This is a genomic window from Prauserella rugosa, from assembly GCF_000719975.1.
GTDB classification, from domain to species: Bacteria; Actinomycetota; Actinomycetes; order Mycobacteriales; family Pseudonocardiaceae; genus Prauserella; species Prauserella rugosa.
This window is the reverse complement of record NZ_JOIJ01000013.1, coordinates 55396-113066: the sequence shown is the minus strand read 5'-3', so window position 1 is coordinate 113066 and position 57671 is coordinate 55396. Positions and strand designations below refer to the sequence as shown.

At 70.4% G+C, this 57671-nt stretch carries 54 protein-coding genes (1 of these 54 running past the window's edge); 18 read left to right on the top strand and 36 right to left on the bottom strand.

The annotated features are described in order from the left end of the window. The 3 genes from IF64_RS0118240 to IF64_RS0118230 form a co-directional block, all read right to left on the bottom strand. Positions 1–45, bottom strand: the beginning of a protein-coding gene (locus IF64_RS0118240; RefSeq protein ID WP_246134846.1) for a M16 family metallopeptidase. 1371 nt of this gene lie to the left of the window's left edge; only the first 45 of its 1416 coding nucleotides appear in the window; it begins with the start codon at positions 43–45; the stop codon falls past the left edge of the window. After that, on the bottom strand, positions 42–1328 hold the full coding sequence (locus IF64_RS0118235; RefSeq protein WP_030533350.1) for a M16 family metallopeptidase: 1287 nt from the start codon (positions 1326–1328) through the stop codon (positions 42–44). Before IF64_RS0118235 ends, IF64_RS0118240 begins: the two co-directional genes overlap by 4 nt. 146 nt (positions 1329–1474) lie before the next feature. Continuing rightward, on the bottom strand, positions 1475–2386 hold the full coding sequence (locus IF64_RS0118230; RefSeq protein ID WP_030533349.1) for a YciC family protein: 912 nt from the start codon (positions 2384–2386) through the stop codon (positions 1475–1477). Between the two features lie 239 nt (positions 2387–2625). On the opposite strand from IF64_RS0118230, the gene IF64_RS0118225 reads away from it, so the two are divergent. Both IF64_RS0118225 and IF64_RS0118220 read left to right on the top strand, forming a co-directional pair. Next, positions 2626–3663, top strand: a complete 1038-nt coding sequence (locus tag IF64_RS0118225; RefSeq protein WP_246134845.1) for a neutral zinc metallopeptidase — start codon at positions 2626–2628, stop codon at positions 3661–3663. A 64-nt stretch (positions 3664–3727) separates the two neighbouring features. Beyond that, on the top strand, positions 3728–4708 hold the full coding sequence (locus tag IF64_RS0118220; RefSeq protein WP_051757962.1) for a neutral zinc metallopeptidase: 981 nt from the start codon (positions 3728–3730) through the stop codon (positions 4706–4708). A 14-nt stretch (positions 4709–4722) separates the two neighbouring features. Here IF64_RS0118220 and IF64_RS0118215 read toward each other — a convergent pair whose 3' ends face one another. From IF64_RS0118215 to IF64_RS0118200, 4 genes are all read right to left on the bottom strand, one after another. After that, the gene (locus IF64_RS0118215; RefSeq protein ID WP_246134844.1) at positions 4723–5184 is read right to left on the bottom strand and encodes a hypothetical protein; all 462 of its coding nucleotides are present in this window, start codon (positions 5182–5184) and stop codon (positions 4723–4725) included. Between the two features lie 113 nt (positions 5185–5297). Then, complete coding sequence (locus IF64_RS0118210; protein WP_084705951.1) at positions 5298–6302, bottom strand: potassium channel family protein; 1005 nt, start codon at positions 6300–6302, stop codon at positions 5298–5300. Between the two features lie 83 nt (positions 6303–6385). After that, a complete protein-coding gene (locus tag IF64_RS0118205) occupies positions 6386–9745 on the bottom strand; it encodes an ATP-dependent helicase (RefSeq protein WP_030533344.1) in 3360 nt (1119 codons plus the stop codon). After that, entirely contained in the window at positions 9742–13062 is a 3321-nt protein-coding gene (locus tag IF64_RS0118200; protein ID WP_030533343.1) for an ATP-dependent helicase, read from the bottom strand. Before IF64_RS0118200 ends, IF64_RS0118205 begins: the two co-directional genes overlap by 4 nt. Positions 13063–13173: 111 nt before the next feature. Here IF64_RS0118200 and IF64_RS0118195 point away from each other — a divergent pair, with 111 nt between their 5' ends. Both IF64_RS0118195 and IF64_RS0118190 read left to right on the top strand, forming a co-directional pair. After that, complete coding sequence (locus IF64_RS0118195; protein WP_030533342.1) at positions 13174–13479, top strand: MGMT family protein; 306 nt, start codon at positions 13174–13176, stop codon at positions 13477–13479. A gap of 59 nt (positions 13480–13538) precedes the next feature. Then, complete coding sequence (locus IF64_RS0118190; RefSeq protein ID WP_084705945.1) at positions 13539–14456, top strand: siderophore-interacting protein; 918 nt, start codon at positions 13539–13541, stop codon at positions 14454–14456. Between the two features lie 142 nt (positions 14457–14598). On the opposite strand, the gene IF64_RS0118185 is transcribed toward IF64_RS0118190, so the two are convergent. Further along, a complete protein-coding gene (locus tag IF64_RS0118185; RefSeq protein ID WP_030533340.1) occupies positions 14599–15408 on the bottom strand; it encodes a uroporphyrinogen-III synthase in 810 nt (269 codons plus the stop codon). 60 nt (positions 15409–15468) lie between these two features. Between IF64_RS0118185 and IF64_RS27225 the strand changes: the two genes are divergently transcribed. Further along, entirely contained in the window at positions 15469–15606 is a 138-nt protein-coding gene (locus IF64_RS27225) for a hypothetical protein (protein ID WP_157575525.1), read from the top strand. A gap of 63 nt (positions 15607–15669) precedes the next feature. On the opposite strand, the gene IF64_RS0118175 is transcribed toward IF64_RS27225, so the two are convergent. From IF64_RS0118175 to IF64_RS0118125, 11 genes are all read right to left on the bottom strand, one after another. Then, positions 15670–16395 (bottom strand): sirohydrochlorin chelatase, encoded by a 726-nt coding sequence (locus IF64_RS0118175; protein WP_036877065.1) that lies wholly within the window; start codon positions 16393–16395, stop codon positions 15670–15672. Continuing rightward, entirely contained in the window at positions 16392–17507 is a 1116-nt protein-coding gene (locus tag IF64_RS0118170) for a uroporphyrinogen-III synthase (RefSeq protein ID WP_030533338.1), read from the bottom strand. Before IF64_RS0118170 ends, IF64_RS0118175 begins: the two co-directional genes overlap by 4 nt. Continuing rightward, positions 17504–17881 (bottom strand): nitrite reductase small subunit NirD, encoded by a 378-nt coding sequence (nirD, locus tag IF64_RS0118165; protein WP_051757961.1) that lies wholly within the window; start codon positions 17879–17881, stop codon positions 17504–17506. Before nirD ends, IF64_RS0118170 begins: the two co-directional genes overlap by 4 nt. Next, positions 17878–20397, bottom strand: a complete 2520-nt coding sequence (gene nirB / locus IF64_RS0118160) for a nitrite reductase large subunit NirB (RefSeq protein ID WP_030533336.1) — start codon at positions 20395–20397, stop codon at positions 17878–17880. Before nirB ends, nirD begins: the two co-directional genes overlap by 4 nt. 132 nt (positions 20398–20529) lie before the next feature. Further along, positions 20530–21900: a nitrate/nitrite transporter gene (locus IF64_RS0118155; protein ID WP_030533335.1), complete on the bottom strand. Its 1371-nt coding sequence runs from the start codon at positions 21898–21900 to the stop codon at positions 20530–20532. 169 nt (positions 21901–22069) lie between these two features. Then, positions 22070–23524, bottom strand: a complete 1455-nt coding sequence (locus IF64_RS0118150) for an FAD-dependent oxidoreductase (protein WP_036877062.1) — start codon at positions 23522–23524, stop codon at positions 22070–22072. Beyond that, positions 23524–25554, bottom strand: coding sequence for a molybdopterin oxidoreductase family protein (locus tag IF64_RS0118145; RefSeq protein ID WP_084705950.1), 2031 nt, complete (start codon positions 25552–25554; stop codon positions 23524–23526). The genes IF64_RS0118150 and IF64_RS0118145 overlap by 1 nt, the downstream gene beginning before the upstream one ends. A 214-nt stretch (positions 25555–25768) precedes the next feature. Then, positions 25769–26575 carry a TIGR02569 family protein gene (locus IF64_RS0118140; RefSeq protein ID WP_030533332.1) on the bottom strand — a complete coding sequence of 269 codons (807 nt, stop codon included), beginning with the start codon at positions 26573–26575 and terminating at the stop codon, positions 25769–25771. Positions 26576–26839: 264 nt separating this feature from the next. Beyond that, on the bottom strand, positions 26840–28018 hold the full coding sequence (gene moeZ, locus IF64_RS0118135) for an adenylyltransferase/sulfurtransferase MoeZ (RefSeq protein ID WP_030533331.1): 1179 nt from the start codon (positions 28016–28018) through the stop codon (positions 26840–26842). Between the two features lie 105 nt (positions 28019–28123). Beyond that, positions 28124–29119, bottom strand: coding sequence for a DUF3152 domain-containing protein (locus IF64_RS0118130; RefSeq protein WP_084705944.1), 996 nt, complete (start codon positions 29117–29119; stop codon positions 28124–28126). Positions 29120–29431: 312 nt separating this feature from the next. After that, complete coding sequence (locus IF64_RS0118125) at positions 29432–30469, bottom strand: alpha/beta fold hydrolase (protein ID WP_030533329.1); 1038 nt, start codon at positions 30467–30469, stop codon at positions 29432–29434. An 86-nt stretch (positions 30470–30555) separates the two neighbouring features. Here IF64_RS0118125 and IF64_RS0118120 point away from each other — a divergent pair, with 86 nt between their 5' ends. Continuing rightward, a complete protein-coding gene (locus IF64_RS0118120; protein ID WP_030533328.1) occupies positions 30556–31179 on the top strand; it encodes a TetR/AcrR family transcriptional regulator in 624 nt (207 codons plus the stop codon). Here IF64_RS0118120 and IF64_RS0118115 read toward each other — a convergent pair. Together IF64_RS0118115 and IF64_RS0118110 are read right to left on the bottom strand one after the other, a co-directional pair. Continuing rightward, positions 31118–32068, bottom strand: a complete 951-nt coding sequence (locus IF64_RS0118115) for an alpha/beta fold hydrolase (protein WP_051757968.1) — start codon at positions 32066–32068, stop codon at positions 31118–31120. The genes IF64_RS0118120 and IF64_RS0118115 overlap by 62 nt on opposite strands. Before the next feature lie 8 nt (positions 32069–32076). Continuing rightward, a complete protein-coding gene (locus IF64_RS0118110) occupies positions 32077–32982 on the bottom strand; it encodes an AurF N-oxygenase family protein (protein WP_030533326.1) in 906 nt (301 codons plus the stop codon). 115 nt (positions 32983–33097) lie between these two features. On the opposite strand from IF64_RS0118110, the gene IF64_RS0118105 reads away from it, so the two are divergent. Continuing rightward, the gene (locus tag IF64_RS0118105; protein WP_051757960.1) at positions 33098–33919 is read left to right on the top strand and encodes a TetR/AcrR family transcriptional regulator; all 822 of its coding nucleotides are present in this window, start codon (positions 33098–33100) and stop codon (positions 33917–33919) included. Then, positions 33916–34284, top strand: coding sequence for a DUF4873 domain-containing protein (locus IF64_RS0118100; protein ID WP_048807454.1), 369 nt, complete (start codon positions 33916–33918; stop codon positions 34282–34284). Before IF64_RS0118105 ends, IF64_RS0118100 begins: the two co-directional genes overlap by 4 nt. A 90-nt stretch (positions 34285–34374) precedes the next feature. On the opposite strand, the gene IF64_RS0118095 is transcribed toward IF64_RS0118100, so the two are convergent. Both IF64_RS0118095 and IF64_RS0118090 read right to left on the bottom strand, forming a co-directional pair. Continuing rightward, the gene (locus tag IF64_RS0118095) at positions 34375–34605 is read right to left on the bottom strand and encodes a DUF3107 domain-containing protein (RefSeq protein WP_030533323.1); all 231 of its coding nucleotides are present in this window, start codon (positions 34603–34605) and stop codon (positions 34375–34377) included. Between the two features lie 147 nt (positions 34606–34752). Further along, complete coding sequence (locus tag IF64_RS0118090; RefSeq protein WP_030533322.1) at positions 34753–35409, bottom strand: ferritin-like fold-containing protein; 657 nt, start codon at positions 35407–35409, stop codon at positions 34753–34755. Positions 35410–35905: 496 nt separating this feature from the next. On the opposite strand from IF64_RS0118090, the gene IF64_RS0118085 reads away from it, so the two are divergent. From IF64_RS0118085 to IF64_RS0118070, 3 genes are read left to right on the top strand one after another with little or no spacing between them, the layout of a single operon-like run. After that, positions 35906–37567, top strand: a complete 1662-nt coding sequence (locus tag IF64_RS0118085; protein ID WP_030533321.1) for a DEAD/DEAH box helicase — start codon at positions 35906–35908, stop codon at positions 37565–37567. 4 nt (positions 37568–37571) lie between these two features. Next, positions 37572–38864: an Rv3212 family protein gene (locus tag IF64_RS0118075; RefSeq protein WP_084705941.1), complete on the top strand. Its 1293-nt coding sequence runs from the start codon at positions 37572–37574 to the stop codon at positions 38862–38864. Then, a complete protein-coding gene (locus tag IF64_RS0118070) occupies positions 38861–39712 on the top strand; it encodes an alpha/beta fold hydrolase (protein WP_030533320.1) in 852 nt (283 codons plus the stop codon). The genes IF64_RS0118075 and IF64_RS0118070 overlap by 4 nt, the downstream gene beginning before the upstream one ends. A gap of 121 nt (positions 39713–39833) precedes the next feature. On the opposite strand, the gene IF64_RS0118065 is transcribed toward IF64_RS0118070, so the two are convergent. Further along, entirely contained in the window at positions 39834–40772 is a 939-nt protein-coding gene (locus tag IF64_RS0118065; protein ID WP_030533319.1) for a LysR family transcriptional regulator, read from the bottom strand. Positions 40773–40861: 89 nt separating this feature from the next. On the opposite strand from IF64_RS0118065, the gene IF64_RS0118060 reads away from it, so the two are divergent. Further along, the gene (locus IF64_RS0118060) at positions 40862–41419 is read left to right on the top strand and encodes a sugar O-acetyltransferase (RefSeq protein ID WP_211252610.1); all 558 of its coding nucleotides are present in this window, start codon (positions 40862–40864) and stop codon (positions 41417–41419) included. Between the two features lie 180 nt (positions 41420–41599). Here the strand turns inward: IF64_RS0118060 and IF64_RS27220 are convergent, their stop codons facing one another. The 6 genes from IF64_RS27220 to IF64_RS27215 form a co-directional block, all read right to left on the bottom strand. Next, complete coding sequence (locus IF64_RS27220; protein ID WP_036877058.1) at positions 41600–41926, bottom strand: hypothetical protein; 327 nt, start codon at positions 41924–41926, stop codon at positions 41600–41602. 16 nt (positions 41927–41942) lie between these two features. Next, entirely contained in the window at positions 41943–42869 is a 927-nt protein-coding gene (locus tag IF64_RS0118050) for a RecB family exonuclease (RefSeq protein ID WP_051757959.1), read from the bottom strand. A 31-nt stretch (positions 42870–42900) separates the two neighbouring features. After that, positions 42901–43518 carry a MarC family protein gene (locus IF64_RS0118045; RefSeq protein WP_030533315.1) on the bottom strand — a complete coding sequence of 206 codons (618 nt, stop codon included), beginning with the start codon at positions 43516–43518 and terminating at the stop codon, positions 42901–42903. A 2-nt stretch (positions 43519–43520) separates the two neighbouring features. Beyond that, positions 43521–44390: a PHP domain-containing protein gene (locus IF64_RS0118040; protein WP_030533314.1), complete on the bottom strand. Its 870-nt coding sequence runs from the start codon at positions 44388–44390 to the stop codon at positions 43521–43523. Between the two features lie 90 nt (positions 44391–44480). Then, positions 44481–45050, bottom strand: a complete 570-nt coding sequence (locus IF64_RS0118035; protein WP_030533313.1) for a PH domain-containing protein — start codon at positions 45048–45050, stop codon at positions 44481–44483. 19 nt (positions 45051–45069) lie between these two features. Next, the gene (locus IF64_RS27215; protein ID WP_048807459.1) at positions 45070–45231 is read right to left on the bottom strand and encodes a hypothetical protein; all 162 of its coding nucleotides are present in this window, start codon (positions 45229–45231) and stop codon (positions 45070–45072) included. A 194-nt stretch (positions 45232–45425) separates the two neighbouring features. Here IF64_RS27215 and IF64_RS0118025 point away from each other — a divergent pair, with 194 nt between their 5' ends. Next, positions 45426–45812 carry an NUDIX hydrolase gene (locus tag IF64_RS0118025; protein WP_246134843.1) on the top strand — a complete coding sequence of 129 codons (387 nt, stop codon included), beginning with the start codon at positions 45426–45428 and terminating at the stop codon, positions 45810–45812. Between the two features lie 23 nt (positions 45813–45835). Here IF64_RS0118025 and IF64_RS0118020 read toward each other — a convergent pair whose 3' ends face one another. Beyond that, positions 45836–46954 carry a DUF2332 domain-containing protein gene (locus tag IF64_RS0118020; RefSeq protein WP_030533311.1) on the bottom strand — a complete coding sequence of 373 codons (1119 nt, stop codon included), beginning with the start codon at positions 46952–46954 and terminating at the stop codon, positions 45836–45838. A 414-nt stretch (positions 46955–47368) separates the two neighbouring features. Here IF64_RS0118020 and IF64_RS0118015 point away from each other — a divergent pair, with 414 nt between their 5' ends. The 3 genes from IF64_RS0118015 (at position 47369) to IF64_RS0118000 (ending at position 50254) form a co-directional block, all read left to right on the top strand. Then, positions 47369–48499, top strand: coding sequence for a magnesium and cobalt transport protein CorA (locus tag IF64_RS0118015; protein WP_030533310.1), 1131 nt, complete (start codon positions 47369–47371; stop codon positions 48497–48499). Positions 48500–48761: 262 nt separating this feature from the next. Next, the gene (locus IF64_RS0118005; RefSeq protein ID WP_030533309.1) at positions 48762–49415 is read left to right on the top strand and encodes a metallophosphoesterase family protein; all 654 of its coding nucleotides are present in this window, start codon (positions 48762–48764) and stop codon (positions 49413–49415) included. Further along, positions 49412–50254, top strand: coding sequence for a ParB N-terminal domain-containing protein (locus IF64_RS0118000; RefSeq protein WP_030533308.1), 843 nt, complete (start codon positions 49412–49414; stop codon positions 50252–50254). The genes IF64_RS0118005 and IF64_RS0118000 overlap by 4 nt, the downstream gene beginning before the upstream one ends. Positions 50255–50367: 113 nt before the next feature. Here the strand turns inward: IF64_RS0118000 and IF64_RS0117995 are convergent, their stop codons facing one another. The 5 genes from IF64_RS0117995 to IF64_RS0117975 all read right to left on the bottom strand — a co-directional run bounded on the left by IF64_RS0117995 (position 50368) and on the right by IF64_RS0117975 (position 55429). Further along, on the bottom strand, positions 50368–51549 hold the full coding sequence (locus IF64_RS0117995) for an ABC transporter ATP-binding protein (RefSeq protein ID WP_030533307.1): 1182 nt from the start codon (positions 51547–51549) through the stop codon (positions 50368–50370). Between the two features lie 4 nt (positions 51550–51553). Next, positions 51554–52393 (bottom strand): carbohydrate ABC transporter permease, encoded by an 840-nt coding sequence (locus tag IF64_RS0117990; RefSeq protein ID WP_030533306.1) that lies wholly within the window; start codon positions 52391–52393, stop codon positions 51554–51556. Further along, positions 52393–53346, bottom strand: a complete 954-nt coding sequence (locus IF64_RS0117985) for a carbohydrate ABC transporter permease (RefSeq protein WP_030533305.1) — start codon at positions 53344–53346, stop codon at positions 52393–52395. The genes IF64_RS0117990 and IF64_RS0117985 overlap by 1 nt, the downstream gene beginning before the upstream one ends. Then, entirely contained in the window at positions 53343–54668 is a 1326-nt protein-coding gene (locus IF64_RS0117980; RefSeq protein ID WP_084705949.1) for an ABC transporter substrate-binding protein, read from the bottom strand. Before IF64_RS0117980 ends, IF64_RS0117985 begins: the two co-directional genes overlap by 4 nt. Before the next feature lie 239 nt (positions 54669–54907). Continuing rightward, positions 54908–55429 carry a YflT domain-containing protein gene (locus IF64_RS0117975; protein ID WP_030533303.1) on the bottom strand — a complete coding sequence of 174 codons (522 nt, stop codon included), beginning with the start codon at positions 55427–55429 and terminating at the stop codon, positions 54908–54910. A gap of 211 nt (positions 55430–55640) precedes the next feature. Between IF64_RS0117975 and IF64_RS0117970 the strand changes: the two genes are divergently transcribed. Beyond that, positions 55641–56243 (top strand): GNAT family N-acetyltransferase, encoded by a 603-nt coding sequence (locus tag IF64_RS0117970; RefSeq protein WP_036877055.1) that lies wholly within the window; start codon positions 55641–55643, stop codon positions 56241–56243. A 116-nt stretch (positions 56244–56359) separates the two neighbouring features. Continuing rightward, a complete protein-coding gene (locus tag IF64_RS0117965; protein WP_048807462.1) occupies positions 56360–57496 on the top strand; it encodes an Mrp/NBP35 family ATP-binding protein in 1137 nt (378 codons plus the stop codon). Positions 57497–57671: the final 175 nt, after the last annotated feature.

The window sequence follows — 57671 nt, the reverse complement described above, 5'->3', positions numbered from 1 at the left end:
GTGGTTGTTCGACTGCGCCGAGTGGGGCGAGTGGGACACGGTCACTGGGCACCTCCCTGCGCGGGCTCGACGAGAAGGACGGCACGCGAATCGGGCCGTAGGTTCTTGGCCGCCTGCGACACCTGCTCGGCCGATACGGCTGCGATGCGGTCGGCGGCACCGTGCAGCAACGACGGATCGCCGTAGAGCAGTTCGAACGATCCGAGCCCCAGCGTGCGGTTGACCAGCCGGTCGTGCTCCGAGTGCAGCATCGCGCTCCACCGGGCGGTCACCCTCGCGAGCTCGTCGCTGGTGGGCGGCTGCGCGGCGAGCGATTCGAGCTCCTCGTCGACGGCTCCGAGAATGCGGTCGACGCCCACGTCGGGCGTGTGCATCGCGGTGATCGAGAAGGTGTCGGGGTCGCGGGCCTCGAACGGCCCGAACAGTCCGGCACCGGCGTTGATGTCGGTGACGAGCGGTTCGCCGTGCACGAGCCGCTGCTGCAGCCGCGCGCCGTCACCGTCGACGAGGACGCTGGCCAGCACCAGGTGCGCCAGGTAGGCGTCGAGCTCGCCGATCGGGTCGGGCATGCGGTATCCGACGGCGAGCGCGGGCAGCGGGGCGTGCGGGTCGACGTGCGTGTCGCGCAGTTCGCGCGTCGGACGCGGTTCGGCGAACGAGGGCCGCTCCGGACGCGGGCGCGCGGGTACGTCGCCGAAGTGCTTCTCGATCAGCTCGCGCGCATGGTCGACCTCGATGTCCCCTGCCACGGTCAGCACCGCGTTGGCGGGCGCGTAGTAGGTGTCGAAGAAGGCCGCGCAGTCGTCCAGCGTGGCCTGTTCGAGGTCGGTGAAGTCGCCGTAGCCGTTGTGGGCGTTGGGGAACGTGTCGTACAGGACCGGCGGCAGGAGGATCCACGGGAACCCGCCGTAGGGCCGGTTCAGCACGTTGAGCCGGATCTCCTCCTTGACCACGTCGATCTGGTTGGCGAGGTTCTCCTGGGTCAGCTTCGGCGCGCGCATGCGGTCGGCCTCGAGGAACAGCGCGCGCTCGAGCGCGGCCGACGGCAGCACCTCGAAGTAGTCGGTGTAGTCCGGATGCGTCGACCCGTTGAACGAGCCACCACTGCCCTGGACGTGCCGGAAGTGCGCCAGCTTCTCGAGGCTCTCGCTGCCCTGGAACATCAGATGCTCGAACAGGTGCGCAAAGCCCGTGCGGCCTTCGGGTTCGGAACGGAATCCCACGTCGTAGTGCACGCTCACGCCGACGACCGGTGCACTCCGGTCGGGCGCGAGCACCACCCGCAGGCCGTTGTCCAGGGTCAGTCTGTGGAGAACGGGTTCGGCCATGCAAGCCACCCTACGGGAGTGGCTGTGTTCGGCACGGCCCCTTCGCCGGTTCGCCTCGTGTCCTCGTTTCCTCGTGTCCGATCCCACCGGACGCGAACCGGCCCGGCGGCACGGGGCCGCCGGGCCGGTTCGCGGGAGCGCCGGGGTCAGTCGGGCAGCTGGGCCGCGCGCTGCAGCTCCGGTCCGAGGTTCTCGCGGCGGATCCGCTGGTCGATGTAGATCAGCGCGGTCACGGCCGAGGCGAACGGCACCGTGATGGTCTGTGCGATGCCGTAGCCGATCTCGCTCATCAGCTGCTGGCCGGTGGACATCTCACCGCTGACGGGCAGCGACATCGACACCGGCAACTGGATCACGAAGCTGATGACCGTCGTGATGAGCAGCGCGACGAGCAGATACCCGAACACGCGCCACCACGACCCGCTGACCAGGTTGAACGAGCGTTTCATGGCCGAGCCGACGGTTCCGCGTTCCAGCACCAGCGCGGGAGTGGCCAACGCGAGGAACACGTACGCGGCGATCCCGGGGATGATCAGCAGGAACGTGCCGATCATGGTGATGATCGTGACGACGATCGTCAGGCCGAGCAGCGCGGGCAGGCGCGGCTTGAAGTCGGCCCACGCCTCGGCGAACGTGATGGCCTTGCCGAGCACGGCTCGTCCGACGACGACCATCAGCAGTCCGGTGATGAGCGTCTGGGTCAACAGCGTCACCAGCAGCAGCACCCCGTTGGCAGGCAACGTGTCGAACAGCTGCTGACGCGCCTGTTCCAGCTGCTGCTCCTGCGTGGCGTTCGGGTCGATCATCCGCACGTCGGGAAGGACGTACAGGTCGGCCAGGAACATCAGCAGCGCACCGATGAACGCCACCACCGCCGACGTGCCGAACACCACGCCCGCGTGTCTGCGCATGGTGGCGAACGCACCCTCGAGGATCTCGCCGAGCCGCAGCGGACGCAGCGGGATCACGCCGGGTTGGTCGCCCTGGAAACCTCCGCCCTGCGACGGATAGCGCGGCAGGTCGGCACCGCCGCCGGGCATTCCGCTGGAATCGCTCATGTCCGAATCCTGCCATCCTCATGACCCGCGAACCCGGTCGGGCGCGCGGGTGATCGCTATGCTCACCGCGCACACGATCGCTGCTGGGGGAGCCACGCCACATGACCCGACCTCCGTACGGGCCCGGACCGTTCGGCCCACAGGGCCCGTACGGACATGGTGCGCCCGGGCCGGGACCGCCCGCAGGGCAACCATCACCGCCGCCGTGGGGCGGGCCGCCGATGGGTTCGATGGGTCCGATGGGTCCGCCTCCACGGGGACCGCGGTCGAACGCGCCCGCCGTGGCCGCCGTCCTCGGCGGGGTCGGGGTGGTGGCGCTCGTCGTGGTGCTGCTGGTGACGCTCACCGGCGGCGATCCGGAACCCACCGCGGACCGGGGCGGCGCGCCGGCTCCGCCCTCCCCGACCTCCTCGACCTCGGCACCGTCGACCACGCCGCTCACCTCGTCGCCGTCGGAGACCACCGAGACGAGTGCGACCGTCGATCCGAGCATCGTCACGTTCACCGAGGAGTCGGACGGAGCCGACGCGCCGCGCTCCGGTGGCCGGAAGGTGTACGAGCTGGGTGACCACCCGCTGTTCCAGGACACCGAGGGCGGGCTGACGGCCGTGGAGTGCTCGCTTCCGGCGTGGCGCAGCGACCCGGCGGCCGCGGAGGCGTTCTTCACCGCGGCCACGGACTGCCTGAACACCACGTGGGGCGCGCTGCTGCGCTCCTACGGGCTCCCCTTCGAGGAGCCCACGCTGCACTTTCCCGACGGGAGGTCCTACGAGACCACCTCGTGCGGCACGCAGGAGGTGAGCATGGCCAAGGCGGCGCTGTACTGCGCCAACAACCTCTACCTGCCGTACGCGGGCATGCAGGCCGACCGGTACGGCGACCAGGCGGGCGTCTACCTCGCCGTCCTCGCGCACGAGTACGGCCACCACGTGCAGTACCTGGCCGGCATCTACGAGACCGCGTGGAAGCGAATGCAGGAGGCCGGCGGCCAGGGCACGACGGGAGCCGACGAGGTCTCGCGCAGGCTGGAGCTGCAGGCCCAGTGCTTCTCCGGCATGTTCATGGGTTCGCACACCGGACGCAGCGGGTCGAACGGCGTGAACCAGACGATGCTCGACCAGGCCTGGTACGACCAGGAGGTGCGCGGCGACGACACCTCGGGGACCACCGACCACGGTTCCAACGCCCACTACGCGTCGTGGTGGCAGCAGGGCAGCCGCGACAACCGCCTCTACCAGTGCAACACGTGGCTGGCCGACGCAGCCGACGTTTCGTGAGGTCGGCCCCGTCCGGGCCGGCCGCTATGCTGAGCGGACCCCAGCAGCGAGGTTCGCAGGCGACATGACCGAATCCCCTCAGGACCGCGGCTCCGGTGGCTCCGGAAACTCCGCAGACTCCGCAGACTCCGGTGAGCGCGGTGACGCGGCGCGGCGGCGCGCCGGCACGTCCGTGACGATCTTCGCGTTGGCGGGGATCGTGCTGATCGGCCTCGCGAGCGTGCTCGTGGTGAACCTCGTGACCACGCCCGCGCCGGAGGGCGGGGCGTCGTCGGGTGGCGGTACGCCCCGGGCCGCACAGTCCACCGAGGCCGTGTCCTCGGACATCAAGGCGATCGGCGACCGGCCGATGATGAAGGACCCGGACGCCGGGTTGCAGGCCGTGCCGTGCTCGTTACCCCCGTGGCAGAACAACCCCGAGGGCGCGCGGTTGTTCTTCACCGCGGCCACGGACTGCCTCAACCGCACGTGGGAGCCGTTCCTGCGCCAGTACGACCTGCCGTTCCGCGAGCCGACGCTGCACTTCCCCGACGGGCAGGCGTTCCGCACGCCGTGCGGGAACATCCGGGTGGACGTGACCACCGCGGCCTACTACTGCAACGACAACCTGTACGTGCCGTTCTCCGGCCTGCAGACCGACTACTACGGCGACCAGCCCGGCATCTACCTGGCCGTCATCGCCCACGAGTACGGCCACCACGTGCAGGAGGTCGCGGGAATCATGGATGCGGTGTGGGCCCACATCAACGCGGTCGGCGAGAGCACCGACGAGGGCCAGGACCTGTCCCGCCGCAGGGAACTGCAGGCCCAGTGCTTCTCCGGCATGTTCATGGGTGCGCAGACCGGGCGCAGCGGCGAACGCGGCGTCACACAGCAGATGTTCGACACCGCCTGGTACGACCAGGACACGCGGGGGGACGACACGTCCGGAAACAGCGACCACGGTTCCAACGCCAACTACGCGCAGTGGTGGCGCTCGGGCGCCGAGTCGAACCGCATCGTCGACTGCGACACCTTCTCGGCGCAACCCTCGGCGGTCTCCTGACCGCCACCGGCCGATCACACAGCGAGTCGCGGGCCTCGGACCACGAGGAACGAGTAGACCCCGCCCGCGGCACAGCTCAGCACCAGCAGTGCCATCCCGAGCGGCCTGCCGAGGTCGGCCATCCCCGCATGCGTGGCGGCGAGCTGCACCGACAGCGGACCGTCCGGCAGTTCCTCGGGCACGGCGATCTGGACCAGCTCGTCCTTGTCGTGCCCGCACCCGCTCAGCGTGCCTTCGTGGGTGGCACCGTCGGCCTGGAACCGCACGGTCTCCTGGGCGTCCGGGTTGGTGCAGTCGGCGGGAGCGGTCACGGTCGCCTGCACGGTGCGCTCGGCGGTCCCGCTCGACGTGGCGAACAGCGACGGGCCCAACAGCCACGCCAGCACCGTGATCAGGATGCCGACCACGGCAGCCACGCCGATCGCCCGCCATCCAACCACGACCGCACGTCTGCCCGATTCCGCTTCTCGCCGCACGGCCTCAATCGTGCCAGGTCTGCGCGCACCGGCCCAGGACACGAGGGGCCGCCAACATCACAGTGCGGCCTCGGTCCAGGTCAGGGTCGGTCACCGAGCTCGGCCGGTACGGCTCAGTCTTCCTCGTCGTCGGGCCGTGCGGTGTGCCGGACGTACAGCAGCCGGTCGCCGGGTTCGAGCGCGTCGGCCTCGGGCGCATCCACCCGATAGAGCTGCCCCGCACGGACGAGGCCGAGCACGGTGTCGGGCAGATGCCGCGGCGAACCGCCCTCCTCCGCGGGGGTGACCGGGCGTTCGGCGATCGCCAGCCCGGTCTCCGGGGTGAGCAGGTCCTCCACCATGTCGACGACCAGCGGCGTCCTGGTCGCCATGCCGAGCAGCCTGCCCGCCGTCTCGCTCGAGACCACCACCTGGTCGGCTCCGGACTGCTTCAGCAGATGCACGTTCTCGGCCTCCCGCACCGAGGCGAGAATGCTGGCCTTCGGCGCCAGCTCCCGCGCGGTGAGCGTGACCAGCACGGCGGTGTCGTCCCGGTTCGGCGCGATCACCACCGACTTGGCGCGCTGCACGCCCGCGACCCGCAGCACGTCGGCACGCGTGGCGCTGCCGTGCACGGTGATCAGGCCGAGCGCGCTGGCGGCGTCGAGTGCCTGCTGGTCGGTGTCGACGACCACGACCTGGTTCGGCTCGACGTCCTGCTCGGCCATCAGGGCGTTGATCGCCGAGCGGCCCTTGGTGCCGAATCCGACGACCACCACATGGTCCCGCACCTTGTTCCTCCACTTCTGGATACGCAGTGCCTGCCGCGAACGCTCGGTCAGCACCTCCAGTGTGGTACCGACGAGCACGATCAGGAACGCTACTCGCAGCGGCGTGATAACGACGATGTTCACCAGTCGCGCGGTGTCGGTGACCGGCGCGATGTCGCCGTAGCCGGTCGTCGACAGCGACACGGTCGCGTAGTAGACGGCGTCGAGGAACGAGATCCCGTCGCCGCGCGAATCGGTGTAACCGTCGCGGCCGATGTACACGATGAACACGGCCGCGAACAGGAAGAACAGAGCGCCCAGGATGCGCCGGATGATGGCCCGCAGGGGGCTGATCTTCGATTCCGGCATGCGGAGGACCCCGACGAGCGCGTGGCCGGGTTGGTCCGCCAATGGCCGCTGCCGGAGCAGTCCCTTGATCACGCTGGGGAACCCTAGTCGCTCGATTCCACCGATCGCAGCAACGCCCGCAGACCCGCGGCGTCGAGCAGGTCGACGGGTCGGGCCGTGTGGTCGTGGCGCACGTAGTGGAACGCCGCCCGCACCTTCTCCAACGGCGCCCCGGTGAGCCCCGCCCACGCCAGGCGGTACGCCGCGAGCTGCACCGACAGCGACGTCATCGCACCGTCGTCCGGGACCGCGCCGGTCTTCCAGTCGACGACCGTCCACCCACCGTCCGGCTCGGCGAACACGGCGTCCATGCGGCCCCGCACGGTAATGCCGTCGATCACGGTGGAGAACGGCACCTCCACGTCGTAGGGCGTGCGGTGGGCCCATTCGCTGCGTTCGAACGCCTCCTGCAGCGCCTCCAACTCGGCGTCCGGCGCCTCGCCGACGTCGGCGGCTCCGGGCAGCTCGTCGATCTCGAACAGCCGCTCGCCCGCGAACCGCCGTTCGAGCCAGCCGTGGAACGCCGTGCCGCGCCGGGCGTAGGCGTTCGGCGGGAACGGCAACGGCCTGCGCAGTCGCCGCGCCAACTCGGCCGGGCGGCCGGCGAGTTCCACCAGCTGGCTCACCGACAGCTGCCCGGGCAGTGGAATGTCCTCGGTGCGCCCCGACGCGCGCTCGCGTTCGGCCAGCAGTACGTCGGTGTCGGCGATCCAGCCCTCGGGATCGTCGTCGACATGCTCGCCGTCCTGTTCCCCTGTGGAGCCGTCCGACCCGGCGGTGAGCGGCAGGGCGAGCTGGTCGCCCGACGGCCCGGAACGATCGGATTCGGCAGGCTCGGCGGGTTTCGCGAGTTCGGCGAGCACGGCTGCGGCACCGGCGTCGACCGCCTCGCGGCGCGACCCGAGCGGGTCGGCCGGCCACGACACGGGTTCGACGGCCTCCCCGACGAGCGGGTTCTCGCTGCCCTCCTCCGGCGGCTCAGCCCATGCCGTCACCGTGCCGATCGCCGCACCGCCGTCCGTGCCGGTCGCTCCCTCGCCGGCAGCGTCACCGTCCGCACCGCCGACCGTCTCGACGACCTCGGTGAAGAAGTCCGACGGCCCCTTGGGCTTCGCGCCGCTCTCGCCCCACCAGTGCGCCGACACGAGCAGATGCCGTTCGCTGCGGGTCAGCGCGACGTAGCAGAGCCTGCGTTCCTCCTCGGCGTGCCGCTCGGCGAACGCCGCCTCGTGTTCCTTGCAGGCCTCGAGGATCTCCTTGCGGTTCTCGTCGCCGTGCAGGCGCAGTTCCGGCAGGTCCGCGCTGTCGCCGCGCAGCGCGGCGGGCAGATCGGTGACCGTCTTCAGCCACGACGACGTCCGCCGATCCCCCGGGAACACCCCCTTGACCAGATGGGGAACGGCGACGACCTGCCACTCGAGGCCCTTCGCCGAGTGCACGGTCAGCACCTGCACCCGGTCGGCGGCGACCTCGACCTCGCCGGGAGGAAGGCCGTCCTCGGCGTGCTCGGCGGTGGCCAGGTAGTCGACGAACGACAGCAGGGTGCCCGTGGGCGAGTTCTCCGCGTACTCGGTGACGACGTCGGCGAACGCGTCGAGATGCGCGCGGCCCGCTCCGCCCGGCCTCGCCATCGCCTCGACGTCGAGCAGCAGCGTGCGTTCGACGTCGGCCACCAGTTCGGGCAGCGGCTGGTCGAGCCGTCCCCGCAACGCGCCCAGTTCCTTGGCGAGGCGGGTGATCCGCGCGTAGCCCTCCTCGGAGTAGCGCGAGGCATCGCCCGGGTCGTCGAGGGCGTCGATGAGGCCGGCCTGTTCGGCCCGTTCGGCGACGATCTCGTCGGCGTCGGCGGACAGTTCGCCCGCACGCCGCCACAACGCGCCGAGGTCCGCGGCCGCGAGCCGCCACCGCGCTCCGGTCAGCAGCCGGGCCGCCGCCGTACCGGACAGCGGTTCGGCCAGCACGCGCAGCGTGGCGACGAGGTCGGCGACCTCGGGTTCCTCCAGGAGGCCGCCCAGTCCGACGACCTCGACCGGCAGGCCCCGGGCGCGCAGCTCGGCCGCGATCGGCGCCATGTCCGCCCTGCGCCGCACGAGCACCGCCGCGGTGGGCGGAGTGCCGTGCTCGTCCCGTTCGGCGTACCAGACGGCGGCCAGTTCGTCGGCCAGCCAGGCGCGTTCGCCGCGCACGTCGGGCAACAGTCCACAACGGACGTCGGCGGTCGGGGCGCCGTCCCTGGCCCGCAGTTGTTGCACGCCGAGTCCGCCTGCGCGCAACGGTTCGGCGACCGTGTTCGCGAGGGTCAGCACCTCGGGCGGATTCCGGAAGCTCGTGAGCATGCCGTACTCACGAGCCGGTTCCCGCTCGCCTGTGCCGGGGTTCGCGCGGGGAAAGTCGGTGGTGAAGCGGGGAAGGTTCGCCGCGCTCGCACCGCGCCAGCCGTAGATCGCCTGCGCCGGGTCGCCCACGGCCGTGACCGGTAGCGGCGCCGATTCCGTGCCGCCGAACAACGACCGCAGCAGCACCCGTTGTGCGTGGCCGGTGTCCTGGTACTCGTCGAGCAGGACGGCCCCGTACCGTTCCCGCTCCCCCGCGACCACCTCGGGATGCCCCTCGGCCAGCTGCGCGGCCAGCGACATCTGGTCGGCGAAGTCGAGCGCCCCCTCGGCACGTTTGCGCTGTTCGTAGGCCTCGACCAGCGGCAGCAGCGCCAGCCGGAACCGCTGGCGCTGCACGATGTCGGCCAGGTCGACCGGCAGGTTCGCCCGTTGTCCCTTGGCACGCGGGGCGTTCTCGACGAGGCCGCACAGCCACTCGGTGTACTCGCGGAGACGGGCCGGATCGACGAGGTGTTCGCCGAGTTCGCCGGCCAGCCCGAGCAGCTGTTGGGTGACCGTCGGGGGTACGAGGTCGGTGTCGAGGTCGTGGTCCCACGTGGCCACGACCCGGTGCGCGAGCTGCCACGACGCCGTCTCCGACAGCATCCGTGCACCGGGTTGCACCGGCAGGCGCAACCCGTGTTCGCCGAGCAGCCGCCCGGCGTAGGCGTGATAGGTCAGCACGGTCGGTTCGCCCGCGAGCACCGCCGCACGCCGGGACCCGCCCGGGTCGATCCGGTCCAGCAGGTTCGACCCGGCCAGCACACGCAGTCGCGCGCGCACGCGGTCGGCCAGCTGACGCGCCGCCTTGCGCGTGAACGTCAGGCCCAGCACGCGTTCCGGGGTCACGAGACCGTTGGCCACCAGCCACACCACGCGTGCCGCCATCGTCTCGGTCTTGCCCGCGCCCGCACCGGCCACGACGAGCGACGGTTCGGCGGGCGCGGCGATCACCGCGGCCTGTTCCTCGGTCGGCGTGGGCAGCCCGAGTGCCTGCGCGACCTCGGCGGGACTCACCAACTGCGTCACGGCCCCGTCACCTGCCTGCCCTCCGGACGGGCCGGGCACGACGACCGCGCGGGGCAGCGGTCGCAGTCGGCGTTCTCCTTCGCCTCGTACGCCGGCCCCGCGGTGGCCTTGGCCGCGTCGCGGACGAGCCGCAGCCAGTGCACCTGACCGTCGTCGTCGAGCGGCGGCTGCTCGCGCTGCCCCGCCCCCGTCTTCGCGTGCGACTTCGCCACGTACACCAGTCGCGCTCCGCCGGGTTGGCGCGCCTGCCCCGCGCCGTCCGACTTCGCCAGGTGCTGTTCGAACGCGCCGAGCAGAACGGCGAGCTGGTAGGCGGCCAACTGTGGATGCTGTTCGGCGTCCTTGGCGCTGACCGGCGACTTGCTCGTCTTGAGGTCGACCACCACGGGCCTGCCCTGACCGTCGACCTCCAATCGGTCGACCCGACCCGTCAGCGTGACCCGCAGCTCCCCGCCGGGTGTTTCTCCCGTGGCGTTTCCGGTCTCCTCGGACGTCTCGTCGTCCGGATCGGCGAGCGGGAGTTCGACGGCCATCTCCTGTTCGACCGCGAGCTGGGTCAGTTCGTGCCTGCTCTGCCGCAGCCAGGTCAGGAAGTTCTGCACCATCTGCTCGACGCGGTTGCGTTCCCTGCGCGAGAACCACGGAGCGCCCGCGTCGACCTTCGCCCACGCACGGTCCAGTTCGGACCTGATCTCGTCGGTCTCGGCCCCGGCGGCCGCCGCCTGGGCGAGTGCGTGCACGAGCGTTCCCGTCACCGCGGCCAACTGCGAGGGATCGGCGCCACCGTGGCGTTCGATCAGCCACCGCAGCGGACACTTCGCGAGTATCTCCACTGTGGACGGCGACACCCGCACCGGATCACCGGGCTTGCGCAGCGGTTCGGTGGTGCTCGGGTCGTGGATTCCGTACCACTGATCGGGGTGCGCACCCGGAACGCCCGCGCGGGCCAACCGCGCGAGCTGGGTCGTGGCCCTGCGCCTGCGGTCCGGGTCCTCGGCAAGGTCGCAGACCACCGAGCGCAGTTCGCCGACCAGCTCGGACAGCACGAGCGAGCGCTCCCGCGGGTAGATCCGCACGTCGGGTCCCGCATCGGCGGCGTCATCGCCGTGGGTCAGCAGCTCCTCGACGAACCGCGAGGGCTGTTCGTCCTCCCCCTGCACCGCCGTGACGAGCAGCGTCGAGCGTGCCCTGCTGGCGGCCACATAGAACAGCCTGCGCTCCTCGGCCAGCAACGGCGCGGTGATCGACACGGTGTCGTCGTCCACTCCGGACAGCAGGTCGACGAGTCGCTCCACACCGAGCAGCGTGCCGCGCGGCCGCAGGTCCGGCCAGCTGCCCTCCTGGGCACCCGCGACGGCCACGACCGTCCACTCCCGACCGGCGGCGGCGTGCGCGGTCAGGAGCGAGACGCCACCCCCGCGTGCGGCGACCGGCGCCAGGCTGTCGCCCGCGATGTGCTGCGACGTCAGGTACTCGGCGAATCCGCCCACGCTCGCCTTCGGCAGCCTGTCGACATAGCGACCGGCTGCGTCGAACAGTGCCACCACGGCGTCGAGGTCGCGGTCGGCCTGCCCGGCGAGCGAACCACCGCGTTCGATCTGGCGCAGCAGCCGTTTCTCCAGTCCACTGGCCTGCCACACGCGCCACAGCACGTTCTCCACGTCGAGGCCGCTCGCGGCCGCCTCGCGCGCGGTGGTGAGCAGTCCGCCGACCCTGCGGACGGGCCGGGCCTCCACATCGGCGAGCCCCGAGAGCAGATCGCCGTCGCGCAACGCCTCGACGAGCAGTTCGTCACTCGAGCGTTCCCCACCGGCGGCCAGTTCGAGCCTGCGCAGGCCGCGCCGGAGCCTGCGCAGCGCCAGCGGATCCGCACCACCGAGCGGCGAGGACAGCAACATCTCGGCGAGGTCGGCGTCGAGCGCATCCGGTTCGGCGGCCAGGCGCAGCACCGCCAGCAGCGGCCGCACCCCTGGCTGACGCGCCAGCGGCACCTCCTCGGCTGCCGAGGCGATGGGCACGCCCGCCGCGGCGAGAGCGCGCTGCAACACCGGCATCGACCGGGTCGGCGAGCGCACGAGGACCGCCATCTCCTCCCACGGAACCTCGTCGAGCAGGTGGGCACGGCGCAGCCGGTCGGCGATCCAGGACGCCTCCGCCGCCGGGGTCGGGAACAGCCTCGGGTGCACCGCCCCACCACTCACGGCGGGCGCGGTGTCGCGGAAACGTGACGAGCCCGCGAATCCGCGCGCGACGCGCCCGACGGCATCGTGCACGGCGCTCGCCATGCGGTGCGTGCGCGTCAACGTGATGGTCTCCCCGCCGTCGGCCTCGGCCAGCAGGGTCGGGTCGGCACCGCGGAAGGAGAACACGGACTGGTCCGGATCACCCGCCAGCACGAAGTCGTCTGCGGTGCCGCCGAGCAGCCGCACCAGGCGCATCTGCAACGGGTCGAGGTGCTGGGCGTCGTCGACGAGCAGATGGCGGACGCGTTGCTGTTCGCGTTGCAGCAGATCCGGGTCGCCCTCCAACTCGACGAGCGCGCTGGACACGAGTTCGGCCGCGTCGAGCGCGGGCGCGCCGGGGGTGCCGAGCGCGTTGCCTCCCGAGCCGTGCAGGAGCGTGACCTCTTCGTACTGCCGCCAGAACCGTCCGGCCGCGACCCATTCCTCACGGCCCTCGTGTCTGCCCAGTTTGATCAGGTCCTCCGGGCCGAGTCCGCGTTCGGCCGCCCGCAGGATGAGATCGCGCAGTTCCTCGGCGAACCCGGCGACGCCGAGCGCGGGCCGGAGTCGTTCCGGCCAGTCGGGAGCGCCGCGGTCGAGGTCGCCCGCGAGCAGTTCGCGCACCACGACGTCCTGCTCGGGCCCGGACAGCAGACGGGGTTCGGGCTGCCCGGTGAGGTTGGCCTGCAGGCGCAGCACCGCGAACGCGTAGGAGTGCACGGTCCGCACCACCGGTTCCCGGACCGTGCGGTTCACGTCGGCGTCAGTGGACTCGGCAGAGTCGGTGGACTCGGCTGCGTTGGCAGAGTCGGACGGCTCGGCGATCCGGCGGGTGATGTCCCGGCGCACCGCACTCGCCGCGCGCCGGGAGGCCGTGAGGACCAGGAGGTTCTCGGGATCGGCTCCGCCGCGGATGCGCTCGGCGGCGAGGGTCGACAACAGCGTCGTCTTGCCGGTGCCGGGACCGCCGAGCACGCGAACGAATCCGCGCGGCGCGGCGATCAGTTCCGCGGCTTCCGGCTCCCAGACACGCGTGGGCGCGGCGGGCGCGGATGTCCGCACCAGCCGGGCGTTCAGACCGCTTCTGCCGCTCACGCTCCGATGGAACCACGTCCCCCCGACACGCCTGCGAGCACGGCCCCGCGAGTACCCGAAGGCGGCGAGTCCGGCGAGCGGCGGAGTCGCGGCCGCCTACGCTCGGTCGCCATGGACGAGGCGATGCACGAACGGATTCGCGACGTCGTGGCGAGCATCCCGCGCGGCACGGTGGCCACGTACGGAGACGTCGCAGCCGTCGCGGGGGCCTCGACCCCGCGCCTCGTCGGGCGGGTGCTGTCGGAGGACGGCGCCGATCTGCCCTGGCATCGCGTGCTCCGGGCGAGCGGTGTCCCGGCTCCGCATCTGGTGCATCGCCAACTCGAGCTCCTGCGCGCCGAGGGCGTTCTCGCCGACGGGCAGAGGATCGACCTCGGGACCTACCGCTGGCAGCCGGGCCGACCCGACCTCACGTGACACAGGCGACTCCGCGCGACCCCTGTTCACCCGTCCCGGCATTCGGTTAGCCTTGCCTAATGACCGTGGTGCGGGAGACGCAGGTTCAGGAGCTCGGGGTTCGCTCGTCCCGGGAGCGCGCGCAGGAATCGCGCGGGGCCGACAACGGGCGGGAACCGCGGCTCGCGTATCGCAGGCTGACGGTCGCCGCGGTCCGGCCGCTCACGCCCCACCTGGTGCGCGTCACGTTCACCGGTGACGACCTGCGCGGGTTCACCCCGTGCGCACCCGATCAGTACGTGAAGGTCTTCTTCCCGCACGCGGGGCGCACACGTCCGGAGATGCCGCCGCCCGTCGACGGCGACGTCCTGTCCTGGTACCGCACCTACCTGGCCATGCCCGACGACGTCCGTCCCCCGATGCGCACCTACACCGTCCGCGTGTTCCGCCCGGACGCCGGAGAGCTGGACATCGACTTCGTGCTGCACCCCGACGGCGGGCCCGCCTCGACGTGGGCCACCCGCGCCGTGCCGGGTGCCGAGGTCGCACTCATGGGGCCGCACGGCATCTACGCCGTCCCCGAGCACGCGACGTGGCAGCTGCTGGTGGGCGACGAGTCGGCGATTCCCGCGATCGCCGCGATCCTCGAACACCTCCCCGCCTCCACCTGTGCCCGCGTGTTCATCGAGGTCGGCGATCCGCATGATCGCCTCGACCTGCGGTGCGCCGCAGGCGACGTCGACGTCCGGTGGGTCACGCGCCGCGGCGGCCACGGCGAGGCGGTACTGGACGAGGTCCGTGCCGCCACGCTCCCGGACGGCACGCCGTACGCATGGCTCGCGGGCGAGGCCGACATGGTCAAGTTCGCCCGCCGCCACCTCGTGCGCGAACGCGGCGTCGACAAGCGCGCCATCTCGTTCACCGGCTACTGGCGCAGGGGCCGCTCGGAGGAAGAGGTCGGCAGGGAGAGCCTCGCCGAGTCGGCGGCGACGAGCTGAGTGCGCCGCGGCGCTACCCGGGGTTTTTCTTGTTCGAAGCGCGCGTTCACCACGCCCACGATCGCTCAGCTCCGCCCGGCTGCCCAGCCTGGCCCGACTGCCTAGCCTAGCGCTGCCCGGTTGCCCAGCCTAGCCCGGCTGTTCAGCCTCTCCCGAGTTCGGCGGCCAGCAGTTTCACGAGGGCACCGAGTCGCTGCCGTTCCGGCTGGACGACCCGCACCCCGGCTTCGACCAGTGGTGCCGCGGTCACGGGTCCGACGCACGCGCACAGCACGTCGTCGCCCAGTTTCTGCAGCAACGGTTCGGCGCGGCCGTCGTCGCGGGCCAGGCGCAGCAGGTTCGCGGTCGCCGGGGCACTCGTGAAGGCCAGCGCGTCGACCTCCCCGTCGATCACGCCGTCGACGAGGCGACGTGCCGGGCCCAGGTCGGAGGGCCACTGCCAGCGGTACGGCTGCACCTCGACGACCGACGCCCCCGCGGCCCGCAGCGGATCGGTGAACTCCGGCAGCGCCTGTCCGTGCAGCTGCACCGCGACCCGTTTCCCCTCGACGCCCTGGTCGAGCACGTGGGAGAACAGTTCGCGGTTGCTCTCCTCCGGCGACGACCATTCCTCGGCCAACCCGCGCCCGCGCACCGCCCCGGTCGCCTTGGGCCCGCGGACGAACAGGCGGGCCTCGGCCAACGTCTCGAGCAGCGCCTCGGAGACGCCCCAGTCGTCGGCGGCCGCGGCCCAACCGCGGAACCCGGCGCCGGTGGTGATCGCGACCAGGTCGACGCCGCGGTCGATCACCTCGTCGGTGGCCGCACGCAGCCGGTCGTCGTCGGCCAGGGGCACGATGTGCAACGTCGGCCCGTGCCACACCGTCGCGCCCCGCCGTTCGAGCGCGTCGATGAACTCGCCGGAGCGCCGTTCCGCCGTGATGCCGATGGTGACGCCGTCGAGCTCTGCCATGCACCCTCGCTCTCGCCAGCTGTCCGCGAACGGCCACGATAACCGCTCCAGCCGTAGCAGGTGCCCACCGACGGCCCCCGCAGATGGCGGACATACGACGACGTCGCGGACCTCTTCGACGGCACGGCCGACCCCGAGTGGGCTCGCGACCGCGATCTGATCGATCAGACGGTGCGCAACCCGTGGCCAGACGAGTGAGAACCGTCCTCGACACGTGCGCACCGAGTCCGGCCGACGCTGCGCGGATCGTCACCGCGGCGGTCACACCGCCAGCCGTACCGTCCGGTCCCGACCCGCGCTCCGATCCCACCGCCCTGCCCTGGCTTCGGCGCATCGGCGCAGCACGAGGTCGGACGCCGCGGGGTGGGCGCCGAGCGGGGCGGACACGGCGTCGGCTCCCGCCTCCTCCAGCCGCTGCTGGAACAGTCCCGGCGCGAGCAGCCACGACGCCACGACGACCCGCCTGCCGTCGCGGCGCGCCTCGGCCACCGCGTCGGCCACACTCGGCGCGGCGGTCGCGGCGTACCCGATCCGCACCGGACCGCCCAGTCGCGCGCCCAGAGCCCGTGCCGCCGCCGACACCTCGTCGAGCGCTCGCGGATCGCTCGATCCCGCGGCGCCCAGCACCACGGCATCGCCGGTCCGGTACCCGGCCTGGCGCATCCGGTCGACGAGCACGTCGATCAGCTCCGGCGCCGGGCCGAACGCCGCGGTCATCGGGGTGCGCGGCAGCGCGCTGGCCGCGATCTGCGCCGGGATGTCGGCACGCACGTGGTATCCGGCGGCCAGGAACGCCGGCACGACGACGAGTTCCCCGACGCCGTCCCGCGCGGCCAGTCCGTCAAGGACGGTCGTGACGTCGGGTTCGCGGACGTCGGCGTAGGCGACCGTCACCGACTCGCCCCGTGCCCGCACCCGGTCGGCGAGCTCCTCGATCACCGCAGGCCCGGCGGGATCGCGCGTGCCGTGGGCGGCCAGCACGATCACGGCTCGTCCCCCACCGCGACGGCCAGCCGATAACCACGTTTGACGACCGTCTGCACCAGCTTTCCCTCCCCGAGCGAGGTGCGAAGCCTGCCGATCGCCGTCTCCACGGCGTGCTCCTCACCCCCGCCGGGCAGAGCCGCCGTCAGTTCCTTGCGCGACACGACGTGGCCCGGCCGATGAGCCAGCGCCCGTAGCACCGCCATCGGCGCGGGTGCGACCTCGCGCAGCTCGCCGTCGACGAGAGCGGCCTGGCCGCGCAGCTCGATCTGCCTGCCCGCCGCCGCGAGCCGGGGCGAGCGCGCCACCAACGTGTCCGCCACCTCGCGGGCCAGCGCACCGATCCGGGCCCGCCTCGGCTGAACGGTCGGAATGCCCACGGCGGCCAGCGGACCGGCCGTGATCGGGCCGACGCACGCCACCAGCACCCGCGTGCTCAGCGCGTCGACCAGACCCGCGTGCCGCCCGGTTCGCGAGGCCATCGCGAGCATGCTCGCCGCAGCGGGCGCGCTCGTGAACGGCATCGCGTCGATCGCACCGTCGAGCACGGCGTCGATGAGCCGGTCGAGCGGGCCCGGATCGGCGGGCCCGACCCACCGGTACACCGGGATCTCCACGACGTCGGCGCCCGCGGCGCGCAGCGAGTCCACGAAGTACGGAAGCGGTTCGCCGTGCAGCTGAACCGCGATCCGCAGTCCGTCCACACCGGAGTCGAGCAGGTACTGCAACAGTTCGGCGTTGCTCTCCGATGCGGGCGAGTACACCTCGGACAGTCCCGCGGCCCGCACCGCACCCTTCGCCTTCGGGCCACGGGTGAGCAGGTTCGCCCCGCCGAGCCGGTCGATCAGCTCGTCACCGATCCCCCAGCCCTCCGCCGCCTCGACCCACCCGCGGAACCCGATGCCCGTGGTCGCGACGACGACGTCCACCGGCTCGTCGAGCAAACGCCTCGTGGCCGCATACAACTCGGAGTCGTCGGCCAGCGGCACGATGCGGATCGCCGGTCCACAGCGCACCGTGGCGCCCTTGCGCACCAGTAACGCGCCGAGCTCGTCGGCCCGGCGTGCGGCGGTGATACCGACCGCGTAGCCCGCGAGCGGCAGGACCGCGGTCATCGCACCGCCACCTCGACCATGCCGTCCACGACCCGCACCGGATAGGTCTCGAGGCACACGGATTCGTCGTCGAGGCACCGTCCCGTGGCCAGGACGAAGTTCTGCTTGTAGACGGGCGAGGCCACGACGGGGACTCCGCCGACGTCACCGACGATGCCGCGCGAGAGCACCGCCGCGCCGGAGAACGGGTCGACGTTCGACAGCCCGTGGAACTCGTCGTCGCCGGTGCGGAAGATCGCCACCTGAACGCCCCCGGCGAGCAGTGCCGCCACCCCGAAGTTGCGGGGAACGCGCTCCTGCGGGCACACCGGGGTCCACCCGGCAAGCACCTCGCCGGTCTGTTCGCCGGTCTGTTCGCGCGGCAGTACGGTCATCGGTTCGCCACCTCCGGGACGCCCAGCATCACGGGCACGGGCTGCTCACGTTCGGTCCGGAAGGAGATCGTCGGGTCCGGCGTCTCCGGCGCGTTCACGAACGAGGTGAACCGCGCGAGCTTCTCCGGGTCCTCCAGCACACCCCGCCACTCGTCCCGGTAGGAGGCGACGTGCTCGGCCATGGCCGCCTCCAGCTCGGCGCAGATGCCGAGGCTGTCGTCGACCACCACGGCTCGCAGGTGGTCGAGCCCGCCCTCCAGCTCGTCCAGCCACGCGGCTGTGCGCTGCAGACGGTCGGCGGTGCGGATGTAGAACATCAGGAACCGGTCGATGATCCGGATGAGCTCGGTGGTGTCCACTCCGGACACGAGCAGGTCGGCGTGCCGGGGCACCGCGCCGCCGTTGCCGCCCACGTAGAGGTTCCAACCGTGCTCGGTGGCGATGATGCCGAAGTCCTTGCTCCGCGCCTCGGCGCATTCACGCTGACAGCCCGACACGCCGGACTTGAGCTTGTGCGGCGAACGCAGCCCGCGGTACCGCAGCTCGAGTTCGACGGCCAGGCCGACGCTGTCCTGCTGGCCGTACCGGCACCACGTGGTCCCCACGCACGACTTCACGGTGCGCAACGCCTTGCCGTAGGCGTGCCCCGACTCGAAGCCGGCGTCGACCAGCCGCCGCCAGATGCGCGGCAGCTGATCCACGGTGGCACCAAACAGGTCGATGCGCTGCCCACCGGTGATCTTCGTGTACAGACCGAACTCCTTGGCCACCTCGCCGAGCACGATCAGTTTGTCCGGCGTGATCTCGCCGCCCGGCACCCGCGGCACCACCGAGTACGTGCCGTTGCGCTGCATGTTGGCCAGGAACCGGTCGTTCGTGTCCTGCAACGTGGCCTGCTCGCCGGCCAGCACGTGCCCGTTGCCGATGCTCGCGAGGATCGAGGCGACCGCAGGTTTACAGACCGCGCAGCCGGTGCCCGTGCCGTGTTTGATGATCAGCTCGCTGAACGTCGTGACGCGCGTGGCCTGGACGATCTCGAACAGCTCGGCACGCGACTGCGGGAAGTGCTCGCACAGCGCCTTCGACTGCTCGACGCCGCACGCCGACAGCAGCTTGCCCAGCATCGGCACGCACGATCCGCACGACGTACCCGCACGAGTGCATCCCTTGATCGCGCCGACGCTGTCGCAGCCGTCCTCGACGATCGCGCTGTTGATGGCCCCCTTCGTCACGGCGTTGCAGGAGCAGATCTGGGCGTCGTCGGGCAGCGCCTCGACGCCCACCGCGCTGTCGCCTCCCCCGGCGGGGCCGATCAGCGCGGCCGGCTCGCCGGGCAGTTCGCTGCCGACGAGCGGGCGCAGGAGCGTGTACTCGCTCGCGTCGCCGACGAGCACGCCGCCGAGCAGCGTCCTCGCGTCGTCGGAGACCACCAGTTTCTTGTACGACCCGGCCACCGCATCGTTGACGACGACCTCCAGCGCCCCCTCGGTGGCCGCGTGGGCGTCCCCGAAGCTGGCGACGTCGACGCCCATCAACTTCAGTTTCGTCGAGGTGTCGGCACCCGGGAACGAGGCCGACGCGCCCAGCAGGGTCGCCGCTGTCACCTCGGCCATCGAGTAGCCGGGCGCGACCAGGCCGTACACGCGCCCCTCGAGCGCGGCGCACTCGCCGATGGCGAAGATGTCCGGATCGCTGGTGCGGCACGCGGCGTCGGTGAGCACCCCACCCTGCTCGCCGACCTCGAGGCCCGCCTCCCTGGCGAGCTCGTCGCGGGGACGCACACCCGCGGAGAAGACGAGCAGGTCGATGTCGAGTTCGGTGCCGTTGCCGAGCTTGGCCTGCAACCGGTCACCGTCGCGTTCGATCGACTCGGTCGACGTTCCCGTGTGGACCGTCACGTCGAGGTCGGTGACGAGCCGGTTCAGCAACGCCCCACCGCCGTCGTCGACCTGCAGCGGCATCAGCCGCGGTGCCATCTCGACCACGTGCGGCGACAGTCCCATGTCGCGCAACGCCTTCGCGGCCTCCAGTCCGAGCAGCCCACCGCCGACGACCGCGGCCGCGGGTCTGCCCCTGCCCGCGCGTGCCTCGTCGACGGCCGCGCGGATCGCGTCGAGGTCCTCGATCGTGCGGTAGACGAACACACCGGGCAGGTCCCGGCCCCGCACCGGAGGAACGAACGGCCGCGAACCGGTGGCCAGCACGAGCGCGTCGTAGGACTGCGTCCGCCCGCTCGCCGTCGTGACCCGCTTGGCGGTGCGGTCGATCGTGGCCACCGGATCGCCAAGCACCAGTTCGACGTGGTCGTCACCCTCGTAGCCCGCTCCGGGCAGGGCGAGTTCGGCGGGCTCCCAGGTATCCACATAGGACGTCAACGCCACGCGGTCGTAGGCGGGCCTGGCCTCCTCGCCGAACACGACGATCCGCCACGTCCCGTCGACGTCGTCACTGCGCAACGCCTCCACGAGGCGGTGGGCCACCATGCCGTGCCCGGCGACCACCAACGTTCGACTCATGAGCCACCCTCCACAAGGACTGCTGCCATGCTCACCGGACGTCGTATCCGGCACGCTTCTCTGCTGTTTCCGTGGCGTTACCAACAGCTCCCACCGCAGCTGGGAGCCGGTGTGGGACCGCTCACCCGCGGGTCAGGCGCCCGCGCCGGCCAGCGCGGCCTGCTTCTTCGCCCGTGCCGCGCGCGCACCGGCACCGCGCAGGTACACCGCCCACGTGACGACGAAGCACACGCCGTAAAAGACGAGGAACGAGACGAACGCGGGCACCCCGCCGCCGGTCGCGGCGAACGACTCGCGGAAGGCCAGGTTGATCAGCAGACCGCCAACGGCACCGACCGCACCGGCCACGCCGATGAGGGCGCCGGACAGTCGCCGTGCGTGCGCGAGCGCCTGCTGCCGCGGCTCTCCGGCCTCGATGGCCTCGAGCGCCTGCCGGTGGAAGATGCCCGGGATCATCTTGTACGTCGATCCGTTGCCGATGCCCGACAACACGAACAGCGCGATGAACCCGGTCGTGAACAACGCGAGCGAGTCGGCGTTCGAGGCCACGATGCACACCACGGTGCCCGCCGCCATGCCGAGGAACGTCCACAGTGTCACCGACGCGCCGTTGATGCGGTCGGCCAGCCAGCCGCCGACCGGCCGGATCGCCGATCCCAGCAGCGCTCCGACGAACGTCACCTGCGCCGCTTGCAGGGGCGTGCGGTCGAACTGGTTCTGCAGCACCAGACCGAACGCGAAGCTGTAACCGATGAAGGAACCGAACGTGCCGATGTACAGAAAGGACATCACATACGAGTGGCGGTCCTTCAACACCTCGCGCATCGCGTTGCCCTCCCTGCTCACGCCCGCGAGGTTGTCCATGTACAGCGCCGCGGAGGCCACCGCGACCACGATCAGCGGAATGTAGAGGAAGAACAGGATCTGCGGCGCGTTCGGTCCGGCGGTACTGATGACCACGAGGCCGACCACCTGGATGGCCGCGACGCCGAGGTTTCCGCCGCCCGCGTTGAGTCCGAGCGCCGCGCCCTTGAGCCGTTCGGGGAAGAACGAGTTGATGTTCGTCATCGACGAGGCGAAATTGCCCCCGCCGACGCCACCGATCGCGGCGACGAGCAGGAACACCCACAACGGCGTGCCCGGCTGCATCACGATGCCCGCGAGAATCGTCGGGATCAGCAGCAGTGCCGCGCTCACCACGGTCCAGTTGCGGCCACCGAACCTCGCCACCGCCAGCGTGTAGGGAATGCGCAGGAAGGCACCGACCAACGACGGGGTCGACACGAGCAGGAACTTGTCGGCGGCAGACAGGCCGTACTCGGGGCCCATGAACAGCACGAGCACCGACCACAGTGTCCAGATCGAGAACCCGATGTGCTCGCTGAAGATGGAGATCCACAGGTTGCGGCGGGCGATCCGTCTTCCCGAGTTCTCCCAGAACGTCTCGTCGTCGGGGTCCCAGTGCTCGATCCAGCGTTTCCCGGATCGCGTCGGTGCGGACATCGGATTCCTCCTTGAGCTGACCGTCGGCCTGCGGTGTTTCGCCGAAACTAGGGCCGGCGGGTTTCGGCGGGACTCGTCGTGGATCGCGTGGGCGCTACGGTCTGCTCACCGCAGGTGGTCCGTGGCTGTGAGACCGGCGTGTCAGACCCGACCCAGGTCGGCTCGGGGCTCACGCGGTGCTGGCGAGCCAGTCCGCGATCCCGCACACGGCGTCACGGCAGCCGCCGCACCCGGTGCTCGCCCGCGTGACGCGCGCGATCTCGTCCGCTGTGGACGCTCCCGCGCGGTGAGCCTCGATGATCCCGGCCTTGGTGACCGAGTTGCAGCGGCAGACGATCGCCGAACCGGGCAGGTCTGCCGGCCCTGCCGCCTGCGTCGTCGCGGCGGGCAGCGCGCGGCCCAGCAGCAGACCGAGCCGGTCCTCCGGCACCGGTACGCCCCGGTCGTAGAGCTGCGTGATGGTGGCGGCCGCGTCGGGCACGCCGAGGACGATCGCGCCCGCCACCTTCTCGTCGCGCACCACGAGCTTCGCGTACCGACCGCGGGCGGGGTCGTCGACGCACACGACCTCGGTGTCGTCGGCGCGGTCCACCGACTCGGACACCGTCGCCGTGTCACCCAGTGCGGCCAGGTCGATCCCCGTCGCCTTCAGCCTCGTGACCACGGAGGTCCCCCGGTAGCGGGCGGCGGTGTCGGTTCCGGTGAGCAGATCGGCCAGCACGGCGGCCTGTTCCCACGCGGGCTGGACGAGCCCGCCCGGTGCGCCGCGATGTTGCGCGCAGTCCCCGAGCGCGTGGATGCGCCCGTCGCTGGTGCGCAGGGCGTCGTCGACGACGATCCCGCGATCCACCTCGAGCCCCGCGGCCACGGCGAGAGCGGACTCCGCACGCACACCCGTCGACACCACGAGCAGGTCGGCCGCGACGTGGCTGCCGTCGTCGAGTTTCAGCCCGTCGCCCGGCAGGTACTTCGCGGCGGACCTGCCGAGCCGCAGATCGACGCCGAGGCCGTCGAGCGTCCTGGCCAGCACCCGTCCCGAGCCGCGGTCGAGCTGGCGTTCCATCACATGGTCGGCGGGGTGGACGACCGTCACCGGATTGCCGCGTCCGGCCAGTCCGCGGGCGGCTTCCAATCCCAGCAGGCCACCACCGAGCACGGCGACCGGAGCCCCGACGGCGGCCGCGGCGAGGATGCGGTCGCAGTCGTCGAGCGTGCGGAAGGCCAGCGCCCCTGCAGCGAGTTCGCCGCCCTCGGTAACCAGTCCCTCCACCGGAGGCACCCACGGCCTGCTGCCGGTGGCCAGGACAAGCGCGTCGTAGGGAACCACCGCGCCGTCCGACAGCTCGACGGTCCGGTTCGGACGGTCGATACGGCGCGCCTCGACGCCGAGGCGGAGGTCGATGTGCCTGCGTTCGGCCCACTCCTCGTCGTGCAACCGCACGCTCTCCGGCTTCATGGTTCCGGCCACGACCGCCGACAGCAGCACCCGGTTGTACGCCGCATGCGGCTCGGCACCCACGACCGTCACCGCCACCCGGTCGCCGTCGGGGTCCCTGCGCCGGATCTCGTCCGCGAGCCGGGCCCCCGCCATGCCGTACCCGAGCACGACCACTCTGCGCGGCATCACGCTGCACCGTCCTTTCCGGACTCTACTACCGGGACGAGGCGCGCGGCGCACACCTTGAACTCGGGCATGCGACTGGTGGGATCGAGTGCCGGGTTGGTGATGAGGTTGGCCCGCTGCGCGCCGGGGAAGTGAAAGGGAACGAACACCACGTCGGGCCGCAGGGTGGGCTTGCAGCGGACGCGAGCCGTGACCCGGCCGCGGCGTGATTCGACCACCGCCTGCTCGCCCTCACGCACCCCCGCGCGCGCCGCGGTGTCCGGGTGCACCTCGACGTAGGCCTCCGGCACCGCGCCGACGAGGTCGGGCACCGCCCTGGTCTGGGCACCGGACTGGTAGTGCTGCAGCACGCGGCCCGTCGTGGCGTACAGCGGGAACGTCTCGTCGGGCCGTTCGGCCGGTCCGGTGTGGACCACGGACACGAACCGCGCCCTGCCGTCGTCGTGGGCGAAGGCGTCGAGGAACATCCGCGGCGTTCCGGAGTGCTCGACGTGCGGCACCGGCCAGTACAACGCCTCGCCCGCCCGCAGCCGGTCGTAGGTGACGCCCGCGTAGTCGGCGGGACCACCCGCCGAGGCGGCGCGAAGTTCACCGAACACCGTCTCGGCGTGCGCGGGGAACCGACCTTCCGGCTGGCCGAGTCGCCGCGCCAGGCCGGCGAGCACGTCCAGGTCGCTGCGCACCCCCTCCGGCGGGTCGACCGCCTTGCGGCGCAACAGAACGCGTCCCTCCAGATTGGTCATCGTGCCGTCCTCCTCGGCCCACTGGGTCACGGGCAGGACGACGTCGGCCATCGCCGAGGTCTCCGACAGCACCAGATCCGCGGTCACGAGCAGGTCCAACGACCCCAGGCGGTCGGCGACCCTGCGCGACCGCGGCGCCGACACGACCACGTTGCTGCCGAACACCAGCAGTGCCCGCGGCCCACCGGGCTCGCCGAGCGCGTCGAGCAGTTCGGCGGCCGACCGTCCAGGTCCGGGCAGGTCGGCCGGGTCCACACCCCACACGCGCGCCACGTGCTCGCGCGCCGCCGGGTCAGTCAGCTTCCGATAGCCGGGCAGCTGGTCGGCCTTCTGACCGTGTTCGCGCCCGCCCTGACCGTTGCCCTGCCCGGTGAGACAGCCGTACCCGGATCCCCGCCTGCCGGGCAGTCCGTGCGCCAGTGCCACGTTGATCCAGGCGCTGACCGTGTCGACCCCGGTGGCGTGCTGTTCCGCGCCACGAGCGGTGAGCACGTACGCGTTGCGGGCGCGCGCGAGCAGGTGCGCCAGCCTGCGCTGGTCCGCGGCGGCCACTCCGGTGATCCGCTCGACGTGCTCGGGCCAGTAGGCGGCCGCCGCCCGCCACGCGTCGTCGAACCCGGCCGTACGCCGCGTCACGTAGTCGTCGTCGAGCAACCCCTCGGCGACCGTCGCGTGCAGCACGCCCAACGCCAGCGCGAGGTCGGTTCCCGGCGCGGGAGCCAGGTGCAGGCTCGCCTGCTGCGCCGTCGCGCTGCGCCGGGGATCCACCACGACCAGCCCGCCCTTGGCCGCAGCGCCCCGCAGGTGACGCAGGAACGGCGGCATCGTCTCGGCGGGGTTCGCACCGACGAGCACGACGACGTCGGCCTGCGCCAGGTCCGTCATCGGGAACGGCATGCCGCGGTCCACGCCGAAGGCCTTCGTTCCCGCGGCCGCCGCCGACGACATGCAGAACCGGCCGTTGTAGTCGATCTGCGACGTCCCCAGCGCCACCCTGGCGAACTTGCCGAGCAGGTAGCTCTTCTCGTTGGTGAGCCCGCCTCCCCCGAACACCGCGACGGAGTCGGCGCCGTGGGCGGCCTGCAGGTCGGTGATCCGCTCGGCCACGAGGTCGAGGGCGTCGTCCCAGTTCGCCTCACGCAATTCGCCGCCGGTGCGGATCAGCGGTGTCGTCAGCCGTGCCGGCGAGTCGAGCAGCGCGGCCGAGGTCCAGCCCTTCTGGCACAGGCCACCGCCGTTGGCGGGGAACTCGCGGGGCGCGACCGCACCGGCGCCGCTGATCGACATCCCGCACTGCAGCGCGCAGTACGGACAGTGCGACGCGGTTCCGCTGTCGGCCCGCTGCTCGGGGGCCGTGACGTCGGTCAGCGTCAACGCTGAGCACCTCCTACGACTCGCCGGATGCCGCCGACGGTAGGAAGTGCGTGTTACCCGAAAATGCGCTGATGTTTCCGGCGTTTGACGTTGCTCCCGGCCTCGCTCGTGCCGGCGGTGAGAACCCTCAGAGCAGTTCGCTGACCTGAGCGGCGGCCGCGCGGAGCCGCGTCGTCTCGACGTCGCGGGCGCCGGGGTGGAGTGCGTGGTAGGCGAGCCGGTAGAGCGTGGCCCTCAGCAACAGCTGCGGCCAGTCGGGCAGGTGCGACCAGCGGCCCAGCAGCGACATGTCGGCCCCGCCCCAGGCCACCGCGTCGATGGCGGCCACCGCCGCGCCCCATTCCGCGGGGCGGAAGTGGGGAACGAAGTCGATGAGCCCGGGCGCCGCGTCGCCGTCGAACAGCACCGTGCCGAACAGTTCGGCGTGCACGAGCTGGTCCGGTGAGGCCAGCGGTTTACGGGCGGGCGCGAGGATCTCGAACCAGCGCCCGCCGCCCGCCTCGTCGATCTCGGCGGGCTGTTCGCCCCACGCCATCCGTTCGGCGTCCGCAGCGATGCCCTGCCTGCCGGGCAGGAAGTCCGGTTTCGGCAGGTCCGCGGTCGCGCGGTGCAGCTTCACCGCGGCCAGCACCGTCTCGTCGGGACGGTTCTCCGGACGCCCAGAGACGAACCGGTTGGCGGCCCACCCGCCGATCACCCACCGGCCGTCGGTGGTGTTCAGCGGACGCGCGATACGCAGTTCCGGCACTTCGAGGACGCTGAACGTGCGCGCGAGCCACACGGCGTGCGTCCGGTCGGCGACCCGGCGGAGGACGACGTCGCCGTACCGCCACACGGCCTCGCCCGGCAACCGCTCGATGTCGGACTCGCCGGCCGCGCCGAGGCCGAACGCCGCGCGTACATGCGCCGGTGGACGTTCGGATTCAGGCACCACGACTCCGGACGTTACCGCTGTCACGCCACGGCCGGGTGAGGGGCCCCGGAAGTCACACCCAGGTCACGACCCGAGCCGCCAGCGGAAAAGCCGGCCGCTGGGAAAGACAGCCGCCGGTAAAAAGACGAGGGCCCCGGATCGGGGTCTTCCGATCCGGGGCCCTCGCCGCACCCTGCAACCGGCCAGATGGCCTGAGCAAGTCTCAGCCGGCAACCGCAGACGACGCCTCGTTCGTGAAGCTCGACGAACCGAGGCCGTCACCTATCAGTATGTAGGCAGGCTCGTGTCGATCTGCTTCGCCCATGCCAGAACGCCGCCGCCGAGGTGCGTCGCACTCGAAAAACCGGCCTTGTGCAGGGCGGCGAGCGCCTCGGCACTGCGCTGGCCCGACTTGCAGTGCAGCACGATCGGCTTGTCCTGCGGCAGCTCGGCGAGCGCCTCGCCGGACAGGATCCGGTCCTTCGGGATGAGCTTGGCGCCCTTGATGTTGACGATCTCGTACTCGTGCGGCTCACGAACGTCGATCAGCTCGAAGTTCTCCCCCGCGTCGAACTTCGCCTTGAGCTCGGCGGGAGTGATCGTGCTGTCGGACGCGGCCTGCTGGGCCTCGTCGGAGACGACACCGCAGAACGACTCGTAGTCGATCAGCTCGGTGATCTTCGGCGTCTCCGGATCCTTGCGGATCTTCACCTCGCGGTACTTCATCTCGAGCGCGTCGTAGCTGATCAGACGCCCGAGCAGCGGCTCACCGATACCCGTGATGAGCTTGATCGCCTCGGTGACCATGATCGAGCCGATCGACGCGCACAGCACGCCCAGCACGCCACCCTCGGCGCACGAGGGAACCATGCCGGGAGGCGGCGGCTCCGGGTACAGGTCGCGGTAGTTCAGGCCCTTGCCGTTCGGCGCGTCCTCCCAGAACACGCTGACCTGGCCCTCGAACCGGAAGATCGAACCCCACACGTACGGCTTGCCGAGGATCACCGCGGCGTCGTTCACCAGGTAACGCGTCGCGAAGTTGTCGGTGCCGTCGAGGATCAGGTCGTAGCCGGCGAAGACGTCGAGCGCGTTGTCGTTGGTCAGCTGCTCCTGGTGGAGCACGACGTTGACGTACGGGTTGACCTCCGCGACGGACTCCTTGGCCGACACGGCCTTCGGCTTGTCGATGTCCGACTGACCGTGGATGACCTGCCGCTGCAGGTTCGACTCGTCCACGACGTCGAAGTCGATCACGCCGAGCGTGCCCACCCCTGCCGCGGCGAGGTACAGCAGCGCAGGGCTGCCGAGCCCGCCCGCGCCGATCACGAGCACCTTGGCGTTCTTCAGCCGCTTCTGCCCGTCCATTCCGACATCCGGGATGATCAGGTGCCTGCTGTACCGGGCGACCTCTTCCTTGGTCAGCTCGGCAGCCGGCTCAACGAGCGGCGGCAGCGCAGTCGACATCACGTCCTCCATATCGCGCTTGTCGCGGTCCGTACATTCATAACCGCTCCGGCGACCGGAACCTTCCCGGCGTCCACATCGTGGACATGCCGGTGCCGGCTCACCTCACTGAGCCTGCGGGTTCGGGTACGCGTTCGGACGGCACGTCTTGCCGTCGGCCGGCACCGTGCCGTAGTCGCCGCCCTCGGTGTCGTTGAGCTTGGCGACGTAGTCGTTGGACACCCCGAACGTCTGCTGCATCATCACGGGGGCCGCACCACCTTCCCGCTCACAGCCCACGTGACCGTTGCCGAAGGCGTGCCCGACCTCGTGGTTCACCGCGTAGTAGCGATAACCCGTCAGGTCGGCGCTGAACGCCTTGGCACCCCGCACCCACCGCGCCAGGTTGATCACCACGCGGTCCATGTCGCTGCGGTAGCACGACACCGGGTACGGAATCGCGTCGCCGCAGATCTCCTTGGCGGTCTCGGGAGTGGTGAGGCTCACGTGGAAGTCGGCCTCGGGTCCGCTCGCGTCGACGCGCCGCAGCTTCACCTCGCCGGTGCTGACCCAGCCGCGTTCGGTGTCGGAGAGCACACCCTCGACCGTCGAGGCGAAGCTGTCCTCGCCCGCGAAGCTGGACGGGTCGATGCCGTCCTCCACGTCGACGGCGTAGGAGTACTCCTGGCCGCGGTCACCGGCGAGGTCGCTGCTGCCGGGCACGATGTGCCACGTGCCCTGGCCACGTTTCGTGTAGTCGGGCCCGTCGGGCAGTTCTGCGGTCGGGATGTCGAGGTCCTGTGCCTTGGCGGGGATCTCGCTCACCCCACCGGGCCCGCCGGGATCGGCGGACTGGGAGCCGGAGGCCGCCCCGCCCGAGTTCGGCTCCCCGGAACCGCTCTGCGTCGTGTCGACCACGACCAGGGCCGTGACCACGAGCAGGACCGGGATGGCGTACACGCGCCAGCCGTAGGTGGCCAGCAGCTTGCCGAGACCGGACTTCTTCCGGCGTGGGGATTCCTGGGAATCGCCCCGGCCACCCGCCCGATCGCCGGGACCGCCGTCATCGGTTCCGTCGGCTGCGTCGGCGCCGAGGGAGTCGCGTTCGTCGACCGAGGGCATCGACCCGGTCTCGTGGGGCCGCCACGAGGCACGCAACGGCTCACCCGGACGCCGGGCGCCAGGGCCGTATCGCGCGTCGAGCGGCCTCGAACCCGGGGTGCGGGCGTAGCGAACACGGCCGGAGTCGCGGCCGGCTTGACCGGTCCGCGAGCCGTCTCGCCGAGGTTCGTGCGACACCCTGTCCACACGTCAAGACTGCCACACCGCGCGCGGCCCGCACGGCACCCCGGATCCGGCGATGTGGCGCTCGCCGCCCGTGACCGGCCTCCGCGGTTCCGACCCACGAACGGCGCCCGGCCTCACCCGTACGGGCTACCAGCGCCCGTCGTCGACGTACTCCCACATCCCGAGGACGGCTCGGGCGACCGTCACCGGACGTTCCATCTGCGCGACGTGTCCGGTGCGCGGCAGGATCAGCAGCCTGGCCGACGGGATCACCTCGGCGGTGCGTTTCGCCCTGCGCACCGAGATCACCTTGTCCTCGCTGCCCCACACCACGAGGGTCGGCGCGGTGATGCGCGGCGCGACGGACCACAGCGACCGGTTCCCCTGCGCGAACCACGTACGGAAGATCTGGAACGTGCTGCGTGCCATCGCCGAGGCCGCCCACGCGTACGACGACCGGGCCGCGAACTCCTCGGCCTGCTCGGTGATGCGGTGCTTCGGGAACCGTTCGGCGTCGGCGTAGACGAGCCGGATCGTCTGCATCGCCCGCTCCTCCGGCGTCATCCGCGCCAACGCGCGGCGCACGGACTTGCCCACGACCGGCAGGAACGCCAGCGCCATCCTCGGATCGGACAACCGGCGCGGATCCGGCCTGCGATCCGGCATCGCGGGCGAGATGAGCGTGAGCGTGCGCACCACCTCCGGCCTGCGTGCCGCGACCAGCATCGCGACCGCACCGCCCATGGAGTTGCCCACCAGGTGCACGGGTCCGTCGAGGCTCTCCAGGTAGCGCGCCAGTACGTCGGCGTGGTCCTCGAGTCCGTAACCGAAGCCGTCGGTGGGTTGGGAGAAGCCGAAACCGGGCAGATCCACGGCTATGCCGGTGGCATGCGGCGCGAGCTGGGCGGCCAGGTCGGTCCAGTTCGTCGACGAGCCGCCCAGGCCGTGCACGTACACCACCGCAGGCCCGTCGCCGCCGGGCGTGCGGCGTACGTGCAGCTCACAGGTCTGTCCGGACGGGCCGGCCGGGACACACTCCCAGGAGCCCTCCCATGGCGGCAGCGTCGGGTCGTAGCCGGGCAGCGGCGTGCGCGACAACGGAACATGCGTCAGCGGAGCGCGGCCGGGAGCGGTGTTCCGCGACGGAGCGGACGGGGACACGGTCGTGGGCACGGTCTCGGTCACGCCGTCCAGCATGCCGTATGAACTCGATGTTTGGCGTTCCTTACATACCGGCGAGTAATGTGCGGCGAGAAGTATGGAGGCGAGAGATGACTGAGACGGCGCACGGCAAGGGCGTGCGGTTGCCCCGCACGGAACGACGTGCCCAGCTGCTGGACGCGGCACAGCAGGTGTTCGCCGCGAACGGCTATCACTCGGCCGCGATGGACGACATCGCCGAACAGGCCGGAGTGAGCAAGCCCGTGCTGTACCAGCACTTCCCCGGCAAGCTCGACCTCTACATCGCGCTGCTGGAAAGCCACGTCGACACCCTCGTGCGCGCCGTCGAGGAAGCGCTCGGCTCCACCACGGACAACAAGCAGCGCGTGCACAACGCCGTCGGTGCGTTCTTCGACTTCGTCAACGGCGACGTGGGCGCGTTCCGCATGGTCTTCGAATCGGACCTGCGCGGCGAGCCCGACGTGCAGCGCGCCGTCGACAGGGCCACCACCGCGACCGTCGACGCGATCGCCAAGACGATCATGTCGGACGCCGGCCTGGACGCCGAGCGCGCCCGGCTGCTCGCCGTCGGCCTCGTCGGCATGAGCCAGGTCAGCGCCCGCTACTGGCTCGACCAGGACGCCGACGTCAGCCGTGACGACGCCGTGCGCCTCACCGCGACGCTGGCGTGGCGTGGGATCGGCGCCGGCTTCCCGCTGCAGAACCAGCAGTAGCGGCAACCGCCGAGGCGTCCTCGACGAGACCGAGGATCGCGTCGGTGACCCCGGGATGGCGTTCCTGGGTGATCATGTGCCCCGCGCCGGGGAACAGCACCAGTCGCGCGTCCGGCAACTCCTTCACGATCGCCTCGGCGTGCTCGACGGGCGTGAGCCGGTCGCAATCGCCCACGAGCACCACGGTCGGCACCGTGCGCAGCGCCGCCAGCGCCGTCGAGCGGTTGTGCAGGGAGATGGCGTTCTGGAACCCGCCCACGCTGCGGGGATGAGCCTTGCGCAACTGCGCCGCGACGCACTTGACGTCGTCGGCGTGCGGCTTCTTCCCGAACACCAACATCCGTGCACCCAGCCGCGCCGGCAGACCGCCGACGGGCAACCGCTCCCGCCGGTACGCGAGCATCAGCCTCGCGAGCCGGCGTTCCAGCCGCGCTGCACCCCTGCCCAGCGCGCCCGGAAGTCCCAGGGTGATGCGATCCATGTTTCCCGACGACGTCGCCACGAACGCCGCGCCGGCAACGCGCGTGCGCACGAGGTCCGGGTGGCGGTCGGCCAGCGCCATCATCGTCATGCCGCCCATGGAGTGGCCCGCGAGCACGAGCGGACCCGAGGGTGCGGTCTCGGCGATGATCTCGGCCAGGTCGTCGGCCAGCCGCTCGATCGTGGCCGTGCCGGGCGCGGCGGGCTCGGAGTCGCCGTGACCGCGCAGGTCGTAGCGAACCAGGCGCATCGAACCCGAGCGCCGCGCCAACCCGGTGACCACGTGATCCCACGTGCGCAGATCCTGCGTCCACCCGTGGACCAGCACGACCGTCACCGTAGGGGCCGAACGCGGCTCCCGGATCTCGACGTTCAGCCGAGTCCCGTCCGAGGTGATGACCTGCGACACCGGCGGCCTCACTTCGCCGGCAGCAGGCCTGCGCTGCGCCACAGGCGCATCCCCGGCGCACCGACCAGACCCGCCTCGTCGAGGAACGGCATGATCTTCTCGCCCGAGAACAGCAGCGTGGCCCGCCAGTGCGGGTTGTTCAGCGCCGCCTGGTAACCGTCCTTCGGCCGGATGCCCACGGCCTTGTAGACGTGCGGGTTGATCAGGCTGCGGGTGATGTGCCAGGACACGAACGCGATGAGCCAGCGCTGGTAGGCCAGTTCGACCTTGCCCATGCCCTTGATGCGCCGGGTGACCTCTTCCCGCGCGAACGTGACGTGCCGCGCCTCCTCCAGCACGTGGATGCGGTTCACCATGCGCACCAGCGGCTGGATCTGCGGGTCGTTCATCTGCTCGCGCTGCAGCCGGTCGAGGATCTCCTCGGCGATCAGGATCGAGCCGTACAGTGCGGGGCCGTAGCCGATGATCGGCAGGATCTTGGCCAGCTTGTGGCGCCACTTCACCGGGCCGTAGTGCGGGCAGCCGAGCGTGTTGGACATGCGCGCGAACATCGTGGAGTGTCGGCACTCGTCGGCGATCTCGGTCAGCGCGTACTGCGCGTGGCTCGTGGTCGGATCGCCGTTGTCGACCTCCTTGAGCAACAGCTGCATGAGGATGACCTCGAACCAGATGCCGTTGGTGGCGATGCTGGCCATCTCGTGCTTGCCGAGTTCGATGCGCTGCTCGGGGGTGAGCTGCTCCCACAGGTCGGTGCCGTACAGGCTGGAGCGCTCCTCCGGGATGAACCGCTTGCCCTCGACGAGAGGCGCATCCCAGTCGATGTCGACCTCGGGGTCGTAGAACTTGTTCGCCGACGACTTCAGGAGCCGCTCGGCGGTCTTCTCCCGGCCGCCGTCGTCCAGGGTCCGCGTCATCGCGGCCACCACCTTCCCGCCTGCGGAACGGCACTGTTCCGACGTCTCTGTTCGGATGTCCGACGTCCCTGCCCGGAGGTTTCTGTAACTTCCGGTAACAGTTACTTCTGGTAGCATGCGGTGCATGGTCGACCGTGTCAAGCAGGGAAGCGACAAGACGCCCGGCAAGGGCACACCCAGAAGTGGCACCCAGGGTGGTGGCAAGAGCGGCGATGCCAGGCGGGACCGATGGCGTAAACACCGCATCGCCCGCAGGGCCGAGTTCGTCGACGCCGCGCTGGAAGCCCTCGAGGAGCACGGACCCGACCTGGGCATGGAGCACGTCGCCGCCGCGGCGGGCGTGACGAAACCGGTGCTCTACCGGCACTTCGAGGACAAGGCCGACCTCTACCTCGCACTCGGCGACCGCGGCACCGAGATCCTGTTCGAACGGCTGATGCCCGCGATCAACACCGAACTCGCGCCCGTGCCGCGCATCCGCATGGCACTCGACGCGTTCTTCACCGTGCTCGAGGAGCACCCCAACCTGTACCGGCTGCTGGCCCGCAGGCGGTTCGCCGACCGGCCGCTGGACGGCGACGTCACCGACGTCGTGGCCGAGGACAAGGCCCTCATCGCCAACGCCGTGACCGCACTGCTCGGCGACTACCTGCGCATGTTCAACGTCGACTCCGGTGCCGCCGAACCGTGGGCGCACGGCGTCGTCGGGATGGTCCACAACACCGGCGAGTGGTGGCTGGCCAAGCGCACCATGAGCCGCGACGCCGTCGTGGAGTACCTCACGCAGATCATCTGGGCCGCCATCGACGGCCTGGCCAGGCAACACGGCATCCGCATCGACCCCGACCGGCCGGTGGACGCCAACAAGATCGTTCAGTTCAACCGTTCGGACGACACCGACGTGCCCACCACCGACGACGCTGGAGAGGCCCGATGAGCGAGCACGAGAACCACGGAGCTCACGAAGACCACGCAGTTCACGGAGATCACGGGGAGGACGGCTACCAGGGGCGCGCGACGCTGGTGGTCGACGAGAAGGAGCTGACGGTCGAGGTCGACCTGCGCGGCCACTTCCAGCCCATCGACGGCTACTACCGCTGGTACGGGCGGATCAAGCCGCACGACGAACTCATGGAACTGGCAGGCGGCCGCAAGAAGAAGGTGCGGCTACGCACCCCGGAGGGCGCGGCCGACGGCGAGATCTCCGACCCGGACCCGTGGGACCGCTACCGCATCATGGGCACCAGCACGCCGCCGTTCACCGTGCCGACCACCCTCGAGGAGATCGAGGCGACCGCCTGAGCCCGGAACGGAACGAGGCGCCGCACCCGACTGGGGTGCGGCGCCTCGGTGCTGATGCGGGACCGGCTCGGCCTCCGGTGCCGGCGAGTGTCAGTTGCCGACGGCGAAGCCGACGCGGCGGACGTCCGACGGCGCGATCTCGACGTAGGCGATCCGGTCGGAAGGGACCAGGTACTTGCGGCCCTTGTCGTCGGTCAGGCTGAACAGGCCGTCGGAGGCGCCGAGTGCGTCGGCGACCAGCTTCTCGACCTCCTCGGCCGTCTGGCCGCTGGACACCACCAGTTCCCGCGGGGTGTCCTTGATGCCGATCTTGACCTCCACGTGCAACCTCCGCTGCGAAAAGTGACCTGCTCGTTCACCGTCCAGGCTAGCGCGCCGCCTCGGCGATCCGCCCGGGCGTTCGCCCACAGCTCACCCGCCCCGCGGGCGCCCGGGCCTCGCCTGCCGGTCCACGGGAGCGGAGTGCGGTCAGCCCAGGCCCAGCACCTGCATGCGTTTGGCATGGCCCTGCTGCAGCCTGCGGAACAGCGCCGCGATGCCCGTCAGGTCGACCGATCCGGCGACGATGAGCTCGGCCAGACCGTCCCGCTCGGCCACGACGTACTGCGCCTGGGTGAGCGCCTCACCCAGCAGGCGCCGGGACCACAACGCCAGCCGGTCGCGTTGCGTGCTGTCGGCCTCGATGGCGGCCGCGACCTCGCGTTCGGCGAACGCCGAGTGCCCGGTGTCGGCGAGCACCGTCAGCACGAGCTCGCGCACCTCGTCGTCGAGCACCCCCGCGAGCTCCCGGTACAGGTCCGCGGCGAGGTTGTCCACGACGTAGGCCTTGACCAGCGACTCGTGCCACGTGCGCGGCGCCGTCGACTGCTGGAAGGCGTCGATGTGCTTGCGGAACGGCTGCATGGCCTCCTCGACCGACGCGCCGTGGGCGTGCAGATGCTTCGCGAGCATCTCGTAGTGGCCGATCTCGGCCGCCGCCATCGAAGCCAGCGCGGCCCTGCCCGCCAGCGTCGGAGCTGACCTCGCGTCCTCGGCGAGCCGGTCGAACGCCGACAACTCGCTGTACGCCAGCACTCCGAGCAGATCCACGACCCCGGTACTGATTTCCCCATGCGCCTCCGTCACGGCGTTCACCGTAGTCGAGGCCCGAATCCGGCCGGCAGTTACCAACGACACGTGATCGAAGTCGCTACGGCTGTCCCGATATGCGGGCCCGTCTCTGTACACTCTGGAGGCGAGAGCGATTCTCACCACTCGTGTTCCGGCGCCGGCGAGCCCGCCGACGTGGCCGGCACCGACTGATCGGCGACGGGGAACACGCAGGTGGGAGGCAATGTGCGTGCACGCCTCGGCGATGTTCCCACACCGGCTTTTTTCGCTGATCGAAAACGCGAAAAGCCAGTATGTGAGTGTGGTCGAGCCATCGCGGTAATGCCTGGCTTGCGCGCCGGTATGAGAGAGGCGATCGGAAATCACTCAAGATCAGACGACAGCGGGTACTTCGGACTCCGCGGCCACCGAGACGGATAAGGCCGCGACCGGGAATCCGCAGAACGACAACGACATCGAAACCACCGAAGGCGCCTCGGGTGTCTCGGGCACCTCGGACCTGCAGCCCGACGTGTCGCAGGCCGCAGCCGAGGCCGACACCCCGACGTTCGCCGAGTTCGGCATCCGGCCGGAGATCGTGTCGGCGCTCGAGGCGTCCGGCAAACACCGCACCTTCGCCATCCAGGCACTGACCCTGCCGCTCGCGCTCAAGGGCGACGACGTCATCGGGCAGGCCAGGACCGGCATGGGCAAGACCCTCGGCTTCGGCGTCCCGCTCCTGCAGCGGCTCGAGACGCCAGGCGACGGCACGCCGCAGGCACTCGTCGTCGTCCCGACGCGCGAGCTGTGTGTGCAGGTGACCAAGGACCTGGCCGAGGCCGGTGCGAACCTCGGCATCACCGTCGAGTCGATCTACGGCGGCCGCCCTTACGAGCCGCAGATCGAGGCGCTCCGCAAGGGCGTCGACATCGTGGTCGGCACGCCGGGCAGGCTGCTCGACCTGGCCGAACAGCGCCACCTGGTGCTCGGCAAGATCCGCTCGCTGGTGCTCGACGAGGCCGACGAGATGCTCGACCTGGGCTTCCTGCCCGACATCGAGCGCATCCTGCGGATGGTGCCCGACGAGCGGCAGACCATGCTGTTCTCGGCGACCATGCCGGGCCCGATCATCAACCTGGCCAGGACGTTCCTGACCCAGCCGACGCACATCCGCGCCGAGGAGAACGACGCGGGCGCCGTCCACGAGCGCACCACGCAGTTCATCTACCGGGCGCACTCGCTGGACAAGCCGGAGCTGGTGGCGAAGGTGCTGCAGGCCGCGGGACGTGGCCTGACGATGATCTTCACCCGCACCAAGCGCACCGCCCAGAAGGTGGCCGACGAGCTCAGCGAGCGCGGCTTCGCCGCGGCGGCCGTGCACGGCGACCTCGGTCAGGGCGCCCGGGAGCAGGCGCTGCGGGCGTTCCGGTCCGGCAAGGTCGACGTGCTGGTGGCCACCGACGTCGCCGCGCGCGGCATCGACGTGGACGACGTCACGCACGTCATCAACTACCAGATGCCCGAGGACGAGAAGACCTACGTGCACCGCATCGGGCGCACCGGCCGTGCGGGCAAGACCGGCGTCGCCGTGACGCTGGTGGACTGGGACGAGATCCCTCGTTGGAAGCTCATCTCCGACGAGCTCGGCCTCGGCCAGCCCGAACCGGTCGAGACGTACTCGACGTCGAAGCACATCTTCACCGACCTCGACATCCCCGAGGACGCCACGGGCAGGCTGCCGCTGAGCAAGCGCACCCGTGCCGGCCTGGCCGCCGAGGACGCCGAGGACCTGGGCGACAAGCGGCGCAGCCGCTCCTCCGGTTCGGACGACGGCGGTTCCGGCAGGTCGCGGACCCGCAAGCCGCGCAAGCGCACCCGCGGTGCCAAGTCGTCCGGTTCCGGGGACGACGCGCAGGCCACCGGTGAGGGCGCCGAGAACTCCGAGTCCGGTTCGGGCAGGTCACGTTCGCGGCGTCGCACGCGCGGCGGCGGCAGCGGTTCCAAGCCGGCGACCGAGAGCCACGCCACCACGGAGAAGGCCGCGTCCACCGAGGGCCAGTCCGAGGCAGGGGAACGTCCCGCCCGGCGCCGCAGGCGGCGCGGTGGCCGGGGTCGCGGCGGCTCCGGCGCGGGCCAGGCTCAGCAGAGCGCGACCAACGCACACGCGAGCGAAACGTCGGCCACGGCAGACTGAGCTCGTGAGCTCGACCGAATCATCCGCGCCCGAGGGCGCGGCGACCGGCCCCGCAGACGGCGGCTCCGCACCCACGAAGGTGCGGGGCCGCCGTTCTCCGTGGAACCGGAGGCGTGACCGGGTGACCGCCGCGGTCATCGCGGTTGCCGCGCTCGTCGCGGGCCTCGCCGTGTGGGCGGGCAGCGACAGCAGGGCGACCGTCAGCGAGACCGCTCCCCCACCCGAGGGCACGCCCGCACAACCCGCCGACGTGCCGTCGACGCTGAACGAGGCCTGGCGCGCACCGAGCGGAGCGACGCCCGTCCCGGTGTCCGAGGCAGGCATGGTCGTCACGGCCTCGGGCGGCGAGGTCGTCGGCCGGGACGCCGCGTCCGGACAGCAGCGGTGGCGCTACGCCCGTGATCTGCCGCTGTGCACCGTCGGGTCCGAATGGGACCGGGCGCTGGCCGTGTACCGGAAGTCGGACGGGTGCAGCGAGGTCACCCAGCTGGACGCGAGGACAGGGCACCGCACGGCGCAGCGCAACGGGGACGCCGAGCTCGGCACCCGGCTCGTCGGCGACGGCGGTTACGTCACGGCGACGGGCGAACGTCTGCTCAACACCTGGCGCGACGATCTCGTCAAGAGCATGGAGTTCGGCCGGGTGTACGCGCAGGTCAACGCCGGCTACCAACCGCGTCCGAACTGCCGGTACGGGACCGTCGCCGCGGCGGCGGGCAGAGTCGGCGTGATCGAACGCTGCCCCGGCGAGGACGGCGCGCGGCTGACGGTCCTCAAGGCCGCGCCCGACGAATCGGACCAGCCGGAGGAGGAGTTCTCCGTCTCGCTGCCCGAGCGCCGCGCCAAGCTCGTCGCGATGGTGCCTGGCGGTTCGGCCGTGGTGCTTCCCCAGGCGCGGGAACTGGTGCTCTACGACCCGAAGGGCAACGAACGCCTGCGGTATCCCCTCGACGTTCCGCAGTCCGATCTGGACGCCGAGCCCGACGACGGGGTGCTGCCGACGGCACGCGGACCCGAGAACGTCTACTGGTTCACCGGATCGCGGACCATCGCGCTGTCCACAGAGGACCTGTCTCCGCGGTGGACGGTGCACAACACGCGCGGGGCCGGGGTCGCCTACGCGGGCCGTTACGTCACGCCGATCGGCGGCGGGCTCGCCGTGCTGGATCCGGCCGACGGCCGGACCGTGCGCACGATCGCGCTCGACCGCGGCGACTACCGCGGGCCGATCGAGATGGCCGCAGCCGGACCCGTACTCCTGGAACAACGCGGTGACACGGTGGTGGGATTGCGATGACGACGTTCTCTCAGCTCTCTCCGCACGGTGCGCAGCGCCTGACGCTGGCGGGTGACGTCGCGGCGCTGTCGGGGCCCGAGCCCGCGGCCGACGTCGACCCGATCGGCACCGCGCTGCTCGTCCCCGGATACACCGGATCCAAAGAGGACTTCGCACCGCTCCTCGACGGACTGGCCGACGGCGGGCTGCACCCGGTGGCGATCGACCTGCCCGGCCAGTACGAGTCGCCGGGCCCGGATGACGAGGACGCCTACCTGCCCGACCGCCTCGGCGCGCTCGTCGCGGAACTGGTCGCCGACCTCGCCGACGAGTTCGCCCGGCCCGTCGTCCTGCTCGGACATTCCTACGGCGGTCTCGTCGCCCGTGGAGCCGTGCTCGCGGGCGCACCGATCGCCGGGCTGACCCTGCTCGACAGTGGTCCGGAGAAGCTCCCCCACGGCCTGCGGTTCCAGGCGCTCGAGGCCGGTGAACCGTTGCTGCGCGAACACGGCATCGAGGCGGTGTACGCCCTTCGCGAGCAGCTCGGCGGTCCGCCCAGCGCGCAGTTGCGTGCCTTCCTGCGCGACCGGTTCGTCAACTCCAGTGCTGCCGGACTGCTCGGCATGGCGCACGCGCTGCGCACCGAATCGGACCGCACCGACGAACTCGCGGCCGCGCTCGGCGATCGTCCCGCCCTCGTGGTCTCGGGCGAACACGACGACGCCTGGCCGGTGGACCAGCAGAAGGACATGGCCCGCAGGCTTGCCGCGACCTTCGCCGTCGTCACCGGCGCCGCCCACTCCCCCAACACCGAGAACCCCCACGCCCTGCTCGACATCCTCCTCGCCGAATGGCGAGCCTGGCTTTGACCCCCGTGTCGCGGGTCCAGGGCCCCGTGTTGCGGACTCGGGGGCGCGTGTTGCGGATCCGGGAGCCCGTGTTGCGGATCCGGGGACGCGTGTTGCGGACTCGGGAGCCCGTGTTGCCGGTTCAGGGGAGGCCGATGGCGATCCAGTCGGGGACCCACATGTCGCCGTCGGTTCGCGGCGCGGTGGCGCGCAGATGGTCGCGTAGTTCCCTCAGCAGCGGGTGCCGGCTCTCCCGGCGTGCCACCAGCACGTGGGGGTAGACGGGAGTCGGCTCGTGCAACGGGATTCGGCGCAGGTCGTGACTCTCGGGCCACAGGTACCGATCGCCTGCGCCGACGAGAGTCGCCAGTGAACCCGAATCGGCCAGCGCGTCCATCAACGCCTCGTCGCCGAAGTGCGGTCCGAGCGCATCGATACTCAGGTTGAAGGCCTCCGACAGCGCCCGGTAGTACGCCTCCCACTCCGTTCCCTGTCGGATCCCGGGAATCCAGATGCGATGCCGCACCAGGTCGGCAGGCCGAACCCACGCTGCATCGGCCAACGCGTGGGCAGGCCCCACGAGCAGCTCCAACGGAGTGTCGAGGATCCGCTCGGCGCTGATTCCCGCGGGAATCTCGTCGTCGGGAAGGGCGCGAAAGGACGCATCGACGGTTCCCTCGAGCACCGCACGCACGGCCTGGCCGGCGTTCGCATCGCCCAACGTCACCACGTCGAGATTCGGCTCGGCGCGGCTGCGATAGAACCGGTACACGGCCTGGGCCGGAGCGATGCGCCGGTTGAGCACGTCGACACGCAACGGCCTGGCCCCGGGCCGCACCGACCGCTCGGCCTGCTCGAGCGTCGCGAGAACCTTCCTGGCGTGCGGGAGGAACACCTGCCCGTCCAGACTCAGCGAGGAGCCGCGTGAGGTCCGGACCAGCAGCGTGACCCCCAGGTGTCGCTCCAGCGCCGCGATCCGTTTCGACACCGCCTGTTGGCTGACCCGCAGCTCGTCCGCCGCCGCCTGGAACTGGCCGGTCCCGGCGACGGCCACGAAGGTACGCAATGCGTCGACATCCACCCGGCCACGGTAGCCACACAACCAAAGGTTGTTACCGCGGTTTGTGTCGGTTGTTTGATCCGACGCGGCGGACGCGCTGGGATCAGCGCATGTCGACCCGAACAGATCAGATCATGTACGCCCACAGTCCGGAATTCGCTCAGCACACGGAACGCATCGCGGAAGTCACCGACGCGACGTCGCGCTTGAACACCGTGCCGTTCAGCGACGTCCACGCACGCGCCGAACTACTGTCCGTTGTGTTCGGGGGGCCGCTTCCGGAGTCGGTGACCATCTATCCACCGTTCTTCACCGAGCACGGGCTGAACACGACGTTCGGGGAGAACGTCTTCGTCAACCAGGGCTGCACCTTCATGGACAAGGGCGGGATCCGCATCGGCAACGGTGTCATGATCGCCCCGAAGGTCAGCCTCATCACCGGCGGCCACCCGCTGCCGCTCGCCGAACGTCGCGAGTACCTCTCCTTCGCCCCGATCGTCATCGAGGACGACGTGTGGATCGGCGCCGCAGCCGTCATCACGCAGGGCGTGACACTCGGCGCCGGTTCCGTCGTCGCCGCCGGCTCCGTCGTCACCCGCGACGTTCCCCCCGGCACCCTCGTCGCCGGCGTACCCGCCCAGGTCGTCAAGGTGACCGACTCAGCCTGACCGCGGTTCGGGGCGCGTGTTGCGACCTCAGGGGCGCGTGTTGCGGGTTACGGGGCGCTCACATTGTGGGTCCGGGGACAACACGAGTCCCCGGATCCGCAAAACGAGCCCCCGAATTCACAACACGAGCCCCCAGAACCGCAACACGCGCCCCCAGAACCACAACGCGCGCCATCGCGCTCAGGCCCACCAGCACGTCCACAGGAGGACGCCCGTCACCACAAGGACACCCAGCCCCGCCGTGCCCGCCACCGCGCCCTGACGCCGGTCGACGAACACCACCTGCAAACCGAGCGCAGCCACCGCCGCCACGATGTGCCACACAACGACCGACGCCCCCGGCCCGCCCGAATCCGACACCCCGGACGCCACCGTCACGACCACCGCCAACGCCGCCAGCCCCGCGGCAACCGACCCCGTGAACCCACGCCAGGCCCGCCCACCGGCCCGCGACCGTTCCGGCTCGTTCACGGGCTGCTCCAGCGGTTCGGTGCGGTCGGCGGTCATGGTTGTCCTGTTCAGGTCATTCGGCACGGAAGCTCCCGGCGTCTCCCCCATCGCCACCCGGCCGATCCGCACCCGCGGCGTCGACCCGGGTGGGCGCGAGCAGCTCCCACGACCGTGCCGCAGGCGCCGCCGCCTGCCCAACAGGACAACTCGGACGGAAATCGCACCACGAACAGCGGCGACCGGTGCGGGCGGGAAACAACTCGTCGGGGTCGCCGCCCGCGCTCAGCTTATCCGTCGCATCCTGCACATCGGTCGCCGTCTCCTCGGCGCGGGTGAGCTGACGCCGCAGACTCTCGTCCGTGTGCTCGGCCGCCGCCACCGTGCCCGTCGGCACATGATGCAGCTCGACCCGGCGACACGGCGTCCGCAACGTGCGCTCGGCCGCCACGGCGTACAACGCCAACGCCTGCGACGACCGCGCCTCCGCCTCGTCCGGCGTGCGCCTGCCCGTCTTGTAGTCGACGATCACCAGCTCGCCGTCGCGTTCGTCGATCCGGTCGGCCCTGCCCTCGACGATCATCGACGCGTGCCCGCCGTCGCCGGACGTCGGCGCCGACACCCACCGCTCGAGGCCGCGCGGATCGGCGCCGACGTCGTGCGTCTCCACGTAGTCGGCCACCCACTCCTTGGCGATCCGCCGGTACTCGGCCGCCTGCTCCGCGTCGGCGAACCCGGCGTCCTTCCAATGCGCGCCGACCAACGCGGCCGCGCGGGCGGACGTGCGCTCGGCCGCCGGCAGGTCGAACAGCTCCCGCAGCGCGTTGTGCACCACCGCACCCAGCGTGCTGTGCGCCCACGGTCCCGTGCGCTGCGGCGTCGGGCGGTCGACGTACGCGAGCCGATACCGCCGCGGACAGTCGTCGAACGTCGACAACCGCGCAGGCGTCACCTTCATCAGCCGGCGCGGCTGCACCCCGAAATCGAACCCCAGTTGCTCCATCCGGCGCAGCGTATCGACACCTCCCGACAGCTCACGCGCCGGCGATGAAACCGCGCACCGCGTCGGCGACCAGCTGCACCGCGATCGCGGCCAGCAACAGACCCGCGATCTTCGCCAGCAGCGTGATGCCGCTCTCCCGCAGCACCTTGATCAGCACGCCCGAGTACCGCATGCACGCCCACAGGATCACGTGGACCGCGACGATCGCGCACCCCAGCGCGACATAGCCGCCCAGATGCCCGTTCGCTTCCCTGACGAACACGATCGTCGCCGCGATCGCACCCGGACCCGCCAGCAGCGGTGTACCCAACGGCACCAACGCCACGTTGACGTCGTCGGCCGCCTCCGGCTCCGCCCCGCCCTTGCTGGTCAACAGCTCCAGAGCGATCAACAACAGCAGCAGACCGCCGGCGCCCTGCAACGCGGGAATGCCGATGCCGAGGTAGGCCAGGATCGCCTGCCCCGCCACCGCGAACAACGCGACCACGAGAAACGACACCAGCACCGCCTGCAGCGCCGCGCGCGCCCGCGCCGCCGGCGGCTTGCGGCCGACCAGGCTCAGGAACACCGGCACCGTGCCGGGCGGGTCCATGATGACCACCAGCGTGATCGTGGCCTCGATGAAGATCGTCAGGTTGAAGTAGTCCATCGTCAGCCGACCTCGACGCCCGTACCGGTGGCCTGCGCGACGAGCGCCTCGAACTCCTCGACGGCCGTCGCCTCCTGTCCGATCCCGATGGTCTTGTTGGTGCCGTGGTAGTCGCTCGACCCGGTACGCACCAGACCGAGGTCCTTCGCGAGCGCCCCCAGTTCCTCGCGCGCGGCCGGGTCGTGATTGGGATGGTCCACCTCCACGCCCGTCAGCCCCCGGCGCGCCAGATCGGCGATGACCTCAGGGGCCACCGTGGGACGCCTGCCGAACGCGAACGGATGGGCCAGCACGGTCACCCCGCCCGCCGCCGAGATCATGGCGATGGCCTCCTCGACCGGGGTGTCGCGCCGCGGCACGTAATAGCCGCGCCGCCCCGACAGATAGTTGGCGAACGCCTCGTCGACCGTCTCGCACAGTCCCGCCCGCACGAGCGCCTGCGCCACGTGCGGCCTGCCCGCCGTCCCTTCGGGGCCCACCAGGTCGAGGATCTCGTCGGCGTCCACCGGCAGGCCGTCGTCCGCCATCCGGTCGGCGATCGTGCGCACCCGCGCCCTGCGCTCGTCCCGCAACCGCCGCTGCTCGGCGACGATGGCCGGGGCCTGCGGGTCGAACAGGTACGCCAACAGGTGCACGCCGATCCGGCCGCCCCTGCCGTCGTCCGATTCGCACGACAACTCGGCGCCGGGCACCAGCCGCATACCCGAAGGCAACGCCTCGACGGCCGCCCGCCATCCGGCGGTCGTGTCGTGATCGGTCAGGGCCACGGCACCGAGACCGGCCGCAGCCGCGACGGCGACGAGCTCAGCCGGGCTGTCCGTGCCGTCGGAGGCCGTCGAATGGGTATGCAGGTCGATGCGCACGACCACCATTGTCCAACACGGCACCGTCCACGGGCCGCGCCGGTGCGCGAGCACACGCCCGCGCGAAAAGCTGTGCGCTGGGATGACGGCCGGTGGCCGTCAGCGAACGGCCTTCTTGCGCTTGTTACCGCGTGCGGCGCGCTGGGCCTTGATCATCGAGAACCGTTCGGCCTGCTTCTGCTTGTCCCCGAACACCAGCTCCGAGATGGTGTCGTAGAACTCCTCGGGGTTCGGCAGGTAGTGGATGCGGTTCAGCGCCTGGATCTGACCGGCCGATTCGACGACCATCGTGCCGTAACCGAAGATGCGGCCGCCGAACGTCCGCTCGTAGGTCAGGTCGGTGACCTTCGTGATCGGCATCATCAGCACCTGCGTGGTCCAGACGCCCTTGGTCATGATGAACCGCTTGTCGGTCACCACCAGCCGTTCGACCCACCACTCGATCACCTTGTAGGCGAACCAGAGCACGACGACGAACGCGACGTACCAGAGGATGTTCTGCAACACCCACGCCGCGGGCGGGAGGATGTACGAGATCATCACGCAGATCGCGATCATCGCGATGGCCTCGAACATGTTCCACCCGAGACACGCCCAGTGCCGCCGGATGCGGATCACCCGGCGTTCGGTGTCGAGCAGGTACTCGTCAGGGTCGCGTGGCGCGAACATAGGTCGAGCGTAGCGCTCGTCAGGTGAAGATGTTGCTGACGAACGTGATCACGGCTTCAGCGGCGTCGCGCAGGAAGCCGATGATGTTGTTGACAAAACCCGCAGCTTGACCTGGCTGGGCGATCACGAAGAACAGAACCAACGCGATAGCGGCAATTCCTGCGAGCTTCTTCGCGTTCACGGCGATCAATCCCGTCTCTCGAGTGCAAGACCAGTTGGTTGGACCTGTTGACTGAGGTGCCACTAAGTTTGTACCGCACTGCCTGTCGCTACGGGAGGTAAGTCCTGCACTTGGGGCAGTGCGCGCGAAGATCGTAGCTCGACTGCTACGGACTGTGACTGCGGGGTCGAATCGGTGTGAGCCACGTTCGCTGTGTGGGCGGGATCGTCCACGACGAGGCCGGCCGGCTCCTGCTCATCCGGCGTGCGAACGATCCAGGACGCGGGCTGTGGTCGGTGCCGGGAGGCCGGGTAGAGGCGGGCGAGACCGATCACGCGGCAGTGGTGCGCGAGCTCGCCGAGGAAACCGGCCTCGACGTCGAACCGGGCGCACTCGTGGGCACTGTCCTGCGCGATCCGTTCGTCATCCACGACTACCGCTGCCGCGTCCTCGGGGGACGACTGCAGGCGGGCGACGACGCCTCCGACGCCCGGTGGATCGACACCGACACCTTCACTCTGTTGGACCGCACGGGAGGGCTGGTCGGGGGACTCGCCGACACGTTGCGTGCATGGAGTGCCCTGCCTCACGACGCGGACTGAGGCCACCCTTCGTTCACGGACTGTTACCCACCGAGCCACGTCATCCGCTGGCCGTGCGGATCGGCCAGCGCGAGCGCCTGTGCGTTCGGTGTGTCGTTCTCCCAGGTCACGAGCCCGAGGGTCGGCCGGGCGGTCTCCGCATAGGCCAGCTCGTCCCTGCCGGGCAGCACCCCGGCGAGGCCGGCCTCGTACGCCTCGAGCGAGGCCCACCACAACCGCCTGCGCCCGGCGAGTTCACCCAGGGCAGTGACGAACGCCTCTCGCCGATCGGCATCCAGGTAGGCCGTCACGTGACTGGTGAACACCACCAGCGGGAGCTCCTCGGGCACCCGCTCGGCGGCCGTGGCCAGGTCGTTCACGGCGTCGCCCTCGACGAGCTCGGGCGTGTCCTTGGCCTGGGCTGCCGCGGCGGTGCGGAGCATGCGGATCCGGTCCGGCTGGTCCGCCCACACGCACGCCTCGAGCCACGCCAGCTCCTCGTCGTCCTGGGCGTCGACGGGATGGCGGTCCAGACCCACCTTGGCCGCGACGTTCAGCTTCGCGGGGACGGCAGGCGCCGCGGCACCGTCGGCGAGCTCCACGGCACAGTGCAGGCCCACGGGCGTCTTCTTCGGACCGGCCGCCAACTGCTCACCGCCGGGAAGCCGGTACTGGTACGCGAACCGGTCCATGCCCAGCAGCAGACCCGCACTGCAGCCGATCTCGAGCAGGCCCACCTTGCCCTTGGCCGCCTTCGCCGCGCGGGCCACCGCGGGATACAGCACCGCCGCCCGGTTGACCTCGTTGGTCTGCGTGAAGCGTTCACGGACGAGCGCGCGCACGCGGTCGGCGCGCTCGAGGAGGAAGTTGCGGAACTCGGGCCAGGTGGCCCCGTCGACGCCGTCCATACCGCCGAGCGACGGGTAGTAGCGCGACAGCGGATGAATCGGGTCGGCCTGGATCAGTCGGTGCGCCACCGCGAACAGCAGCGTCGGATGCGCGTCGGCCTCCGTGCCCGCCTCGGCGAGCAGGCCCGCGATCTCGTCGTCGTCCGCCGCGTGTTCGGCCAGGTGGGCATACAGCGGCGAGATGCCCGCGGCCTCGTGTTCGGCGAACCTCCGCAGTCGCTCCTTGGCGGCGTTCACTGCGTTGACTTCGCCCATGGACTCGAGCCCTCTCCGTGTTCCGACATCCGCATCGCGCGGTGCGTCGCACGTCGGGACGCCCCGCGAGGACTCCCCCGCGATCCCCCGCGGCGACGAGCACCTGCCCTACGAGTACCCTTGACCATCGGCGCACAACGCGTCAACGCGAGCAACACCACGCGGACCGGAGGAGGTGAGGAACGCAGATGAACAGTGGCGACAACCCACTCAGTTCGCCTCCCAGTATCGGCACCGCTTCCTCACGCCGGTCCGACATCGCCTGATACTGCGGCGAACTCGGTTTCGAGACGGGGCACCTCTGCTCCGTCGCCATCCAGCGCGGAAGCGGTCCACGAGCGTTCAGTCGTGCCGTGAGGGAGCATGTCCCCTCGGCACATCGTGAGGTCCAGCGACATCCAGCCTGGAGATCCCATGCCTGCGATTCCGTCCTTCGGCGGGCTGCGAGGCCGCGGCCGGGACAACCGCCGTCCCGCCACGGCCGGTGCCGCCCTGCCGCCGCCCGCCCCCACCCGTCAGCCGCTGTCGGCGTCGGTCGTCGACTGCGGTGTGTACGTCGGTGGCCGGCGTCAAGAGGGAGCGTGGACGCACGACGAGGCCATCCACGCGGTCCGCGAACGCGGCGACGGGTTCGTCTGGATCGGGCTGCACGAGCCCACCGAGGAGCAGATCCAGGGCATTGCCGACACGTTCGGCCTGCACGAGCTCGCCGTCGAGGACGCCGTGCACGCGCATCAGCGGCCGAAGCTGGAGCGCTACGACGACACGTTGTTCATGGTGTTCCGCACGGTGCGCTACGTGGAGCACGAGTCGCCCACGACCGCCAACGAGATCGTCGAGTCCGGCGAACTCATGGCCTTCCTCGGCCACGACTTCATCATCACCGTGCGCCACGGGAGCCACTCCGGTCTCGCGCGTCTGCGGCGCGAGCTCGACGCGGACCCGGAACAGTTGGAGCACGGCCCCTCCGCCGTGCTGCACGCGATCGCCGACCACGTCGTCGACCACTTCCTCGAGGTCACCGACCGGATCGAGGACGACATCGACGAGATGGAGGCGGAGGTCTTCGCACCGCGCACGAACGTGACGTCGGAGCAGATCTACCTGTTCAAACGCGAGGTGCTGGAGCTGCGGCGCGCCGTGTCCCCGCTGGCGACCCCGCTGCGCAGGCTGTCCGAGGGCTACACGCGGCTCGTGCCGGAGGACGTGCGGTCCTACTTCCGCAACGTCCACGACCACGTGACGACGGTGGCCGAGCGGGTCGAGGGATTCGACGAGATGCTCACGACGCTCGTCGACGCCACGCTCGGAAAGCTCACGCTCCAGCTGAACACCGACATGCGCAAGATGAACTCGGACATGCGCAAGATCACCTCGTGGGCGGCGATCATCGCTGTGCCGACGGCGATCGCCGGTATCTACGGCATGAACTTCGACTACATGCCTGAGCTGGGTTTCAAGTACGGCTATCCGGCCGTGCTCGCGATCATTCTCGGGCTGTGCCTGCTGCTCTATCGAATATTCCGGAAGAACGACTGGCTCTGAGCGTGTCGCTCGAGCCCGTACGTCGGGGGACCTGCGCCGGTATTCGACTGCTGTGATGGGGAGAGAACATGATCCGCAAACTCACCGACCTGAAGTTCTGGGCACTGATGCTGAGCATCGCGTGGGTGCTGATGGTCATCGCGTTCATCGCGGTGAACCCGGAAGCGGCCGTGGTCGCCCACTGACGGAGCCGTGGTCGCCCACTGACGGTGCGTGCGCCGAACGCGCGGATACCGCGTTCGCGCGGGCGTACCCTGTCGCCATGGTGCGAGCACTGGTGGTCGCCGACGAGGTCGACGAGACCCTGTGGTGCGGGCAGCGCGCCCTCGATCTCGACGTCGACGTCGTGCTGGGGGCGGGCGATCTGCCGTTCGCGTATCTCGAGCACCTCGCCGACATGCTGAACGCGCCGGTCGCGTTCGTCCCCGGTAACCACGACCCCGACCTCACGGGCTTCACGCGGTACCGCGGGCTGGCACTGCGCGGCGGGATGCCGGCGTCGTGGCCGGGGCCTGCGGGCGGGATCGACGTGGACGGGCGGGTCGCCACCGTCGCGGGACTGCGTATCGCGGGCCTCGGCGGTTCGGTGCGCTACCGCGAAGGCCCCAACCAGTGGACCCAGCGTCAGCAGGCCCGGCGTGCACGGCTGCTGACGTGGCGCTCCCGCGGCAGGCCGGTGGACGTCCTGCTCACCCACGCCCCACCGCGCGGGCTCGGTGATCGCGACGATCTGCCGCACCACGGCTTCGACTGTCTGCACAGGACGGTCCGGCGGCTACGGCCCCGCTGGCTGCTCCACGGCCACATCCACCCCTACGGCGAGCAGGTGCCCGACCGGCGCATCGGCGACACCGTCGTCCGGAACGTCGTCGGCGCGCACGTGCTCGACCTCGGAGCGTTCGTGGGATCGAGATGAAACGCGACACCGGATTTCCCCGCGCCGACGCCGAACACGACTTCCTGCGCGCCCGGCGCAGGCAGGTGTTGTCGCGCCTGGCGACGTGGCTGCGCGGCGAACCGGACGACGTCAACATCACATTGCCGTTCGACGAGGTGGTGGCCGCGCTCGGCTGGGCGGGTCAACGCAGGCTGGGCCTGCGCGTGGTGAAGCTGAACACCATCGTCGGCAGCGTCAACCGCGAGGCCGATTTCGACCGCCGTTTCCGGCCCACGTCCGGGCGGGTGCGGCAACGCTGGGAACGGCTCGCCGTGGCCAGCAGGCGCGGCGAGTCGATCCCGCCCATCGAGGTCTACCGCGTCGGGGAGCTGCACTTCGTCATCGACGGCCACCACCGGGTGTCGGTGGCGCACGCGCTGGGCCTGGACACGATCGACGCCTACGTCACCGAAGTACGCACCACATTGGACCCTTCCGGGATCCGCCACCGCGGCGATCTCATCGTGAAGGACTACCGCAGGCTGTTCCTCGAACGCGTCCCGCTGACGGGTGAGGCACGTGCGTCGGTCGTCGTCACCGACCCCTGGGACTACGCCGAACTCGGCGAGCACGTCGAGGCGTGGGGTTTTCGCCTGATGCAGGACGAGGACCGGTTCCTCGACCGCACCACGGTCGCCGCGCGGTGGTACAGCGACGAGTACCAGCCGGTGGTGCGCATGCTCAGGCAGGCCGATCTCGTCGGCACCCGCACCGAGGCCGAGGCCTACCTGTGGGTGGCGGGTGAGCGCTACCACCTGATGCGCAACCACGACTGGGACGACGACGTGATCGAGGCGTTGCGTTCCCGCCGCCGCTGACCTGAGACGGCTGGACGGCTGGCCGGTCGCAACCGGACCGGTGCTGCCGGCCCGTTGACTGGGGCTCGGGGCGGACCCGCTGTCCGGATCCGCCCCGAGCCGTCGATGCGCGGTCAGTCCTCGAACGTGAGGTTCCTGCCCGACTTCGGGTCGAACAGCTGGATGCGGTCGGGGTCGAACCACACCTGGAGGGTCTCGCCCTCCTTGGCCGTCGAGGCCGCGTCCAGCCGGGTGACGATGGTGGTTCCGCTACCCGGCACGTCGGCCGATCCGGCGTCGGCGGCGATCTCGGCCAGTTCCTCGGTCTGGGCCAATTCGCTCTCCAGCGAGAAGTACGCGTACTTCTCGGCACCCATCGACTCGAGGACGTCCACCGTGGAGCTGAAGGTCGCGCCGCGTGCGCGGTGTTGCTCGTCCACCAGTGCGGCGTCCTCGAAGTGCTCGGGACGGATGCCCGCCACGACCTCCCGTCCCGCGCCGGAGGATTCGACGAGGGTCCGAATGCGATCGGTCAGCGGGACCTCGCCCAGTGCGCTCTTCAGCGCACCGCCCTCGAGCGTGGCCGGGACGAAGTTCATCGACGGCGATCCGATGAATCCGGCGACGAAGAGGTTGGCCGGCTGGTCGTAGAGGAACTGCGGACTGCCGATCTGCTGGACATGACCACCGCGCAGCACCACGACCCGGTCGCCGAGGGTCATCGCCTCGGTCTGGTCGTGGGTGACGTAGACGGTGGTCGTGCCGAGCTGCTTCTGCAGTTTCGACACCGACGTCCGCATCTGCCCGCGCAGCTTGGCGTCCAGGTTGGACAGCGGTTCGTCCATCAGGAACGCCTTGGGGCTGCGCACGATCGCCCTGCCCATCGCGACGCGCTGCCGCTGACCGCCGGAGAGGTTCGACGGCCTCCGGTCGAGGTGCTGGGTCAGGTCGAGGATCTTCGCCGCCTCCTCCACCTTGGACTTCACGGTCGCGTCGTCGACCTTCGCCAGCCGCAGCGGGAACGCCATGTTCTCGCGCACGCTCATGTGCGGGTACAGCGCGTACGACTGGAACACCATCGCGATGTCGCGGTCCTTGGGCGACTTCTCGTTGGCACGCTCACCGTCGATGCGCAGTTCGCCCCCCGAGATGTCCTCCAGCCCCGCGATCATGTTGAGCGCGGTCGACTTCCCGCATCCGGAAGGGCCGACCAGAATGATGAACTCGCCGTCCGCGATCTCGATGTTCATCTCGGACACGGCCAGCGCTCCGTCGGGGTAGCGCTTGGTCACCTTGTCGAGCACGATCTCTGCCATTGCCTTACCCCTTCACGGCACCGGACGTCAGCCCCGCGACGATGCGGCGCTGGAAGAACAACACGAACAGAATGATCGGGATGGTGATCACCACGGCCGCCGCGGAGATCGTCCCGGTCGGGTCCTCGAACTGCGAGGCACCGGTGAAGAACGACAGTGCCGCGGGCACGGTTCGCGACGCCTCGGTCGAGGTCAGCGAGATCGCGAACAGGAAGTCGTTCCAGCACAGGATGAACACCAGGATCGCCGTGGTGAACACTCCGGGCGCGGCCAGCGGGGCGATCACCTTCCGGAACGCCTGCGCCGGCGTCGCACCGTCCATCTTGGCCGCCTTCTCCAGCTCCCAGGGGATCTCCCTGAAGAACGACGAGAGCGTGTAGATCGCCAACGGCAGGGCGAACGTGATGTACGGCAGGATCAGTCCGGGCCAGGTGTCGAAGAGCCCCAGCTCGCGTTCGATGTTGAACAGCGGGGTGACCAACGAGATCTGCGGGAACATCGCGATCAGCAACGACACCCCGACCAGCAGTTTCTTGCCGGGGAAGTCGAGCCGGGCGATCGCGTAGGCCGCCATCATGCCGAGCACGACCGCGATCAGCGTGGCGATCAGCGAGATGCCGATCGAGTTGATGAGCGGGCGGACGAACTCGCCCATCGCGAAGATGTCGCGGTAGTTGTCCAGTGTCCATTCGCGAGGGAAGAAGTTCCCGTCGGCGAGGGTCTCCTTCGACTTGAACGACAGCGACGCGATCCACAGCACGGGAACGAGGGCGTAGGCCACGACGATGATGTCGAGCAGCGCCCAGCGGGCTTTGCGGCCTGCGGTGGCCGTCTGCATTGCCATCAGCGCTTACCTCCGTCGTCGCTGCCCGGTGCCGCCGTGCCGAAGCCCTTCACGAAGACGAACGCGATGATCGCGACCGTCAGGAAGATGAGCACCGCCATGGCGGAGCCGATGCCGAGGTTCAACCCCTTGATCAGGTTGTTGTAGGTCTGCATCGACACCGACGAGGTGTCGTTGGCTCCGCCGGTGAGCACGAAGATGTTGTCGAAGATGCGGAACGCGTCCAGCGTGCGGAACAGCAGCGCCACCAGGATGGCCGGTTTCATCACCGGCAGCATCACCTTGACGAAGCGCTGCCACGCGTTGGCGCCGTCCATCGAGGCCGCTCGCATCAGGTCGTCCGGTACGAGTGCCAGGCCCGCCATGAGCAGCAACGCCATGAACGGGGTGGTCTTCCACACCTCGGCCAGCGCGATGATGAGCAGCGACGGTCCGTACTCGGTGAGTGGAGCCCCGCCGTCGGCGAGCGCGTTGGCCAGGTATCCGGTTCCGGGCGTCCAGGCGTAGTACCAGGAGAACGCCGCGGCGACGGTCACGATGCCGTACGGGATCAACGCCACCGTCCGAACCAGACCGCGGCCGACGAGGGTGCGGTGCATGATCAGCGCCAACCCCATGCCGAGCACGAACTCGATGGCCACGGTGACGACCGTGATCAGCATCGTGGTGCCGAACGAGGTCCACCAGTACGAGTTGGTGAGCACGGCGATGTAGTTGTCGAATCCGACGAACTCGCGGTCGTCCGGGAAACGCAGGTCGTAGCGCTGCAGCGACAACCAGATCGAGTAGACGATCGGGTACCCGGTGACGGCGAGCATCACGATCGCCGCAGGGGCGCACAGCAGCCAGCCGAGCCTGCGTTCGGCCTTCTTGCCCTCGCTGAGCGCGGCCTTCTTCGGTGTCGCGGGGCGTTCCGGCGGCGCGTCGGCGGTGCCGGTCACGGTGTCGCTCATGGGATCACGCCCTTCGAGTCGAGCGCGTCGGTCAGCTCTTCACGGAGCCGTTCCGCCGTGCGCTGAGGGTCGATTTCGGACGGTGGGGAGAGCACCTTCGCCATCACCGTGGACAGGTTCTGGTAGGCGGGGGTGAGCGGCCGGACGGCGGCGGTCTTCAGCGCTTCCTTGATGTCGTCGCGCATCGGATACTCCGTGGCCATACTCGGGTTGTCCTCGGGATCCGCGGGTTTCGACGCGTCGAGCGGTTCGGTGTCGTCGTAGACCGACTCGATCGTCGGCGGCACGCCGTCGCGCAGTGCCGAGAACTTCTGGTGCTCGGCGCTGCGCAGGCACAGCGCAGCCTCGAACGCCTCCGGCTTCTTCTGTGACGAGGACGCCACCGCGAGGTCGTAGCCGCCGATGGTGCTGCGGCCGGGCTCGCCCTCGCGCACGCCCGGGTACTGCGCCCACTTGAAGTGCTTCAGGTCCTGCGGCTTCTCCGCAGCGTACGAGGCGTAGACGAACGGCCAGTTCAGCTCGAACGCACCGCGTCCCTGCTGCATCGCCAGCCGGACCTCGTCCTCCTGCTGGTTGGTCAGCGACGGATCGGTCAGGCCGGTGCTGCTGACCTCCTTGAGGATCCGCAGCGCCTCCACCGCGCCCTCGTCGATGATCACGCGCTGGCCGTCCTCGGACAGGATCCGCCCGCCCGCCGATTCGACGATGGAGTTGTAGACGACGACCAGACCTTCGTACTGGGCGCCGGTGAACAGGATCTGGTGCGGATCGCCCTTGTCCTTGAGCTGGCGGGACGTGCGCATCATCTCGTCCCACGTCTTGGGCGGCTGGGAGGCGATGCGGTCGTCGTACCAGAGCAGCTGGACGTTGGTGTTCTTCGGCGCCGCCCAGAGTTTGCCCTGCCACTGGGCGGTCTTCAGCGGGCCCGGCAGGACGTCCCGCTCGGCCTCCGCCTTGTTCGCGCCCTTCCACTCCTCGACCCAGCCGGCCTCGGCGAACTCGGGAACCCAGGTGACGTCGAGGCCGAGCACGTCCATCGTCTCGTCGCCGGCGGCGAGCCTGCGCACCATCTGTTCGCGCTGGCCGTCGGCGTCGCGCGGCAGTTTGTTGTAGACGATCCGATATCGGCCGTCGGCCTGCTCGTTGCAGTTGTCGACGACCGTCTGGAAGTTGTCCTCCGGCGCGTAATAGACGTTGATCGCCGTGCTGTCGTCGGTTCCGCATGCGGTGAGCACGCCCGCTCCGGTCAGGAACGCGCAGGCCGACGCCAGCGCCCGCACGGGCGGCCGGTGCCGGCGAGGTCGCGTCCGCGGTATCGCCATCTCCTCGTCCTCCTCCACGCCGAGCACGTATCGGCATCGAGGAGCGCAGGCTCCGCACGCCGTCGTGCATGGGCTCAGAACACAGTGAATCCACCGCTCGGGTGATCAGCTCGGGAAGGTATTCCCCGCAGCCGCCGGCGGCAAGCACACACTGTAACGATTAGGGGACGCAGGGGCCGGAAAATCCGACTAAAGCACTATCGCGAACGATCGGCGGGCGGCGCAGGCCGCCTCGCCGCTCAACCCTGCGTACCCATACTCAGCTTGGCGAGGAGGTCGCGTCCCTGCTCGGCGTTGCGCGGCTGGCACAGGACGTCGTATCGGCCCGCGACGAGCTGGCTCGACGACGAGAAGTCCCTCCGGCCGCGCGTGGACGCGTAGCTCACCGCGGCGAAGGCCATGCCGAACCCGACACCGACGACCAGGCCGATCAGGATCGGAGCCAGTGCCATGCCCTCGGCGTTGCTGAACATGCTCAGCAGCAGGCCGACGAACAGACCGAACCAGGCGCCCGACGCCGCGCCGGTACCCAGCACCCGTCCCCACGAGAGCCGGCCGATGACGCGTTCGACGAGCATCAGGTCGACGCCGACGATCGTCACGTCCTGCACCTTGAAGTCGTTGTCGGCGAGGTAGTCGACGGCGCGCTGCGCCTCCTCGTAGGTGTTGTACGAGCCGATCGGCCAGCCGGTGGGCGGCGTGGGCAGCCGCGGAAGCCCCGGCGCCTGTCGTCCTGACGAAAGTGGACCGGTCACGATCATCACCTGTGCCTTCGACTTCTCCGTGTTGTCCGCGCTTGGTGCGCTTCCCGGCGGGCCGGCATCGGCGGGCTTCTCGCCGACAACGGGACCCCACGTAACAATACGTACACCACCGGCACCGTCACCGGCTGCACACCGGTTGTCACCTCACACCGGTTGTCACCGCGCTCCGGTTGTGACGGTGCCACGACCGGGGGCATGCTCGACGCCCGTGTCCACGACACTACTCACCCCGCGCCTGCGGCTCCGCCCACTGAGCGCGTCCGACACCCCGCAGATCGTCGCGCTGCACACCGATCCCGCGGTACTGCGTTATTTGGGGCGGCCGGTCGACATCGACACGGTGCGGCGCGAGCACCTGCCCCGGCTGTTGCGGGTCGACCCGCACAGCGGCCGTCCCGACTACCTCGCCGCCGAGACCCGCGACGACGCCCGCGTCGTGGGCTGGTTCATGCTGCGCAGGGTGGACGAGGAGTCGCTGCTGCGCGCCGGCCCCGACGAGGGGGCGCTCGAGCTCGGCTACCGGCTGGAGCGCGCCGCGTGGGGCCGCGGCTACGCCACGGAGGGCGGCCGCGCCCTCGTCGAGGACGCGTTCACCACGCTCGGTGCCGATCGCGTCGTCGCCACGACGATGGCCGTCAACACCGCGAGCCGCCGCGTGCTCGAGAAGTGCGGCCTGCGGCTCGTGCGCACCTTCTTCCCCGCCTGGGACGACCCGCTCGACGGGGCCGAGCACGGCGACGTCGCCTACGCCCTGAGCAGGCACGAGTGGGCGCGCACCGGCGCGGGCTGCGCCCATCACCCCACCGCATAGGGCCGGCGGACGAGGCACGAGGCGTTACGCGGAGAACACGGCAGGCAGCCACGTAGCATGAGGGCAGCACAAGCAACCGCCAGCGACAGAAGGTCGGTGCCCGAGCAGTGACCACCATGCAAGACAAGCCCAGTGTCGAGACCGTCCGTACCGCGCTGAACTCGGTGCAGGACCCGGAGATCCACAAACCGATCACCGAGCTCGGCATGGTCAAGGACATCACCGTCGGCGACGACGGCGTCGTCACCGTCGCGGTGTACCTCACGGTGGCCGGGTGCCCCATGAAGGACACGATCACCAAGGACACCAAGGCCGCGGTGAGCGAGCTGCCCGGCGTCAACGAGGTGCGGGTCGAGCTCGACGTCATGAGCGACGAGCAGCGCTCCGAGCTGCGCAAACAGCTCCGGGGCGACGCCGAGGAGCCGGTGATCCCCTTCGCCCAGCCGGGTTCGATGACCCGCGTGTACTGCGTCGCCTCCGGCAAGGGAGGCGTCGGCAAGTCCAGCGTCACGGTCAACCTGGCCGCCGCCATGGCCGAGCGCGGACTGAAGGTGGGCGTCGTCGACGCCGACATCTACGGCCACTCGGTGCCCCGCATGCTGGGCGCCGACGAGAAGCCCACCAAGGTCGACTCGATGATCATGCCGCCGCAGGCACACGGCGTGAAGGTGATCTCGATCGGCATGTTCACGCCCGGCAACACACCCGTGGTGTGGCGTGGCCCGATGCTGCACCGCGCGCTGCAGCAGTTCCTCGCCGACGTGTTCTGGGGCGACCTCGACATCCTGCTGCTCGACCTGCCTCCGGGCACGGGGGACATCGCGATCTCGGTCGCACAGCTGATCCCGAACGCCGAGATCCTCGTGGTCACCACGCCGCAGCAGGCGGCCGCCGAGGTCGCCGAGCGCGCCGGTGCGATCGCCCTGCAGACCCGCCAGCGGGTGGCAGGCGTGATCGAGAACATGTCGTGGTTCGAGGCTCCCGACGGCTCGCGAATGGAGATCTTCGGTTCCGGCGGTGGGCAGACCGTCGCCGACTCGCTGTCCAAGTCCGTCGGTTCCGAGGTGCCGCTGCTCGGCCAGGTGCCGCTCGAGACGAAGCTGCGCGAGCAGGGCGACGCCGGAACGCCGCTCGTGCTGTCCGACCCGGAGGCGGCCGCCTCCGAGGTGCTGCGGTCGGCGGCCGAGAAGCTGTCGGTCCGCGCGCGTGGCCTGGCCGGGATGATGCTGAACGTCTCGCCCGCGGGCCGCTGACCCGACCGACCACACGACGAAGGCCGGGGTTCGCATGGTCGAACCCCGGCCTTCGTGTGTCGTGGGGTCGGCACTCGACTCGTCCGGCGAGCCTGGCGCAGCCGGCGAGATCCGCACCTACTTTCGTCGGATGACGGCAACCTTCCGGATCGCCCCGGCGTGACTCTCATGCCGG

Coding starts and splice junctions, on each gene's coding strand:
- IF64_RS0118235 (WP_030533350.1), bottom strand. CDS start 1,328: ATGGCCGAACCCGTTCTCCACAGACTGACCCTGGACAACGGCCTGCGG.
- IF64_RS0118230 (WP_030533349.1), bottom strand. CDS start 2,386: ATGAGCGATTCCAGCGGAATGCCCGGCGGCGGTGCCGACCTGCCGCGC.
- IF64_RS0118225 (WP_246134845.1), top strand. CDS start 2,626: ATGGGTCCGCCTCCACGGGGACCGCGGTCGAACGCGCCCGCCGTGGCC.
- IF64_RS0118220 (WP_051757962.1), top strand. CDS start 3,728: ATGACCGAATCCCCTCAGGACCGCGGCTCCGGTGGCTCCGGAAACTCC.
- IF64_RS0118210 (WP_084705951.1), bottom strand. CDS start 6,302: ATGCCGGAATCGAAGATCAGCCCCCTGCGGGCCATCATCCGGCGCATC.
- IF64_RS0118195 (WP_030533342.1), top strand. CDS start 13,174: ATGGACGAGGCGATGCACGAACGGATTCGCGACGTCGTGGCGAGCATC.
- IF64_RS0118190 (WP_084705945.1), top strand. CDS start 13,539: ATGACCGTGGTGCGGGAGACGCAGGTTCAGGAGCTCGGGGTTCGCTCG.
- IF64_RS0118185 (WP_030533340.1), bottom strand. CDS start 15,408: ATGGCAGAGCTCGACGGCGTCACCATCGGCATCACGGCGGAACGGCGC.
- IF64_RS0118170 (WP_030533338.1), bottom strand. CDS start 17,507: ATGACCGCGGTCCTGCCGCTCGCGGGCTACGCGGTCGGTATCACCGCC.
- nirD (WP_051757961.1), bottom strand. CDS start 17,881: ATGACCGTACTGCCGCGCGAACAGACCGGCGAACAGACCGGCGAGGTG.
- nirB (WP_030533336.1), bottom strand. CDS start 20,397: ATGAGTCGAACGTTGGTGGTCGCCGGGCACGGCATGGTGGCCCACCGC.
- IF64_RS0118155 (WP_030533335.1), bottom strand. CDS start 21,900: ATGTCCGCACCGACGCGATCCGGGAAACGCTGGATCGAGCACTGGGAC.
- IF64_RS0118150 (WP_036877062.1), bottom strand. CDS start 23,524: ATGCCGCGCAGAGTGGTCGTGCTCGGGTACGGCATGGCGGGGGCCCGG.
- IF64_RS0118145 (WP_084705950.1), bottom strand. CDS start 25,554: ATGTCGATCAGCGGCGCCGGTGCGGTCGCGCCCCGCGAGTTCCCCGCC.
- moeZ (WP_030533331.1), bottom strand. CDS start 28,018: ATGTCGACTGCGCTGCCGCCGCTCGTTGAGCCGGCTGCCGAGCTGACC.
- IF64_RS0118130 (WP_084705944.1), bottom strand. CDS start 29,119: ATGCCCTCGGTCGACGAACGCGACTCCCTCGGCGCCGACGCAGCCGAC.
- IF64_RS0118120 (WP_030533328.1), top strand. CDS start 30,556: ATGACTGAGACGGCGCACGGCAAGGGCGTGCGGTTGCCCCGCACGGAA.
- IF64_RS0118110 (WP_030533326.1), bottom strand. CDS start 32,982: ATGACGCGGACCCTGGACGACGGCGGCCGGGAGAAGACCGCCGAGCGG.
- IF64_RS0118105 (WP_051757960.1), top strand. CDS start 33,098: ATGCGGTGCATGGTCGACCGTGTCAAGCAGGGAAGCGACAAGACGCCC.
- IF64_RS0118100 (WP_048807454.1), top strand. CDS start 33,916: ATGAGCGAGCACGAGAACCACGGAGCTCACGAAGACCACGCAGTTCAC.
- IF64_RS0118070 (WP_030533320.1), top strand. CDS start 38,861: ATGACGACGTTCTCTCAGCTCTCTCCGCACGGTGCGCAGCGCCTGACG.
- IF64_RS0118060 (WP_211252610.1), top strand. CDS start 40,862: ATGTCGACCCGAACAGATCAGATCATGTACGCCCACAGTCCGGAATTC.
- IF64_RS27220 (WP_036877058.1), bottom strand. CDS start 41,926: ATGACCGCCGACCGCACCGAACCGCTGGAGCAGCCCGTGAACGAGCCG.
- IF64_RS0118050 (WP_051757959.1), bottom strand. CDS start 42,869: ATGGAGCAACTGGGGTTCGATTTCGGGGTGCAGCCGCGCCGGCTGATG.
- IF64_RS0118045 (WP_030533315.1), bottom strand. CDS start 43,518: ATGGACTACTTCAACCTGACGATCTTCATCGAGGCCACGATCACGCTG.
- IF64_RS0118040 (WP_030533314.1), bottom strand. CDS start 44,390: ATGGTGGTCGTGCGCATCGACCTGCATACCCATTCGACGGCCTCCGAC.
- IF64_RS0118035 (WP_030533313.1), bottom strand. CDS start 45,050: ATGTTCGCGCCACGCGACCCTGACGAGTACCTGCTCGACACCGAACGC.
- IF64_RS0118020 (WP_030533311.1), bottom strand. CDS start 46,954: ATGGGCGAAGTCAACGCAGTGAACGCCGCCAAGGAGCGACTGCGGAGG.
- IF64_RS0118015 (WP_030533310.1), top strand. CDS start 47,369: ATGCCTGCGATTCCGTCCTTCGGCGGGCTGCGAGGCCGCGGCCGGGAC.
- IF64_RS0118005 (WP_030533309.1), top strand. CDS start 48,762: ATGGTGCGAGCACTGGTGGTCGCCGACGAGGTCGACGAGACCCTGTGG.
- IF64_RS0118000 (WP_030533308.1), top strand. CDS start 49,412: ATGAAACGCGACACCGGATTTCCCCGCGCCGACGCCGAACACGACTTC.
- IF64_RS0117995 (WP_030533307.1), bottom strand. CDS start 51,549: ATGGCAGAGATCGTGCTCGACAAGGTGACCAAGCGCTACCCCGACGGA.
- IF64_RS0117990 (WP_030533306.1), bottom strand. CDS start 52,393: ATGGCAATGCAGACGGCCACCGCAGGCCGCAAAGCCCGCTGGGCGCTG.
- IF64_RS0117985 (WP_030533305.1), bottom strand. CDS start 53,346: ATGAGCGACACCGTGACCGGCACCGCCGACGCGCCGCCGGAACGCCCC.
- IF64_RS0117980 (WP_084705949.1), bottom strand. CDS start 54,668: ATGGCGATACCGCGGACGCGACCTCGCCGGCACCGGCCGCCCGTGCGG.
- IF64_RS0117975 (WP_030533303.1), bottom strand. CDS start 55,429: ATGATCGTGACCGGTCCACTTTCGTCAGGACGACAGGCGCCGGGGCTT.
- IF64_RS0117965 (WP_048807462.1), top strand. CDS start 56,360: ATGCAAGACAAGCCCAGTGTCGAGACCGTCCGTACCGCGCTGAACTCG.